Below are 57,671 nucleotides of genomic sequence, written 5' to 3'. Positions count from 1 at the left end.
GGGGGGACGGAGCGCGGGCCGGACAGGGCGAACCGGAGGACTGCCCAGCGGGTGTCGCCCCGGTAGGGCACGCGCAGGGGCATGCCCCGCTCGCTGAACAGCCGCGCCCACTCGCTGCTGAGGAAGGAGGAGGTGAGGGTGGCGCGCACGGCGGCACGGAGGCGCTCGTCCGCCCCCTGGTCGCCCTCGACCAGCCGGAAGACCTGTTCCTGGAGCCAGCCGACGGTCTCCTCGGGCACCGGTTCGATGTGGACCATGCCCTGCGTACCGTCCCGGGCAGTGCCGAGGTTCGCCACGGCGGTGCTGAACGGCGGCTGGACGGCGGTGCGCTCGGGCGCCGCGGGCACGGGACCGGAGGTCTCCGGCGCGGCGGACACGGTCGCGGAGGTCTCCGGCGCGGCCGGCACCGCGTCCGCGGGAGCGGGCTCCGGTGACTGCTTCTCGCCCGGGACGGCGGCTGTCACCGGTCGCTCCTTGAACGGCACGGGTTCGACCCTGACGCCCAGCCGGGCGCCGAACCGGCGCGCCACGTTGGCCAGCCACTCGGCGCTCTTCTCCGCGGTCAGCCCCGGACGCACCTTGTCGCTCATGTAACGGCCGGACTTGTCGTTGACCGTCCAGGCTTCCAGCACATCGTTCCAGGCGAACTCACCCGCGACACGCCCGGGGCCGGCGAAGGTGTCGCCGTCGGGGCCGAAACGGACGGCGATCCCGGTGTGGCCAAGTCCGTCCAGGAGGGTGCGCAGCCGCTCCTCCTCCATGTCGGGTTCGGTGCGCCGTACGCCCTCCAGCAGGAGGCCGAACTCCTCCTCGCCCATCGACCTCGTGACGTTCTCGCTGCCCAGCGCGACCCCGCCGTCCTCGGTGACCACATACAGCCACACTGCCCCCCGGTCGCCGGTCAGCAGCGCCGGCGGGATCTCGTCGAGGTCCGCCAGCAGCGGATTGGGGCGCACGGTGCCCCGCTCACCCGGGTAGCGCTCCGCGTCCTTGACCCTCTTGGGGCCCACGGCCGGACCGTACAGGTCGTCGAGCTCGGCCGGGTCGGGGGCGAGGGAGGGCCGGTCCGCCCCGGCCGACGTCGGTTCGGTGGCGTCGGTGGACCCGGGCGCGCCGAAGGCGCCGAGCGGGGGGCGGGGCGCCGCAACTGCGGCCGTGGTGGTGGGTACGGCGCCGTGGTCCGTCGATGACGAGGCCGGGAGCGGGGCGTCGAGCAGTCCTGGACGCGGGTCGACGGCGAACACGGCGCGCCGGCGCAGTTCGGGGGACGACTCGGTGCCCGGCAGGGCACGCCCCCGGTTGCGGGACCGGATGGTGAAGTCGTCCGCCGACGGTCCGACAGCGACCTCCCGTCCGTCCGCCAAGGCGTCCAGAGCGGCTTCCAGCCGCTCGCGGAAGCGCGTCACCAGCCAGTCCAGGCGGGCCTGGCCGGTCCGTCGGGCCCGGTCCGTCACACCGGGCAGGGACGCGAGGAACTCGCGGCTGCCGTTGCCGCCGACCGAGATGTCGACGGACGGCAGCGGCAGGCCGTGCTCGTGGTTCCACCGTCCGACGCGGGCCACCCGCGCGGCGAGGTGGTCGAGCCGCCGGGACTCCTCCTCCCCCAGCCGCTTCTGGCCCTCGGCGAAGGCGAACCAGGTGGCCGGTCCGGTCAGGGCGTCCTCCCGGACCCCGTGGGCGTCCGCGGTGGCCTCCCGCGCCACGGCACCGCCCGTCGCGTCGTTCGTCTGCTCGCCGGGCAGGGTGGCGGAGGACTCGGCGCCGTCGCGCGGGGCCGTTCCCGTTCCCCTTCCCGTGTCCGTGTCCGGTTCGGTCTCCTCCGCGACCGTCTCCAGCGTCGTACCGGGCCGGAGTCCGGCGGTCGTCGCGTCCTCGCGCTCCCGCCGCTCCCGGAACCGGTGCACGAGTCCCTCGGGATCGGTGTGGCCCCAGGACCTCAGGGCCGCCGCGTCCAGGGACTGCCGCAGCTTCGCCGCGGCCTGTGCGACGGCCTGCCGGGTGGCCGCCTCGGAGCCGGCCGCGGTGGTCCCGTACGCGGGGACGCCGGGGGCCGTCCGCGGCCGCGCGCGGACCTCGGCGGCCCGCTGGTGGGAGGCCAGGTAGCGCGTCCACGCCTCCTGGCGGGTGCGCGGGAAGTCCGCGGGGTGCGACCGCGGATCGGGCCGGAACCCGGCCGCGTCGGCGTCGAGCTCCTCGGACCAGCTCCGGGGTCCGGTTTCCTGGCCGGCCCCGGTTACCCGGTCGGCCCGTCCGTCGGACTCCAGGGCCCCCAGCAGGTTCGCGCCGAGGGCGAGCGCCGGGAAGTGGTGGGCCGCCTCGCCCAGGGCCGACAGTGCCGGCAGCTCGTGGAGGAGCGTTCCGCGCGCGTCGAGATCGAGGGAACGGACCGTTCCCACCATGTCCGGCGGCTGCGCCAGTGGCGTCCGGCCGGCGGCGTCGTACCAGCGGACGGCACCCCGCAGGACGACCGCGTACAGCGGCTGTCCGGGCCCGTCCGCGAAGCCCTCGGGCAGCACCAGCGAGCGGGCGCCGGAGCCGGCGGCGAGCAGGGTGTGCTCCAGGGCGGCCACCGCCTCGGGTCCGGAGTCGGTCCAGCGGCGGAGGGCCACGTCCATGCGCGCGCGTTCCGTTCCGGGAGCGGGCGTGGGCTCGGGCGTGGACGTGGGCGGGGCCGGGCTCTCCTGCGCCGGTGCGTCGGATTCGTCCTCCGCCACGGCCGTCCGCGTGCCCGCCGCGTCCGCGTGAGCGTCCGGGCCGGCGGCGTGGGTCTGCCCGGAGGGGTCCGACCAGAGGCTGTGGAACGTGCCGTCGCCGCCGGTGACGTCGGCACGGACGTACGCCTGGAGTTCGCGGGCGATGTCGCGGACCAGGTGGCCGGCCGACAGGGCCATGAAGGAGACGGCCGCCGGGAGCGCGACCGGGCCGGCCCGGTGCCGGGACCCGGCTGCGAGCAGCTCGTCGTGGACGCGGTTGACCTCGCGGACGACCTCGTGGACGGCTTCCTCGTCCGCGGCGGCGAGGGACGGCCCGGCCGCCAGGCGTGCCTCGTACCGTGCCAGGCTGTCGGGCGCCGGGACGCCCGGATCGGCGGACCGGGCCTCGGCCAGGTCCGCGCCCAGCGTGTCCACCGCCCAGCCCAGTACGGCCTGGTGGGTCCACCGGACCAGCGCCGCGCGGTCCAGGCGGAGCACCAGCGCGTCCGGGCGGCCGTCCGCCCCGACCCGCAGGCGGCGGGCCAGCTCCTGGTGCAGCCGGGCGGTGGTGACACCGGGTCCCTCGGCGGCCTCCGCCATCAGGGCGGCCAGGTCGAAGGAGGGCGCGCCGTCGAAGGCCTCCCGGCCGCGGTCCGGGCGGCCGGGCGGTTCGGGCGCCGCCGCGAGCCGGGCCCGCAGCTCGTCCGCCTCGGCCTGGAACAGCTCCAGGTAGACGTCACCGGTGAACGGCTCGCTGTACCGCGTCGCGCGCCGGGTGACCGGCCCGATGAGCTTGCGGACATACGGCTCCGCCTCCAGCCGGTAGCGCCCCCGCACCCGTACCAGCAGGACCGGGCCCTGCTGTTTGACGTGCTGTTCGCGCCGGTGGTTCTCGCTGCCCGCGTCGGCCACTCCGTTGCCGGTGTGCCGCGACGCGCTCGTGTCGCCCCCCGCAGTGTACGGCGGGAAGGCGCGGCCGTCCGACGACTGCGCCGGGTCGTGCGGGTGGAGGACCCCGGAGCCGGAGGCGCCCACGGAGGCGGAGGGCCGCAGGCGATCGTGGCTGGCGCTGACCGTGCTGCCGTCCAGGTGCTTGGTGTAGCGGCCGGTCCCGGTGCCCTGGATCGGGCCGAGGACCTCCAGGTCGTACAGGTCGCCCCGCAGGTACAGCTTGGCCCGGGTCGAGCTGTGGCCGGGGACGAACAGCCCGGGGGTCAGCAGGTGGCGCTGTCCCGCCGAGGCCTTCAGGAGGTGGCCGGCCAGATGACCGCGGCTCATCAGCTGACGGATCGTCAGACTGGTGCGGGTCCTCACGCCGTCCGCGCCGGGTCCGAACAGCCGGGTCATCAGGGTGAGGGCGGCCGGCAGTCCGTCGTCCAGGAGGGCGCCGGCCACGTAGGCGTCGCTCGGCAGGGCGGGCAGCGGCCGCGGGTCGCGCGGGGCGGACGGACCGTACTGGGGACGGAACTCCCCGATGCCGCGCGGGATCTGGAGGTCCAGTACGCCGGTGACACGGGTGACGGCGGTGGTGGAGCGGGCGGCGTCCAGACCGCGGTACAGCCCGGCCAGCCAGTTGTTCAGCGGCCGGCCCGCCATGTCCAGGCGGCGAACCTCGACGGTGAGGGCGTACCGGACCCGGGCCAGGTAGGTGCCGTTCCAGTCGTAGGCGGTCCGGATGTCGGTGTCCGTGTCGGTCCGGGTGGCACCCCGGTGGCGGCCCTCGCCGAGGCCGGTGCCCACCTGGCCGGAGGCGCTCGCGTCACCGCCGCCGAGCCTGCCGAGCGTGAGCGTCTGGGAGAAGTCCCGGGAGGCGCCGACGGCGGTGGCCGAGGCGGCGTGGGTGTAACTCTCCAGACCCGTGTCGGGCCGGAAGTCGTGGATCTCGGGCGCCGACTCCAGCACGGCGGAGAGTCTGATCTCCACCACGTCCGACAGCAGCCAGCCGATCGGGTCGACCAGGTAGAAGGCCTGCCCGGCGGGCGAGAGGAAGTCTTCCCACAGGGTCGTGCCGCGGCCGTCGGCCAGCAGCGCCTGGAGGGAGTCGACGCCGCCCTGCAGGCGGCCGATCCGTCGCCCGTCGCCGGTCCACAGCTCGGGGCGGGAGGCCAGCAGCCCCGGTGCGGCCCGGTCCACCTGGTCGCGCACGACGTCGAACGTCGACCGGCCGTCGTCGTGGCTGACGGCGTGCACCCCGCTGTGGCCGAGGATCCTGCCGCCCGGGTCCTGGCGGGTGAGGTATTCGGGGAGTCCGGTGCCGGGGAAGGTGTCGCCGGGCTCGGCGAGGTCCAGTGCGAACCGGTCGCCGAAGTCGGCCCGGGTGCGCGCGTCCAGGACGGGCAGAGCGCCGTTGCGGTGCAGGTCCGCCAGTGCCTCGGCCAGGGCCCGGCGGTCCGCGGCCAGTGCGTCCAGGGCGTCCGCCACCGCCTGTCCGGCCTCGTCCAGCGGGCGCGGGCCCGGCTCGGGCACCTCCGCCGCCCAGCGGGCCAGCACACCGGCGACGACGTTGCCGCTGAGCCGGAGGCCCCCGTGGTACCAGCGGTTCATCCCGTCGGCGAGGGTCGCGTCGGGGACCGGCACCTCGCCCGCGGCGTACCGGGCGAGCGCCTCCGGTTCGGAGAGCAGGTAGACGACCTCGCGGCCCTTCACCTCGCTCCGGTCCCAGCGCCCGGCCCGCGGCCGCAGTTTGCCGTGCTCCTCCCGGCGGCCGGTGACGGTGTAGTCCACGAGGGCGCGGTAGGCGTAGGCGCGGTTGAAGTCGAGCTGGATCAGTTCGCGGGCGGCGGCGCGCGTCTCGCCGGCGGAGGTGTTCCACTGCAGGCCGCGGCCGGCGTCCGTCTGGCCCTGGAGGAAACCGGTGCCGTCGGAGTCCACGGGGCCGCCGACGGTGACGTCGGCCTGCACCCACCGCAGGCCGTGGGAGGTGGTGTCGGTGGTGCTCACCTGGTTCAGTCCGAACCTGATGACGCCCATCACGAACGGGTCCTCAGTGGCTCCCGTGAAGACGGAGGGCCCCATGGTGCCCCGTATGTCGACCGCGCCGAAGGTGTCGCCGAACCAGCCGGGGGCGAAGAACTGGTCGGTGGTGAAGTGCCCGCCGAGGATCTGCTTCAGGTGCCCGCGCACCAGGGTGGTGCTGGTGAAGGAGACCAGTTCCGGGCCGGCGTGGCCCTGCGGACCGGTCAGGTCGCCGAGCACCGCGGCGGCCGCCTCGCGCAGTCCGCTCGTGTCGGCGTAGTGGACCACCGCCCGGTCGAGCACCGCGGGCGGGGTGGGCTTCGTGGCCGGGCTCGCGGACCGGCCCGGGTCGCGGAGCGGCAGCAGGTACGCCAGTGCCTCCTGCCGGGGCAGTGAGACCGGCTCGGGGTCGCGTGCGCCGGGCCGCAGCCGGCCCCGCACGCCGCTGTGCCGCAGCCGCACGGTGACGGTGTAGTCGCTGACCAGCCCGACCTTGGTCAGGCGTCCGTGGTATTCGAGCAGCTCGGGCGCGTTGTCGAGATGCAGGACGTTCTCGCCGGCACCGACCTGGCGGTACAGGTCGACGCCGGTCCCGGCCGCCTTGAGCGGGTTGAACGTGGCCCGGCCCCGGAGGCCCGCGGTGACCCGCTTGCCGCCGCCGGTGGACTGGCCCGCGGTGTCCATGCCCATGGCCAGGTTGACGAGGTGCAGCCTCCTGGTCGATCCCGCGAAGCGCGGCGGCGCGTTCTCGGAGGCCGTGGCCTCGATCGTGATCTCCGCGGCGTCCAGCGGGTCGGCCGAGAGGGCACCGCCGTGCCGGTACAGGGTGAAGCTGAACCCTCCCGTCTTGCGCAGGTCGTCGTAGAGCGTCTCCAAGCCGCGCACACTGAGGTACTTGTCCAGTACGTCCAGGTTCTTCAGTCGGCTGTCCACCACGTTCGCGTCCGACAGGCGGCCGCCGCCCGCCAGCGGCGCACTGTGGTCCTCGGGCAGGAAGCCCAGCCGGGTCAGTTGCCGCGCCACCTCCCGGTGGAGCGCGCTCGCCGTCTCCTCGGCCACGTCGACCAGGCCCGTGCCGATGCCGCGCCCCTCGGTGACGAAGGCGGGCACGTCCATGTGCCCGGGGTCGTCCGGGTCACGTCCGGTGCCCCGCAGCAGGCCGGGCGCGTGGTCCACGGTGCGGCCCAGCGGCCCCTCCCGGACGATCACCACCGGGTCGGCGCCGTTCGTCCCGGCCTCCTCGGGCACCTCGGTGACGGAGGAGGCGAGGACCGGCTCGCCGCGCCGCGCGAGGGCCGCCAGCTCGGCGGGATCGGTGACCGGGTCGAGTTCGGTGATCCACGGCCCTTCGCCGGCCGTACGGGGGCTCGGCGCGGTCTCCTCGCGGGGCGTGCCGGAGGTCTCGGCGGTCTCGTCCGTCCCGGACGTCTCATCGGCCTCGAACGCCTTGTCGGTCTCGGATGTCCCCTCTGTCTCGGACACCTCGGCCGTCTCGGCGCGCCCGGCGGTCGGCGCGTCCTCCCGGTCGCCGCCCGTGCGGTCCGCTGGGCCGGTCTCGACGACGACGGTGCCCCGCAGTGCCTCCTCGTCCACGGGGAAGCCGTACGCGAAGGCGTCCGGCTCGGGCAGCCGTACCAGCGCCTGGCCGGGCACCCCCGGTGTCCTGATCGGCACACCGCCGCGCACCGCCACCACGGCGCTGTGCGTGAGTTCCACCCGGTAGGCGGCCGTGTGGCCCACCTCGCGGGAGACCAGGACCCACAGACCGGTCCGGCCGGCGGAGACGCCGTCGGAGTTGGACCAGGCCAGCGAGAGCGAGGCGGAGACGCCGACCCCCGGGGCGGGGCTCGCGGACGGCACCGGCAGCATGTTCAGCTCGGCCGACGGCAGGGTGAGCGAGCTGGAGTTGCCGATCGTATGGCTGCCTCCGGTGCCGTCGATCGCGGTCCGCACCCGCTCCAGGTGGGCCTTGTCACTGGTCACGCCGACCCGCTCGCCGCGCGAGGCCCGTACGGTGTGCAGCTCGACGGTGGCGAGCGGCCTGCCGTGCTTGTCGTGGACCACGAACCGGTGGCCCCGCCCGGTCCCGACCGTCTCGTGCAGGCGGGACGGGAGGGAGCGCAGCTTGTGCAGCAGCTCCCGGCGGGGGGCACTGCCGATCGGCAGGCTCAGTCCCTGCGCCTCCAGCGCGGCCGCCGTCCGGTCGAACAGCGCGGGCAGACCGGTCAGGCCGGACGCGTGGTACACCGCCGGCAGCCGGTGCTCGCGCCCCTCGGTGCCCAGTGCGGTGACCTGGGACGGCGCCCGGCCGAGGTAGTGGTCGGGCAGGGCGAGCAGCAGGCGCCTGCCGTCCTCGGGCTCCACCGGGGTGGGGTCGATGCCGTCCCAGCCGCGCGCGGTGTCGGTACGCAGCCGCACCGACCAGCCCGGCCGGTAGGCGATCACCGTCGCCGTGTCCGTGGACACCTCGACCTGGCCGCTCTCGACGTCGCCGACGCGGTTGGTGGACCGGGCCGACGCGTTGGCCGTGCCCGACACGCCCACGCCGACCCTGGCGACCTGGAGCACGCCGGGGGTGAGGCCGATGCCGTACGACAGTGACACCGCGCCGCGCGTGGCGCTCGTGGGCCCCGCGTGGGTCTGCACGTGCGCCCCGGTCGCGAAGGAGGCGTTCATCCCCCCGACGACGCGGAACCCCCGCGCCGCCGGGTCGCGCTCGGGCACCAGACCCTGGGGTCCGGCACCGACCGGGGTCATCGCGGCAGCCGGGGCGGGTGCCGCGGCGCCGGGCGCGGTGGCCGCCGGCCGCTCGGCTTCCACGGGAACGGCCTGCGCGGTCGGCGCCCCGTCGTACGCGGCGGCCGGGAACCACACCTCCCTGGGGTCGTGCGGGTCGAGCGTGATCAGCACCTCGGCCCCGCCCAGGGTGAGGAGCAGGCCGTCGGCCGACCCGTTCGCCGCCGGCAGCATGTAGGGGTAGTCCAGGCGCTGGGGAAGGCGGTTCCACTCGTCCTCCGTGATCCGCTGCCCGGCCGCCCCGGCCAGCTCCCGCAGCCGGCGGATCACCTCGGGCACGCCCGGCAACCCGCCCCGGGGAATTCCGATCGACCGCGCCGCGGGGTCCACCTCGACCGGGTCGCCGAACATCGCCCCGGCCTCGTACCGGGTCCGCTGTCCCGGGTCGCCGTCGGTCGCGGCGTCGGCGGCCTCGTCCCGGGCCCACGGCTCGGTGCGCCGCTCCTGGAACAGCGGTGCGCCCTCGGGGTGTCCGGCGTCGAAGAGCCGGAAGCCACCGCCCGGCCGCCCGGCCCGCGTCGCCTCCGGTCCCTGCGCCGCCTCCGGTGACTGCGCTCCCACCGCTGCCTCAGGGGCCTGCGCTACGTCCGGTGACTGCGCTTGCGCCGGTACTTCCGGTGCCTCGTGCAGGGTGCCGAGGGCCGGGTCCAGGCGGACGCCGCCGGCGGTGGCGACGACCGGCAGTCCCAGGGCTTCGGCGAGCGGCACCGCGAACCGGTCGGCTCCCGGCGCGGCCAGCACGGGGACGTACCCGCGCGCCGCCGCGGACAGCAGGGCGGCGAGCCCGCCGGTGCTCACCGGCCGCCCGCCGACGGCGAGGCCGCCCTCGCGGGGCTCGCCCAGGACCAGGACGGAGTTCTCCGGCAGCAGGTGCGGCAGCCGCTCCAGGGTCGCCCGGTCGAGGCCCATCGCCGTGGCCGGGGCGTCGGCCTCCGGCAGCCACACCGCGACCGGCCGGTCCCCGTGCCAGGCCGTACGCGACCGCGAGAGGAGTTCCTCCACGAGCACGGCCTCCGTCACCGGGGTGTCCGGCCGCCCCTCGGTCTCGCCCGGCGCCCCGGCCGGCTCAGCCGGCTCGTCCTCCTCCGCGACGGACGGCAGCTGTCCGGCGGACGCGAACCGTCCCCTCGACGCGGACCGCGCCACGCCCCCGGAACCGACGGAGCCGACGGAGGCGGACGACGTGGTACCTGCCGGCGCCTGTGCCCGCGTCTCCGGCTCCGTGACCGGCTCCGCCTGTCCGTCGCCCGGCTCCGCCACGGCCGTCGTGGCCGTCGCGGCCGGGGCGGGGGTCTCGGCCGCCGCAGGGGTTGCGGCCGCGGTGGGTGCCTCGGTCGCCACGGGGGCTTCGGCCACCGCGGAGGCCGCAGCCGCCGCCGAGCCGGGCCCCGCGGCCGAAGCGGAGGCGGAGGCGGAGGCGGGAGCGAACAGGTGGGGCAGTAGATTCTCCAGGTCGTCGGCCAGCTCGCCGTCCCTCAGCGGGAGCATGCCGGTCAGACCGCCGGGGACGTCCACCTCCAGCCGCCTGGGCGGACCGTCGACCGCTTCCATGACGACGGTGACGTCGAAGCGGTAAAGGCGGAAGCTGCGGACGCCCTCCTTGTTGTGCTCGTCGGTCTCCGCGGCCGCGGAGACCAGTTTCTCCTCGTCGACGACGCCGGCCTCGTAGGGCGTCCGGCCCAGCACGGCGTAGCCCTCCTCACCGCCGCCCGCGTCCGCGCCACCGCCGTGGTGGAAGCCCCTCACCCTCTGCTCGGTGTGCTCGTGGTCCTCGTCGTCCTGCTGGTACCGGCGGGCCTTGAACCGCACGCCCTCGGCCGGGCCCAGCGGCCGCGCCCCGGTCAGCTCGAAGCCGACCCGCACCGTCCGGCCGCCGGCCATGACCTCGTACTGGTGCCGCAGCACCTCCTCCAGGCGGGGGCGGATCGAGCCGGCGCTGGTCTCGTGGGCGTAGCGCAGACCCTGCGTGGACATGAAGTCGGGCCGCCGGGCGAGTTCGGCGTCCAGGTCGGGGGTGCGGGAGGACCGCAGTGCCGCGACCCTGGCCCAGCGGTGGACCGCGTCGGCCGCGAGCACGTCCCACGGGTGGAGGTTCTGCAGCAGCGCGTCGGGGAGCGCCCCGGCACGCGTGGCGGTGGCCGGCCGTGCCGGGGCCCAGCGCGGGTTCTCGCCGTACGTCCGCCGCAACGGCGCGGGCAGCGGCTCCCCCGGGCGGGCCGGTGTCGTGAGGTGGTCGGGGACCAGGAGCCGGACGCTGCCGGGGACCAGACGGTCGCCGCCGTCGTCGTACCAGGTCCAGAGCCGGTGCGCCTCCCGGAAGCGGTCCCACTCGTCGCCCCGGTCCGCGGCGCGGGCGACCGCGCCGGCCAGCAGGTCCACGCCCCGCGCGAGAGCGGCCGCGGCCTGCGGCAGTTCGCGGGTGGTGCCCAGCTCGACGCGGAAGGCCAGCTCGTGTTCGAAGGCGTGCGAACCGTCGCGGGTGTTCGCCCGGATGATGGCGACCTTCTTCTCCAGCTCCGTCCCCGCCGAGACCCGGGTGGCGAGGTACCCCGCCGCGTAGTCGACGCCCGCGTGCCCCTGCCGGCCGCTCTCGGAGTCGTGCTCCCCGCCGCGCGCGGTGAAGACCCCGCCGCCGCCGGCGGTGCCGCCCCGCTTCCAGGTGGTCTTGTGCTCCTCCAGGCTCTCGCCGCGCAGCGTGAGCTTCACCTCGGGGCGGGGCTGGTGGGCTTGGGCCGGTTCGGCCCGCTCCACCGAGACGTTCACCCACAGGTGGGTCGTGGCACCGGCGAAGCCCTTGACCGGGAACCAGGCCCACACGCCGCCGCCGAGCAGACTGCCGAGGCGGGCGACGAGCGCATGGGAGCCGAACACGGCCTCCAGCGACCTGCGCAGCGGATCGGCGGGACCGGCCCCGTCGCCGGAGCGGGGGCGCAGCACCCCTCGTGCTTCCAGGCGTTCGACGACCGCGTCGAGCACCCCGTCGGCGCGCAGCAGTTCGGGGTGGGCGGCGGTGCGCGGCAGCAGGCCGTCGACGAGGTAGCCGCGGGCGACGGGCGCCGCCGCGACCGCTGCCCGCTCGTCCTGTCCGGCCACCGCGCGCGGCGGCCGGACGTCGGCCACCCGGCCCTGGGGTACCAGCAGGTCCACGGCGTCGGCGAAGCGCAGGTAGCGGGGTGCTTCCTCGACGGTCCGGCCGCCCTTGGTCCTGCTGACGGAGACCTCGAAGACGGGGTCGACGCGATAGGTGTCGGGCTTTCCCGCGTAGGTGGCGCGGGTGACGTCGATGAATCCCTCCTCGTGCTCGCGGGAGGTGGCCCAGTGCAACCGTGCGGTGCCCTGCGCCATCGCGGTCACCCGGCCGCCGGGTCCGCCGCCGTGGTGGCCGGTGCCCCCGCCGGACTCGTCGCCGTCCGTGACCTCGGCGTCGGCGCCGGAGTCCGAACCGAACCGGAACTGCGGTCCGGCGGTGGCCTGGACCTCGACGGCGTGACCGGCCTCCCGCGGCATGGCGTGGCGTTCGGCGCCCTGGGAGTACTGCTCGATCTCGGTCTCGCCCCCGGTGGACGCGAGTTTCCTGGGCGCGTAGAGGCGCAGCCGCAGCCGCACCGTGGTGCGCGAGCCGTCGGCAGCCGGGAAGTCGGCCGCCCGGCCCCGCTCGCCGGTGAGCTGGTCGAAGTAGGCGGCCAGCGACTGCGGGCCGGTCATCGCCGCGATCTCGCGCGGCAGCGGGGCGCCGCGGTGGAGCCGCGCGTACATGCCGGCGATCGTCTGCCGGAGGGCGGGCATCACCAGGAACGACGGGTACAGGCCGAAGGCACCCGAGGAGAGGTCGAGCATCTCCACGCCCGCCGGCCAGGCGCGCATCGCCCGGCGCAGGGTGCCCGCGGCCAGTGCCTGCTCCTCGGGGACCGGGGTGGCGGGGGCGTGCTCGTGCGGGACGACGATCTGGGCGACCAGGTCCCCGGGCCGCTCCAGCCACCAGGTGTCCGGCGTCTCGTGCCCGATCCCCAGGGACAACTCGTAGGCGACGTCGAGGACGTGCTCGTCGACGTCACCGGTGGTCTCCATACGCCGGTAGGTCTTGGCCACTCCGGTGAAGTGTTCGCCCGAACCGCCGGTGAGGCGGCCCAGCAGGCGCAGGCCGCCCAGCTGGAGGCGGAACACGCCGCCCAGCCCGACGCGGACGGCGCCTCCGGCACCCGCCTGGAGTGTCCACCGGCTGTCGGTCCCACCGGTCACCGACTGGCCGACGGCCGCCCGGGTGTTGAAAACCATCGGGTACGAGGTGACGCGCAGCGAGTCGAGCAGGTGCGCGCGGACCGTGAGGGTCACCTCGCGCCCGCCGGCCCGCAGGGTGTGACCGACGCCCGCGAGGACGTTGGTCAGGTCGCCCTCCAGGGCGGGGCGGCCGAAGTGCACGGCGAGCTGGCGGTCCACCGTGGCCCAGTCGATCCGGCCCAGGCGGCCCTGCCGGGCGAGTTCGGCGAGCCGCGCCCGGAAGCCGTCCTCCACCAGCTCCGCGCCAGGCAGCGCGGCGGCGACGGCGTGGCCCAGACCGCGGCGGCTGGCCAGGGCCAGGGACTCGCGGGGATGGCGCACGGGCCGGTGGACCGGGCCGAGCAGACGGTCCGGGCGCCCCGTGCGGGCAGCGGGGCGGACGTCGGCGAGCCGTAGCAGCGCCCGTACGTGCGGCTGTGCGTCGACCGGCGCGGACAGTGCCCGCGGCGCGGCGAGAGCGTCGGCCACGTACGGCGTGCGGACCGCGCCCAGCACGCGCTCCTCGAACTCGGCGGCGCCCCGTCCGTCGCGCCAGGGCACTCCCAGCTCGGCGTCGACCCGCACGGCGGGGGCCAGGGCTTGCAGGTCCTGGTGGGTGGAGGACGTCCAGGTGATGTCGAAACCGAGGACCGCCTCGTAACGGGCCTGCGGCTCCTTGGTGTTGAGGATGACGTGGGTCAGCGGCTGCGAGGTGAGGCGGTGGTGCCAGCCACGGGACGTACCGGCCGTGACGGTGAACAGCGGGGCCAGTCCCTTGACCTCGGTGCGGTGGCCGCCGTGCGGCGCGAGCCCCGGGGCGACCAGGCCGGAGGCGTTGACGCCGAAGGTGAGCGAGGCGCCGCTCTCCCCGCCGTCGCCGGTGATCGTCGTCAGCCCCACCCCGAGGTCCGCGCGGGTCCTGACCCCGTCGGTGACGCCGAGGAGGCGCAGGCTCTGCGGGGCGAGGCGCATGCGGACATGGCCCTCGAACCCGTCGAGGCCGCGCAGGGGGATGCCGTGGCTGATGCGGTCGGAGGAGTCACCGCTGGTGGACAGCCAGCCGTAGCGGCCGATCACGGTGCGCTCGTTGATCCAGCGGCCCAGTTCCCGCACCACCTCGTACGCCGTGGTGGCGGACACCCCCGCGGCGCGCAGCCGGTGCTGTTGGCCGGCCAGGACGGGGGTCACGTCGACGGCGTGCAGGACCTCGCCGCCGAGCCTCGGCCTCGCGGTGCCGTCGAGCGCGGCCTCGGCTTCCCCGCGCGGGCCCGGACGCGGCTCGGCGGGCCCGGACTGGACGACGGGGAGGCCGAGGACGAGGCCGCGGTCCACGGTCTCGTCGACGGTGTGCTCCACCCCGTCGACGAACAGCCGGACCTTCACGCCGGCGGTGAACCGGTTCGTCCCCTCCAGGAAGAGCTTGTTCCCGCTGATCACCGTCTGGCGCACGCCGCGGGACCGGGTCCGCCCGGCCTCGGTCATGACCGTCGGCGCGCCGAGCACCACCGCGGAGGCCGCGGCGGAGGCCACGTTGATCGCCGTGAGCAGCACCAGGTCGGCGCGGGAGATGACGGTCCTGGAGCGCTCGGCGGCGGCTGCGGTGGAGTTGAACCGCACCCCGTAACTGCGCACCTCCTCCGGGACGGCCGCCTCCCGCGCCGGTTCGACCCCGGCCGGCACGGGGCGGATCCACACCAGCCGGCCGGTGACGACGCGCAACGCACCGAGCGCGAGCAGGTCGCCCCAGCTCCTGGCGTCGTCGACGAGGAGCACGGTGGCGACCTCGTCGCGCACCCGCCGGGCCAGGACGGGGTCGGCGATCCCCTTGACCACCGCCGTGGCCGCGGTCCGGGCCCGCTCCGGCGTCCACACGGCGACGCCCTGCACCGTGCCCGAGCCGAGCATGCCGTGCCCGGTGTACCAGGGGGCGCGGGGCGCGGGTTCACCGGCGTCCGCCGTGAGCTGCTCGTCGAGTCCCGCGCCGACGACCGGATCGCCCCCGTCGAACTTCCCGGCGGCCGCCGGAGCCGATTCCCGGGGCGCCTCGCCGGCCGGCGCCTCCTTCTCCGAAGCCCTCTCGGCCGCCCGCGCCTCCCCGGTCGACGCGCCGCTCTCCGCCGCGGCACCGTTCACCGCGGCGGCATGAGCCGCGGCGCTGGGCTTCTCGACGGCGGGCTCGTGGACGGCAGGCTCCTCCAGCACGGACTTCCGGGCAGCGGGTTCTTCCACCGCGGACTCGGGTACGGGCCCCGTGGCCACCTCGTCGCGCGGCCTCTGCGCGCCTGTGCCGGGCGCGCCCTCGCCGTCCACGGACCCCGCCGCGTCCTCCGGGACGGCGGTGGTGGTCTCCCGGTAGGTCTCCAGCGCCCTGGCCAGCCGCTCGGCCTGCTCCGGCCGGCCGTTGCGGCGGACTTCCTCGGCCGCCGCCCGCAGGCCGTTCGCCATCGCGTCGTCGGTGCTGATCATGCCGACGAAGGGCTGCCGCGACCCGGCCGGACGCCGTGTCCCGGAGGGCGGTGCGGCGTGGCCGCCGGCCGTGGCCGGCCGCCCCTGGCCTGCGCCGCCTCCGTCCTGTCCCCGGGGCGGCCTTCCGGGCCCGCCGGGCCCGCCGGGCCGGTCGTCCGGCCGTCCCTGCCCCGTGCCACCGCCTCCTTCGAAGAACCGCCGGAGCACCTGGAGCGCCTCCGTGACCTCCCGCAGCGGTCCCCTCGCGTCCGCCGGGAGATCCCTTCGCCGCAGGAGGCCGTCCAGGACACCGGTCAGGTCGGACAGCGCGCGAAGAGCCGCACGGTACTCGTCACGGGAGGCGGAGACCGGCCGCCGGCCGACTGCGCCCAGCACACCCCGTATCAGAGCGCGCACCACGGGGTGCGGCAGCAGCGGGCCGACCTGGAGCCGCTGCGGAAGGAGCGCCTCCGACTCGAAGCCCCTGACCAGCAGCCTGCGCAGCTCATGAGCCGGCGCAGCGGTGCTGTTCAGCAGGGTGAGCAGGTCCCCGCGGCTCGGTTCGGCGGTCTCCGGACCCTGGGAGCGCAGGCGGTCGACGTCCTCGTACGCGTCCCTGGCCCATCCGATGACGGTCTGGGACACGCGGCGAAGCTCCGCGACGGAGGTCGCGTCGGCCGGTCCGTAGGAACGCAGTTCCAGCAGGGCCAGCGGCAGTGATTGGCGTGCCGCGCCGTGCTCGTCCGGGTTGGTGTCGAGGTGCTGGAAGTTGGTGCGGATCCCGAGGACGCCCTGGGACGCCAGGGCGGCCGGGCGGTCGATCAGCAGGTTGTCCAGGTAGTCACCCAGCGTGAGGCCGCTGTCGGTGGTGATCCCTTCGATGTCGAGATACGGGAGCGGCTGCGAGGGGTCCGGCAGGTCGAGCCGGTAGCCGCGCCTGGCGGCGCCGACGAAGCGGTCCTTGATCTCCTGCGCGTGATCCTCCAGGAAGACGCGGACGCGCGCGGGCAGTCCGGCGCGGATCCCGGCCAGGGAGGTCCTGGAAGCGACGGCCAGATAGTTCTTCATCAGACCGACGGGACTCTCCGCACGGAGCGACATGTCGTAGAAGTAGGCGGCCATCGCCGCCGCCTGCTCGTACATCAACGCCGTCGCACCGCGGACCGCCCGCACGTCCTCGTCACGGTCGAGGGCATCGACGAACAGGGGCGGGACGTTCACCCCGGCGAGGTACTGGTGCGAGACGTACTCGGCCGCGGCCCACGTCCCGAAGAGCAGAGCCTCCCGGAGCACCCTTCGCGCCGCCCGCGACGTGGTCCCCTCCAGGACATGCGCGAGCGCCTCGTACAGGCCCGCCACCGGCACGCCCACCGTGTACTGGGGGTTGATGATGTCCCGGTACGGCGTGCGCCTCAGCCCCAGTCCCCGCGCCTCCTCGGCCACGGTGAACCCCAGGTCGCGGGAGAAGATCCGGTCGAACGGCGTGAGCGGGGGCGGCGCGGCGGCCGCCCCGCGTCCGAGATTGCCGAAGTAGGCGCTCAGGTCGCGGGCGCGGAACCGGCGGTCCAGTTGTTCGAGCCGGTGGAAGTAGTCGTCCAAGTCGAGGCGCCCGGTGTCCCCGGGGACGATGCTCGCCGGAGCGCCGACGATCTCGACGAACAGCCTGCCGTCCACTTCCTCGGTCGCCACCGAGAAGTAATCGGACCGGGCCACCACCAAGGGGAGCGACTCCGGGTCCACACCCGGGGGGACCTCGATGCCCTGCGCGGGGTACTCCAGCTCCAGGCCGAGCGCTCCGTACCGGTGGTCGCCGGGCGGGTCCGCCAGGACACGGGGCGCGGACTGTGACTCCACGGCCGCCCGGAGCCCGTCCGGTCGTACCCGGCCGTCCCCGCCGACCACCACGGCCCGGGCGTGCAGGGCGTCCCGGGCGGGAGGCGTCGTCGTCACCCTGTGCCCGCTGCGCTCCTGCATCTCGATCCACGCCCCTTCGGCGTACGCGAAGGCGTGCCCGACGTCCTGGCGCCGGCTCCACAGCACCAGCGCCGTCGCGCCCGGACCCGCCGCGTCGGTCGCCTCCGCCAGCGCCTGCCACGACTCCACCCGTGCCCAGCCCGCGCCGGGCGCCAGCCGGGCCGCGGTGCCGGACGCTCCGAGCACCGAGTCGTCGGCGGTGGCCGCCGGACGTGCCCCGCCGGGCAGCCGCCGGCCGTCCGGCAGAAGGGCGCCCGGGTAGCGGGCGGCCATCAGACGTTCCAGCAGCAGCACGCACCACGCCAGGTCGCCGGGGTCCTGGGGACCCGTCCGCTCCAGGGTGTCCCGCCGTTCCCGCTCGGCCTTGTCGGCCACCTGGTCCACCAGGCCGGTGAGCCGGTCGAGGTCGGTCTGTGGCGCGTCCCCCCGCATCAGGCGCAGCACGCGCTCCTCCACCGTCTCGGCGGGGTGGTCCTGCGGGTGTGCCCGCTCGGAGTCCCCCGGTCGCGCGGCGGGTTCGTCCCGCGGCGCGGGCTCACGCGTCCCGGCGCGCGCGGTGGCCGTGACTTCCGCGCCCGCCGCGTCGAACACCGCGGCGCGCGCGTGGGCGGGAAGGAGCCCCGGGTGCCGCGGAGAGGTCAGCTCACCGGCCGGGGAGCCGAGGTCCGTCCACAGCACCTCCCCCTCACGCGGCGTGTAGGCGGCCAGCGCCCGGGTGTCCCCGGTATCCGCGTCCGTCCATCGGACCAGGGCCAGGGCGCCCGGACCGAGGTCACGCAGTTCGGCGGCGAGCGAGGCCCAGTCACCGACCGGGTGCCAGGTCAGGTCCGGCGGCAGCGTCGCGGGGAGGGTTCCCGCCCCGGCCGGCTGGTGGATCGCGTCGCGCAGTTCGGCCAGCAGGCCGACCGCCTGGTCGGCCGGTGCGCCGGTCAGGTGCCCGGAACCGTCCGCCCGCCGGGCCGCGTGGCGGCGGACGGCCCGTACCGCGTCGTCCGCGGCGGCGGAGAGTTCGGCCCGGTTCAGGGCGGCTGCCGGAGGCCGGTCGACGGTGCGCAGGAACAGGTTGCCGACGACGTACCGCCGCTCGCCGGTGGGGCCCTGCACGGTCACCTTGGCGACCGCCGCGACCTGGTAGCTCGTCACGCCGGCGCCGTCCGCGGACTCCCCGGTGGTGCCGGAGCGCAGGTACTCGCGCAGTTGGGAGGAGGCGCCCGTGGACTGGCTCGCGCTCGGGCGGTCGCCCGCCAGGGCCGCCCCGGCGGACATGGCGGTGTCGCCCGCGCCGGTCAGCGGGAAGCCGGCCTGCGCGCCGATGGTGGGGCTCATCGCCGTTCCGGCCCGTGAGGTGTGGCTGTCGCTGACGACCCGGACGTCGTCCAGGGAGGTGTCGACACCGGCGAGGACGGTGACCGGCTCGTACAGCTCGACCCGCAGCGAGGTGCCGGGCACGCCCGGCCCCCCGAGGAACGGCGCGATCTGCTCCGGTCCCCGGGCGGACAGCTCGCCGCTCGCGACGAGTTCGCGCAGCCGGGTCAGCATGGTCTCGACGGACAGGCTCCGTGCGGTCTCGCGGCGCTGCCCGCGCAGCGTGGGGGCGACCTGGCGCAGGGCCTGCGCCAGGTGGGGCAGGGCGTCGAAGTGCTGGATCTCGAAGGGGCCGCGCGGCCGCCAGGCATCGCCCGCCGTCAGCCGTTCGAAGGACACGACCGCCGCGTCCTCGGGCACCCGGAGCGGTGCGGCGGGGTCCTCGGTCCGGACGGACGGCTCGATGCGCGGGGGCGTTCCCGCGGGCGCGGCGTCCGCGGCGCCCAGGCGGAGGGTCGCGACCACCCCGGCGGTGGCCCGCACCGTCAGGGGGGCCCACAGCCGGTCCAGCCCGCTCGCGTCGGCGGCCCGGCCCGCCAGCGCGGCGATCCACTCATGCGCCGACGTGGGCAGGACCATCCTCGGTGCGAGCAGGAGGGCGTTCGGGAGCAGTGTGGAACTGACCTCGACCGCGACGTCGTAGGGCACGGGGTAGTCGGCGACGTGCTCGGCGACGGTGTGCAGCCACACCCGCTCGTCGTGGGTGAAGCCGGCGCTCTGCCCCACGGTGTCCCGGACGCCGTCGCTGAGCGGCAGGCCGCCGCGTACGCCGTTGAGGCCGCCCGAGAGGGTGAGGCCGAGTTCGCCGGTGCGGCTGCGGGACGTGGCGTGGCCGGTGGTGCCGGGCGCGGGGAGGGACGATCCCTTGCCGGTGGCCCGTACGAACTGCGTCTCCAGGTCGGAGCCGGGCGCGACGGGCCGGCCCAGGACGCTCTCGAAGCCGGGGACCGGAGTGGCCGTGAGCGAGATCCGCACCAGGCGCGGGCCCAGCCAGCCGTTGGCGACGAAGGAGACGGAGCTGTGCCGGGCGGCGATCAGCGCCTGCAGGTGACGGGGCGAGGTGAGTTCGGCGACGCGCTCGCGGAGCCCCGGCACGTGGGTGCCCCGGCCCACGGTGGTGCTGCCGGGCGCGATGTTCTCGACGAGGTCCTCGACGGACTGGCGCAGCGTCTTGCGCACGGCGGGTCCGGCGGTGCCGGCGTGCCTGGCGGTGACCTCGGCGACCTCGATGACGGCTCCCGTTCCGACGCTGCCGCCGACGGCGTACGCCAGGGGCAGGGGCAGGGTGCGGGGCGGCAGCGGCGGCAGGTCGGTGAGACCGGCGATCCGGGCCAGCCGGGGGTGGCGGGCGAGGTCCCGCTCGCTGAGGAAGAAGTCGACGGCCTGAGGGATCTCGACGGCCGTCCGTCGCACCTCGGGGCTCCGGGAAGCGAGGTCGGAGACGAGGTCGTGGAGCAGTTGGTGCCGCCCGCGCCGGGCCTCGACCACCATCGTCAGGTCGGCGCGGAACCACACCATGCGGCCGCCGCTCTGGCTCGTGATCCGGTACCCCGTGACCCCGTCGGAGCGGGTGTCGCTCTCGCTCCGGCCGACTCCGAGGCCGTAGCGGCCCGCCACGCCGACCTGTGAGAAGGCGAGGCCGACCTGGGTCATCGGGGAGCCGGAGTGGCTGCTGGAGCCGGAGACGGTGACGTCGGACCCTCTGCCGGAGACGTGCCACCGGTCGGTGGACAGTTCTCCCTCGGCGGGCGCCAGGGGCAGCATCGTGACGTTCTTGAGGTAGCCCTTGAGGCTGAACGCGATGTTCGTGCCGACGAGACCGGGGCTGTGTATCTCCGCTTCGCGGCTGTCGCGCAGGATCGACGGCAGGGTGTCCAGGAGGTGGGCGTGCGAGGTCACGGCACGGACGACCGCCTGCGCCAGGGACGCCGGGTCCTCCATGGCCGGCCCGACGGCCGTCGTGCGCAGGTAGCGGCCCAGGTCGGCGGGGAGAGCGGCGGCCCGGCCCAGCGGCCCGCGCGGGGCCTCGGCCACCGCGGACGTCACGTCCCGGCCGGGCGTGCCGGTGAGCGTGCCGTGCTCGGTGCCGGACGAGAGGGGCAGCCGCTGCCCCTCCCCGGGCGCGGGCGGGTAGGCGCCGGGCATCGGGCCGGGCCCGGCCTCCTCGGCGGCCTCCGCGGTCCGCTCCCGCGGTGCCCCCGCGTCGCGTCCGGTCCAGAAGGAGGCCAGCAGGCGGTTCACCGCCTCGCGGACCGTCTCGCTGCCTTCGAGCCGGTCGACGAACGCCTCCACGGGGAGTCCGGTGACCTCTCCGGAGCGGCGCAGCTCCAGCATCCGCTCGTCCTCCTCGGTGACGGCACGGATGTCGTGCCGCGGGGAGGGGCCGTCCTGCTGCGGGGCGTCCAGGGTGCGGAAGGGGGGAACCGCCAGCCGTGCCCGGCCGTTCGCCGCGAAGGGCTCCAGGACGTGGCCGCGGGTCGCGGAGAACTCCACCTCGATCACGAGCTGCGCCTCGAAGACGTCCAGGCCGTCGGAGGTGAAGAGGTAGTTCTCCTGGCCCGTCTGGGTGCTGGCCGCGTCCGTGACCGAGGTGCCGCTGCCGTACGCGTAGTCCAGGCCGAGATCGACACCGCCGAGGACCGCGTTGCCCGTGGGGATGCGGCCGCCGGCCGACAGGCCCGCGCTCACCGCGCTCAGGGTCCGGGTGCGCTGCTCGGTCCCGTCGGACCAGGAGGCCGTGAAGTTCAGCATCCTGACCCCGGGCAGGTGCCGGACGTGGGTGACGTCCCCGTCGGGCGCGTCCGCGGAGCGCGGACGCACCCGGAGGTGCGCGACCACCGTCTCCGCGCCGGTCGCGGTGGACCTGGTGAAGTGCAGGTCACGCGGCTGCGCCACCAGGTCGCGCAGGGCGACGGCGGACCCCGCTTCGGCCAGCAGCCGGGCGTTGGAGAGCCGCTGCCACCGCTCGGTGACGTCGCCGCTCTCCTGGGGGGTGCGCGCGGGCAGGAAACCGAGGGGGCGCAGCCGCTCCTCGATGTGCCGGAGCACCGGCTCCGCGCCGTCCAGGCGGAGCGGGGTGACCGACAGGCTCAGCGCACGCAGCTCGCGGACGTCCCGGGGCGCGTGACGGGGGGTGGCCGGTCGCCCGGCGGGCGCCGCCCGGTCGGCGGCGGTGTGCTGCGCGGCGACGTCCGGACGCGTGTCGGGGGTTCCCACGGTCTCCGTGCTGGGGACCCGCAGGATCACCGGGTAGCCGCGGGTGTCGGCGGTGAGGGGACCCCGCGTCGGCGGTACGGGCGGGCCGTCGGAGCGCACCAGCGTGAGGTGCGGCACCGCCACCGCGTTGCGCAGCAGGTGCGGCCGGGCGGAGCGCAGTCCGCGCGACATCAGCACGGTGCCGCCGGCGTTGAGCGCGTACGTCTCCCCGAACTGGGTGCCGAGGCGCCCGGAGAGGCTGAGCTGCCCCAGAAGGTTGGCGGCGGCGCCCACGGAGACTCCCACGGAGTTCGTCACCGACGTGCTGGACGTGGCCCGCACCGTCCGGATCACGTCGGCCTCCAGGACCGTGTTCCTGGTGGTGAGGCCCTCGTGGGCGGGTCCGGCCTCGGTCAGGTCGAAGCGCAGCGTCAGGAAGCCGAGCGGCTCCCCGTCCGCGGCGAACAGCAGGGGCGAGGCGTGCGTGTCGACCAGCTTGCGCAGGCCGCCGCGGAAGCCACTCTCCGAGAGGTAGTACCGCAGGGCGTCCCGGGAGGCCGGTGAGAGGTCCTTCAGCAGGTCGCCGAACCCTTCCACGACGTCCTGGTGGAGCTTCTCGTGCCAGGGGAAGGCCTCGAGTCCGAGGAGCGGGGCGTACTCCAGCAGGTCGGCCAGGGGCGCGGGGGCGAGCGGCCCGCCGGGGCGGGCGGCCGGCGGGTGCAGCAGGTGCTCCGGGAACCAGGTGCGCTGCCGCCAGGCAGACCCCTCCTGCACTCGCCACCCGGTCTCGCGGGCGCCGACGGCCTCGGTCGCCCGGGCCGGGTCGGGCGCGATCCGCCACTCGAGCACCGCGTCCCAGTCGTACGCGAAGCCGGGCTCGCCCTGGCCGGCCTGGTAGTCCAGGGTCCGCACGGTGGTGCCCACCGATGCCGAGGTGGCCCGCTGGTTGTGGGTGAGGGAGAGCTGTCCGGTGGCCGACACCGACCGCAGCACGGGGGCGTCCGGGTACGGCCAGGTGTACGAGCCGGCCAGGCTCGCCGAGCGCAGGTCGCCGGTGCCCTCGGTGCGGTCGACGCTGGTGGTGCCGAATCCCCAGCGCTGGACGCCGGCCGGTGCCTCGAACAGCTCCGACATGGCCGGGCGGGGAGCGGTGAGCCGCATCCTGACCCACAGCGCCCGGTCGCGGGAGTCCAGGGTCCGCAACGGTACGAGGAGCCCTTCCGCGCTGAGCAGTTGCCGCTGCCGGGAGGCCAGGAACTCGGGGGTCAGTCGCGCGGTCACGTCCTCGCGGACCGCCCCGCCGGTTCCCGTGAGCCGGGCCAGTGCCTCGGTCGCCGCGGGGAGCACGGCGCCGTCGGCCAGGACCCGCTCGACCGCCCGGGTCACCGACGCGTGCAGCCCGTCGAGGACGCGGCCGGGGATCGGTCCCATGTTCACCAGGCCGCGTACACCGCCGTCCTCCAGGCCCATCCGTGCCACCGCCGGCGGCACGGGGGCCTCGATGACGGGGTGCACGGTGAGGGACGTGCCGGGGGCCGGGGCCTCGGGGTCGCCGGGCAGCCGGAGGGGTCGCGCGGTCGCGGGACCGGTGGTGGGTACGGTGCCCAGCTCGATGGCCGGTCCGGTCCCCGTCGACGGGAGGGAGCGCGGCGCGGCCGGGGCCGGCCGGGCGGATGCGGCCGGCGTTCCTTCGGCGGCGACCGGGCCGGTGCTCCGGAAGTCGGTGATCAGGCCGTCCTTGAGCGTGGCCTCGATGCCGAGACGGTCGAAGAACGCGCCGCGCACGGTCCGCGTGCCGGTGCCCGGGCCCGCGGGCAGGACGTTCGCGGGGTCCTCCGCCACCGTCCGGACGGCGTACAGGATGTCGGCCCGGGTCCACCCGTCGGGGAAGCCGTCGAAGGGCCGGGGTGTGTCGAGGAGTTCCGGCAGGAACCTCTTCTCGTCGCGGAGCAACTTCAGCAGGGCCTTGGAGCGTTCCTCCAGGGAGGGCCAGGGCTCGCCCGGGGCGTTGTGGCGGTTCTCCTCCAGGTCGCTGTCGTCCAGGAGGAGCACGGGGTCGTAGGCCGTCGTCAGGGCGACCTCGACCGCCGCTTCCGGGGTCTCGGCCGCGCGGTCCCACGCGGCCGTCTCGCGCGGGGGAGCGGAGAGGTCCCCCAGGGACTCCAGCAGGGTGTGCGCGTCCGCGGGCAGGCCCAGCAGCCGGGGCAGGTTCGCCGCCAGGTCCACGGGGTCCCCGGCCTCGGTGACCCGGAGGGTCCGGTGCGCCGCGGCGGCGTCGGCCACCACGTCGACCGACAGTCGGAACAGCGGGTCGTCGTCGGAGCGCCGGAGCCGCCCGTACACCTCGTCGACCGCGGCACGGAAACGCCGCGCGTACGCGTCCGCTTCCCCGGGCCCGTGCCCGTCGCCCGCGTCCTGGACCAGGGCGACCCGCAGCGTCAGCCGGACGCCGAACTGACCGCCGGCGAAGAGCGCGTACCGGTACTCGGCGGTGCGCTCGACACCCTCGGCGGAGAAGCGCACGCTCTCGGGCGGCGTCTGGGCCAAGGGCTTCTCCCGCGGCCAGCGCAGGTACGGCTGCCGCGCCGTGGGACGGAACGCGGCGTGGTGGTCGTCGCGGACGATGCCCTCGACGCGCACCCCTTCGACCTCGCCGACCCAGCGGTAGGAGCCGTCCGGCCGGTCCAGGACCGTGTCCGCCTCGATGGCGGCCGCGTGCGCAGCGGTCACGGCGTGGCGCACGTCGACGGGGCTCCAGTCCCTGGGGAACATGACGTGGTCGGTGTCGTCGACATGGGACTCCCAGCGGGTGTTGAGCCCGCTTTCGAGAGTCGTGTGGTCGACGTCCGGGTCCAGGAACCTCACCACTGCCCGGTACGTGCCGTTGTCCAGGTCCTCATAGGGGAAGACGTCGACTCCGGGGAGGTCACCGCCGTCCCTGAGGGGCAACTGGTGGACCCCGGTGCGTGTGCGGCGGTCACCGAGGCGCGCCACGTCCTCCGCCCGCTGGGAGAACCGGGTACCGCCCCACCCGGCCGCGGTCGGCCGCATGTACGGGGGGACCCGCAGCCCGCTCTGGTCGCCGGCGGGCCGGAAACCGGTGAACTCCCCTCGCTCCACCTCGCCCTCGATACGGACCCCGCCGTACTCGCCGACCCAGCGGAACACCGCCGCACGCCCCGGCACCGCGGACACGCCGTCGTGCCGCAGCGCCCACAGGTAGGCCTGCTCCGCCGCGTGGACCGCGTCGTCCTCGGTCCAGTACCGGGGGAACATCACCGTGGTGGCGCGCTCCCCCGCCCGCCCGGCGGAACCCGCCGCCAGGTCCCCGGCCACCCGGTTCCAGCCGTCGCCGTCCCGCAGCCCGCCGCGTGACGTCACCGCCCCGTCGGCCGACTCCACCCTGAACACGCCGTTCGGACTCGGCCTGCCCGCCTGCTCGCGACGGGGCCGGTCCGACAGTCCGTCGGGCATCAGGTGCCCCCCGGTACCGTCCGCACCGCCGTACAGCACGGCCTGCCTGACCTCGAGGGAGAACTCCGCACGCTCCGGCAGCCCGTCGTCGCGCCGGGCCGCAGCCGCCTGCCCGGCCCCCGCGGCCCGCAGCGCCGCGTCCGCGTCCGCGCCGAGCCGGCGCAGGTACCGGGCGGCGACGAACATCCGGCCGGAACGCAGATCCACCTGCTTCCAGGAGACGTCCGCGTCGACATGATGCATGTCACGGTCGTCCCTGTGCAGGCTGGCCATCAGACCACCGTCGGTGTACACCGCGCGGAAGCCGTGCGACGCCTCGCGGTACTCGTCGCTGAGCCCGTACCAGTGCCCCACTTCGTGGGCGAACGTCCCCGCGTCGGGGTCCACGACCGAGAACCGCGCGGCGTCGGAACGGAAATCCCGGGTGGACAGCAGCACGGTCCGGTGCGCGTCGGCGGGTGACGGGACCACCTCGAAGTCGAACCTGAGCAGGTCGCCGTTGGGCAGCCGGACACCGGCGTTCCACACCGTGTCGACTTCCGCCCGGACACGTGCCTCGAACGCCTCGACCCTGTTCGCCGGCCCCGTCCCGGTCGCCGCCCCGCCCCCGCCGGCCGTCCGTGGGTCTCCCGCCGGGTCGAACTCCCACGCGACCCGCACCACGAGCCGGCTGACCGTCTCACCGTCACCTCGGCGATACCGCTCCACGTCATATCGGCTGTCGAACGTACCGAGGTTCGTTCCGTTCGTACTGCGCGCGACCACCGGCGCGCTCCCCAGCAGCACGGCGTCGTCCCCGATCACGACCACGTCGGCCGCTCCGGCCCCGGACACCGGCAGCCCGGCGTCCGCCACCACGTCCGCGGGGGTTCCGTGGACCGGGGTCCCGGTGTCGCGTCCGGTCACGGAGGACTCGCCGAGCCGGACCGAGTCGGGATCGAGGTAGTACGACGAGGCGCCGCCGCCCAGGCCCGGACCCGGTGAACGCAGGGCCGGGTTCGCGGCGGCGAGTGCGTCGGCCTTCTGACGGCCGGCCTCCGTTCCGCCCTCGTCCAGGCTCGCGGCGATCTCGGCGAGCGCGGCGTGCTGGGCGCCGCGCACTGCCCGCGCCTGCTCGTCCTGGCCGATCACCACGGCCGGGCGCAGGAGGGCACCGGCCCGGGTGAGCAGTTCGTCCGCCCGTTCCCGGGTGACGTCCAGTCGTTCCGCCAGCCCGCGTGCCACGGCCGACATCCCGGTCAGCGCCTCGGGGTCCAGGCCCAGCTCCCGCAGTGCGGCCTCCGCCGTCCGCATCGTCTTCTGGGCGGTTCCCATGGCGCGGACCCGGTGCTTGGCGTCCTGGACCCGCTCCGCGGCGTGCTGTCCCGCCACCGCCGTGTGGTACGCCGACAGCGCCTGCGCCAGCCGCTCCACCTCGCGGTCGGCCGGTCGGGCCGTCCCGGTCGCGGTGTTCGCGACCGCCGCCGGTACGTCCTTGGCCTTCCCCTTCCCCTTCCCCTTGGGGTCCGCGGCGGCGGCCCGCTCCGCCGCCCGCCGCGCCAGCTCGCGCGACGTCACCAGGGCGGGGTGGTTGGACACCGTGCCGATGTCCAGCGGGCCGGGCGTGTACCTGGCCCCGTTGCCGTCCCACAGGTAGTCGTTGCCCTGCCGCGTGGCGCTGATCGCGTACACGAGGACGTCCACCCGGCCGTCGTCGGCCAGCACGTAGGCGAACGAGGCGCCGCCGCTGCCACCCCGCAGGTGCACATGGAGCGCCCGGTCGGTGCCCAGCTCCCGGCCGCGCTCCTGCGGCAGGCGACTGCCCGACGCGACCTCCCGCAGCCTCTCCAGCCGGTCCTCGCCCAACTGGTCCTCGCGGACGTGGCTGGCATAGACCAGCCGTCCGCTGTGCTCCCACGTCTCGGGGGACTGCGGCCGGAACGCCGCCAGCCGTTCCTCCACCGCCGCGGTGTCCTGGGCCAGCCGCGTCTCCCGCGCCGTACGCGCCCGCTCCCACACGCCCCGCGCCGCATGCCGCACGCGGCCGTGGAAGTCGCCTTCCAGGAGGACGCCCATCCGGTCCAGGTGAGCCTGGAGATCGCTGTCGAAGTCCTCCAGGCCGCCCTCGCCGGAGGCCAGGAACTCACCGAACGCGTAGGCGCGCCACGCCCCCGGGTCCCGCGCCACGTCCTCCACCACCGTGGGCGCGCCCAGCAGCAGGGGCAGCAGTTCCGGGTGCTCTCCCAGCTTCCCGGCCAATTCCGCCGCCGCCGGGTCCAGCAGCAGCTCGCCCACCTCGGGCACCGACGCCAGGGCCTGGGCCCACACCGACCCGGGCTCCGTGCCCTGTGGGGTCCGGGCCTTCCCGCCGCCCGTGCGCGCCGTCCCGCCGGACCCGCTCGTGCCCGTCGCGCGCGCGGCCTGCCCGTCGCCCGTGGACACGGCCCGTGCCGGAGCGAGCGCCGCCGGCAGCAGCTCTCCCGAGGGGTCCTCGGTCAGCTCGCGGAACCGCTCCGGGTCGCGGGCCAGCCGCTCCAGATCACCGGCGAAGCCGGGTGTCCCGAGCGCGGCGGCACGCCACCCCGGCACGGTGAAGAACCGCAGGGCGGACTCGGTGCGGGTGTCGAGGAAGCGCGTCAGCGACGCATAGCCCAGCAGGCGCCGCAGCTCCAGCGGGTCGATGTCCGCCAGGGACTCCGCGTCGGCCGTGAGGACCTCCAGGAGTTTCTCGCGGCCGGCCAGTCTGCGCACCACCTGCGGAGTCAGCGCGTCGGCCAGCGCCTCACCGGCCCGCGCCGCCCGCCACAGCGGACCGTCCGCACGCGCCTGGTCCACCAGACCGTGGCTGCGCAGCAACGCCGCCGTCAGCCAGGGCGCCTTGTGCAGGTCCCGCCCGATCCGTGGCTCGTCCGCCATCGCCCCGGCCAGCCCGTGGACGGCGTCCAGCACGACCCGCAGGGAGCGCTGTCCGCCCGCCAGCTCCGCCGCGATCTCCGGCTGCTCCCGCAGCAGCCGGTGGGCCTCCGGGCGGCGCGCGAGCAGCCGCGCGACCTCCCGGTCCGCCGCGAGGGCCACCACCACGACCGGGGTGCGCAGTACCGTCTCCAGCAGTTCGGCGGAGCCCAGCACCACGTCCATCTGCTCCGGGTGCTCGGCCAGCACCTCCAGCAGCCCGTCCGCGGTCATGAACCGGAGGAAGTGGTCGGCGTCGGTGAACGCCCGCGGGTGGTTCACCAGGCCGGCGGCCAGCCCCGGAACCCACTCCAGCTGCTCCACCAGCACCGGGTCCCCGATCAGCGCCCGCGTGACCACCGGACTGCTGAGCGCCGCGCCGACGACCAGCGGGCCCGGGTCCGTGGTGAGGTCGATGTCGGCGAGTTCCTCCACCAGTTCGCCGGCCTCGGGCTCCAGGAGCATGAACGCGGCCGGTTCGCCGTCCGCGAAGGCGCGTGCCGTGTGACTGGTCTTGTAACCCAGGTTCTCCACACGCGGGTCCGTGCTCATCAGGGAGTAGTTCCGCGGCTGGAGGTGGAAGAGCCGGGCCAGTTCGCGGTTGCTCGCGACGTGCCGGGCGAAGTGCGGGTAGGCGTTCAGGATGATGCCGGCTCGGGGGTCCTCCATGACCATGCGGTAGAGGTAGTCGTCGACGCGCAGTGCCTCGGTGAGGGGCGCGTTGCCGTGGAGCGCGGGCAGGAGTTCCGAGGTGTGGTCCATCAGGCGTGCCAGGAGCTGCCGCCTCGCACCGAGCGTCGGCACCAGTTCCTCGTTGGCGTAGAGGGCAGATCCCATGGCGACGCTGCGCCGGGCGGCGTCGAGCAGGGCCGCGTCCTCGCGGACCGTCTCCTGGACGGCGATCCAGCGCCGACGGGTGGCCTCGTCCGCGTCGGGGAACTCCGTGAGCTGCTCGAGGCGCCGCGCGGCCTCTTCCGGCGCGAGCTGCCAGAGGCCGGCCAGGGCCGTGTCCCGGTCGCCGAGTACGACGCCTTCGGGCGACAACGTGGGTTTGCCGCTCTCCTTCTCGACGAGCTGGGTGAGTTCGGTCGTCCAGCCCTTGCCCTTCCTCTTCTGCTGCTTCCTCCTCACTTCGGCCACCTGGGACTGGAACTCCGGGCGGGCCAGCGCCGCGACGAAACCGGGGCGCGCGATCGCCTCGCGCAGGGCCTCGGGCACGAGCGCCAGCAGGCTCAGCAGCGTCGTGTTGTCCGCGCTGCCCAGCGCCTGAAGCAGCGACGCGTCGTGGAACAGCCGGCTCCAGTGGGCGGAGGACAGCCGTACGGTGGCCTTCCGGGAGGCCAGCCTCGCCACCACGGTCGGATGGGCGTGCAGGTGGTTCACCACAGCGCCGCGCAGGTGGGCCAGTACGTCCTGGTACTCCCGGGCCAGCCGGATCGGGGCGGCGTTGTCGCCGAAGAGCACGTCGAGCAGTCGCCGCAGGTCGGTGGCGTCGGCGAGCGTGCTTTCCACCTGCGGGTTCGTCGCGTGGACGAAGAGGCGCTCGTCCGTGGGCCGCACCGCCCAGGCCTTGCGCAGCCCGGTGAGACTCTTCAGCGGCGGGTTGTACCTGAACAGGTGGGCCAGCGCGGGATTCGAGAACGCCATCTCCCCGACGGCGGGGTCGGCCTCGGCCGCTCGCGCGAGCCTGCTGCGCAGGTCGTGCGCGGGGGCGTCGAGGAGGGAGGAGACGCTGGTCGACAGGAACCACTGTCGCAGCTGCTCGTGCCGGAGCGCGGCTCTCAGCAGGTGCGGGGCCAGCAGCGGGGATCCGTCCCGCACCCCCTCGCGCAGCCGGGCCATGTCGGGGCTCAGCAGACGCCGGTACTCGTGGGGGTCCGCCAGGAGAGCGGGGTGGCGGACCAGCGTCCGGGCAAGGGCATGGTCGGCCTCGCCCAGGGTGGCCCGCAGGGCGGGATCGGCCGTCAGGACGGCGTCCAGGGCCGGAATCGCCGCCCTGGCCCTGTCCACGGGGGAGGCGGACGGACCCGGTTCGGCCGGAGCGGGCAGGTGGGGGGAGCGCGTGCTGAGCAGCGCGTCCCGCAGGTCCGCGTCGGGCACCGCGTCGAAGTGGCCGGGAGTGTGGGACAGCGCCCCGGCCACCTCGGGGTTGTCCACCGCCGCCGTGAGCGCCCCGAGGTCACCCGCGAGCCGTTCGGCGAAGGCGGGGACGTCCGTCAGGACGTCGACCAGCCGCGGGCTGGTGGCGAGGGTCTCCACCACGGCCGGGGACGCCACCGCCGCGGCCAGCAGCCGCGGGGCTTTGACCAGCAGCTTCGCCTGATCGGCGTGGAGCTGTAGCTGCTCCCGCAGCCGCTTGTACTCCTTCGACCTGAGCAGGTTCTCGTAGTCGACGGCGAGGCCCCGGCCCTCCGGACCGGAGACTTCCGACAGAGCCCCGATCAGCGACCACTCCTGTGCGAGTGTCCAGGCCTCCTCCGCGGCGTCGGAATCGTCCATCTTCGCCGTCCTGTTCACCAACGCCGCAGCGAGCGCGCGGTCCTGGACGAGGTGCTGTGCCGCCGGGCCGGGGCCCGCCGCGGCGGTGATCAGGGCCACCCGGTGGTCGAGGGCCGCAGGCAGCCCGGGGGTGGTGAGCAGCGAGTGGACCGACAGGTGGTCCGCCTCGATCGCCTCCACCAGTTCCATGCGTCCGCTGCCGTGCGTCCGGAGCAGGTCCTGCATGTACTGCGGCTGCCGCCCGTACTGCGTGAGGATGTCTTCGGGCAGTCTCTGCATCTTCCGCAGCATGGTGCCCGACCGGGACAGCACCTCCAGGAGGTCCGGCTGCAGCTGGAGCAGTACGCCCAGCGTGGAGTTCTCGGCGATCGCCCGGAGCAGGTGCAGGCGGTCCGGCCGCACCAGGGAGTCGACCGTCGACGCGTGCTCCGGTTCCCTCCACGACGGGTTGAACGCCATCGTCAGCATCAGTTCCCTGACCGGCCACCCCTCGTGCCAGTCGGTCCTTGTGATGACCTTCTGCACGGGTGCGACCAGGTTCTCCGCCGGGTACTGGCCGTGGCCCAGCTCCGTGAACACCTTCCTGGCCAGTTCGCGGAGCTGCCCGGTGGACGGGCCCCCGGACGTCGAGGTGCCGGTGCGCGAGGCCCGGTCGGCCACGGTCTCCGCCGCCCGCCTCCGGGGCGGGGCGCCGCCGACGGGCCCGGCGTTCGCGGACCGCAGGGCCGGATTCCCTTCCACGAGCAGGTCGGCCGTCTCACGGGCGGCGTCCTCCCCCTGCCGGTGCAGACTCTCCGCGATCCTGGCCAGCGCGGCGTGGACGGCCGCCCGCTGCTGCTGGGTACGTGTGTCCCAGCCGATCGACACCGGCGGCCGAAGCAGGCCGCTCGCCGCGGTCAGAAGGTCCTGGGCCGTGCCCCGGGGGACGTCCAGCAGTTCGGCCAGCCGTGCCGCTTCCTCCGACGTCCCGGTCAGCTCGTCCGGGTCCAGCCCGAGGCCGGCCAGGCGCTGCCGCGCCGCGGCCACCTTGCTCCGCGCCTGGGACAGCGCCCGCGCCTGCGCCCTGGCGTCGCGCAACTGCTGCGCGGCGTCCTGTTCGGCCTGGGCCGTGTGATGAGCGGACAACGCGTCCGCGACCGCCGTCAGCCCGGGATCGCCCGGCGCGACGGCCGTCTCCGAAGCGGTCCCCGTCCGCTCCTTCTCCTTGCCCTTGCCCTGGCTCCGGTCCTTCGCGCGGACCCTGCCCTTGTCCGCGGCTTCCGCGGCGGACAGCTCCCGTGCCCGCTCCACCAGCTTCCGGGACTCCACGACGGCCTCGTGGTTGTGCACCGCCCCGATCTCCAGCGGACCGTCGACGTAACGCGTTCCGGAGCCGTCCCACCGGTAGGCGTTGTTCTTGCGGTGCGTGCTGACCGCGTAGACCAGCACGTCCACCCTGCCGTCCGCGCCGAGCACGTACGTGAACGACGCGCCGCCCCTGCCGCCCCGCAGGTGCACGTGCAGCGCCTGGTGCGCCCGTGCGTCGTTCTCCCGCGGCCGCAGCTCCCCCGTCGCCACCCGCCGTACGACCTCGAGGTCGTCGGGGTCGTCCAGGCGCACGTCGGCGGTGAACAAGGGACGTCCGCTGTGCTCCCAGGTCCCAGGGTCGTCGGGCCGGAAGGCCCTCAGCCGTGCCGCGGCCTCCGCGTCCTCCCGTGCCCGCCGTGCGTCCCGCTCTTCGCGGGCACGCCGCCACACCTTCAGCGACTCCTCGCGCACCCGGCCGTGGTAGTCGCCCTCGACGACCGCGCCCACCTGGTCCAGGTGCGCCTGGAGGTCGCTGTCGAAGTCCTCCAGCCGGCCGTCCGGCGAGGACGCCAGGAACTCACCGAACGCGTACTCGCGCCACGCCTGCGGTCGGGCGCTCACGTCCTCCAGCACCGATGCCGAACCCAGCAGGAGGACCATCAGCTCGGGATGGCCGCCCAGTTCGCGGACCATCTCCGCGCTCGCCGGATCCAGCAGCAGCCCGGCCACCTCGGGCATCGACGCCAGCGTCCGGGCCCACACCGTCGCCGGGCCCGCCTCGGACCCGGTCACGGTCCTCCCCCTGCCCGCGGTCACCGCCCCGGCGCCCTTGCCCGCGCCCTGCGCGCGGCCGGTCCCGGCCGTCGCGTCCCGGTCGGCCGGCCCGGCGGCCGTCGACGTCCGGGCCGGCGCCAGCTCCCGGAGCAGGGCCTGCTCCGCGCCCTCCTCGAACAGCTCCGGCGAGCGCACCACCAGCCGCCGCAGTTCGCCCACGAGCCCAGGCGTTCCCAGCGCGCGCTCGCGCAGCCCGGACACGGCGAGGAACCGCCCGGCGAACCACAGGTGTCCGTCGAGGAAATGGGTCAGGTCGGTGTTGGCCAGCAGACGCCCCAGTTCCAGTCGCCCGACTTCGGCCAAGGGTCCCGGCCGCTCCGCCCATTCCCGCAGCAGTGCGTCCCGGCCCACCAGTCTGCGCACCAGTTGCGGCGTCAGGGCACCCGCCAGTACCTCCGCGGCCCGCGCCGCCCGCCACAACGGACCGTCCTCGCGTGCCTGCTCCACCAGCGCGTGACTGCGCAGCAGCGCGTCCACCAGCCAGGGCGCCGTCCGCAGGTCCTCCGCCACCCGGCCCACGTCCGCCAGGAGCTGTGCCAGACCCGGCACACCCTGCAGCGCCCTGCGCAACGACCTGGAGTCCCCCGCCAGATCGCGCGCCACCTCGGGCCGCTCCCGCAGCACCCGGTGCGTCTCCGGACGGCGTGTCAGCAACTCCGCCACCTGGGCGTCCGCCGCGAGCGCCGCCACCACGTCCGGGGTGCGCAACGCGGTCTCCAGCAGCTCCGCGTCACCCAGCACCACGCCCACCAGCTCGGGGTGGCTGTTCAGCGCGCCCAGCAGGGGGGTGGCGCTGAGGAAACGTCCGACATGGTCCGCGTCCCGGAACACGCCGGCGTGGTCCGTGATCCCGGCGGCCAGCCCCGCGATCTCCCGCAGCAGTACCGCCTGCTGCGGGGCACGCACCAGCGCCTGGGTGACCGGCACGGCGCTGATCGCCGCTCGCACGGCGTCCCGGCCGCCCGGCGACAGGACCAACCTGTTCAGTGAATCGGCCAGTTGGTCAGCGGCAGGTTCCGCAAGCAGGCGGACGACGGGACTGCGGTCCGCGAAGGCGCGCGCGAGGTCCTCACTGGCGCCCACCAGGTAGGCGAGGGGGAGGCGCGATCCCGCCAGCCGGTTCATGTCCGGGGCCAGGTGGAAGAGCCGGGCGTATTCCCGGTTCTGGATGATCAGGCGGGCCTGTATGCGGTCCTCGGCCAGCTTCTCGACGGCACCGGGGTTCTCCGTGAGGTAGCGGTGGAGGTGGTCGTTGGTGCGCAGTGCCCTCGTCAGGTCCGTACGGGACACGAGCAGAGGGAGCAGCCCTGAGGTGCGGTCCAGCAGGAGCGGCAGCAGGGGTCTGACCTCCAGTGTCGGGACCAGTTCCGGGTTGGTGAACAGGGCCGCGCCCAGGGCCGCGCTCCTCCTGGCGGCCGCGAGCAGTTCACTGTTCCCGCGGACCGTCGCGTCGACGGCCAGGAGCTGCGCGAGCCGCTGCTCGTCCTGCGAGTCCCCGTGGAGCGACCTGAGTTCGTCCTGGGCCGCGTGCTGCGGGAGGCTCCACAGACGGGCGTGGGCATGGTCCCGCGCGCCCAGTTCCACGCCTTCGGGGGACAGCACGGCTTCACCGGCGTGGTCCTGGACGGCCCTGACCAGGCCGCCGGCCCAGTTCCCCCGCTTCTTCTTCTTCGCGCCGGCCGCCGCCGTGACGGCCTCCCGGAACGCCGGCGTGTCGAGCGCCGCGACGAAGCCGGGCCGCGCGACCGCCTCACGGAGCGCTTCCGGCGCGGACGCCAGCAGGCCCAGCACGGTCTCGTTGCGCGGGTCGCCCAGCGCGGTGAGCAACGACGCGTCGCCGAACAGCGCCTTCCAGTGCTGGAAGGGCATCTCCACGGCCGGCCGGGAGGCCAGCACCTTCACCACCTGCGGATGGGCCTGAAGGTTCACGACCATGTCGTCGGTGAGGACGTTGAGGACCTTGGCGTTCCTCCCCGAGACACGGATCAGCGCGGCGTCGTCCTGGAAGAGCACGTCCAGAAGCCGGCGTGTGTCGGAGAGGGTTCCCAGGGCTTGGTAGAAGCCCGGAATCATGACCTTGGTGAAGATGCGTTCGTCGTCGGGCCGCACCGACCAGCCGTGCACCAGGACGGTGAATATCGACAGCTCCCCGCCCATGATCAGCAACGGGGCGAGCGCCGGGCTCAAGAACAGCATCTGGCCCACGATGGGGTTCGCCTCGGCCTCGATGGCGATCCTGCGGCGCATGTCCGTGATGGGGGCCGTGATCGGCCCGTCTCCCCAGAGCAGCCACCGCCGGACCGATTCGTGGCGCAGCGCGGAGCGCAGAATGTGCGGTGCCAGCAGGGGGGAGCCCTCCCGCACGTACGGGATCAGGCCCCTTCCGGCGGAGGACAGCAGGCGCCGGTACTCGTGGGGCCGGTCGAGGAGCTGGGGACGACGTGCCAGCGTCTCGGCCAGCTCCGGGTTCTCCCGCAGGACGTCCGCCAGGCGGGGTTCCTCCGTCAGCAGCGCGTGCAGGACGGGGATGGCCCCCCTGGCCCGCTCCACGGCCGGCGCCGACGCTTGCGGCGCGGCCGACGCGGGCGGCGGCGTCGGCCGCGTCGCCGCCCGCAGCGCTTGGAGCAGCTCGCCGTCCGGCACCCGGTCGAAATGGGCGGGCCGGTGCGACAGGACCTCGGCCAGGGCCGGGTTGCCCACCGCGGCGTTCAGCCACTGCGGGTCGCTCGCCAGTCGCCCCGTGAAGGCCGGCAGGTCCTCCAGGACGTCGACCAAGGCCCTTTCCCGACCCAGAGTCTCCAGTACGCGCGGGTCGTTCGCCACCGCGGTGAGCAACCGCGGCACCCGCACCACCAGCTTCGCCATGTTGGCCTGCAGCCGCAACGCGTTCCGCAGCGCCCGGTCGCCGATCACCCGTGCGTAGTCGATGTCGGCCCCGTCCGCCGACGCGTTGAACAGGGCGTCGTTCAGCGACCACTCCTCGGCGTACGACCGTGCGCCGCTCACACTGCCCTGTGCTGCCAGGGCTTCGGCGATCCGGGGGAACTGCACGAGGGTCTGTGCCACCGGCCCGTGGCCCGACACGGCCAGGACCAGTGGAACCCGCCACCCGAGCGCCGCGGGCAGTCCGGGAGCGTGCAGCAGCATCGCGTGGTCGTCGTGCCCGCCGGTGATCGCCTCGATCAGTTCCCGTCGTCCGTCGTCGGACTTCCTCAGCAGGTCCTCGACGTACTCCGGGTACCGGAGGTAGACGGCGAGGAGGTGTTCCGGCAACCGGCCGAGGGCGTCCAGCACGGTGTCCGACTCGGCCACCACCGCCAGGAGGTCGGGGTGCCCGTGCAGCAGTGCTCCCAGGTTGGGCCGGAGAGCGACCGCCCTGATCACGTGCAGATGTTCGGGCCGTGTCAGAGCGTGCAGCGTGTCCCGGTACTCGTCCTGACCGAACTGCGGGTAGACATCCAGAATCCGGGCGACCTCCCCGACCGGCCACTCCTCGTGCCAGGTCCTCCTGGCCACCCTGGCCAGCGGTCCGATCCGCCGCTCCGCCTGGGCAAAGTCGTGGCCGAGCGCGCGCAGCGCCTTCGCCGCGACCGGCCGGAACCGGTTCATGAACTGGGCGTCGGACGCGAAGGCGCCGCCGCGGGAGGCGCGGTCGGAGACGGGCTCCTGGGCGTCGCGTCCCCGGGGAGGCACTCCGCCCGGCAGGCCGTGCCGCTGCTGGGTGCCGAACTCCGCGCGCAGTTCCTCCGACAGGCTCTCCGCGCGCCGCCGGTCGCCCCGGTCCAGCCGGTACGCCACCGCGTGGGCGATGGATTCGTACAGCTCCCCGTAGGCCGCCTCGTCCTGCGACCGTCCCGTCCGGTCGATCGGCGGGGGCTGGTGACGGCCCGTCATGATGTTCGCTGCCTCTGCCAGCAGCGCGTCACGCCTGGCGGGCTCCAGGCGGTCCATCGCCTCGCGGGCCCGCCGGAACTCCTCCGACCGGGCGGCCAGCCCCGCCGGGTCCACCGCCGGGTACCGCGCCCCGTCCGCCGGCCGGGCGCTCTGGCTCCGGCCCGCCGCTCCCGGCTCCCGCGCGGCCTCCTCGCCGCGCTGGGGCACGTCGAGGGCGAGGGGCACGGGAACGCGGACGGCCCGGGCGGTGCCGGTGGTGTCGGGTTCGGGGACGAGGTACAGGGCGCCGTCGGTGACGGTGAGGCGGTACGGGCCCGCCTCGGGTGAGGCGGGCAGGGCCCTCTCGGCGTCCGCCAGCACCCCCTCGGCGTTGTCCAGGACACCGATCCAGCCGCTGTCGCCGCGCAGCAGGTGCCCGACGCCGTCCTCCCGGCTCCCCTGGACGAAGTCGTGTCCGTACGGGATCCACGGGCCGTCGGGCAGCATGCGGCCGCCGGGCAGCTCGACGGCGCCCAAGGTGCTCACCCGGTAGGTGAAACCGTCGCCCGTACTGCCGCCCGCCTCGGCGACCGGGTACGGCTGGAACACGGTGAGCCACCGCTCCGGCTCCTGCCGCCCCTTGCGCGCGTCCGCCGCGTCGAGAACCCGCGCGGCGGGAACGTACTGCGGCGGAGTGCCGGTCGTACGGGCCCCGGACACCGTGAGGGCGTACCCGGCCGGCCACCGCTCGGCCACCGGATCGGCCCCGGCGTCCCGGCTGCCGCCGAGCATCGCGGCCAGGGAGGAACTCTGTGCCTGCCCACCGGCCAGCACGGCGGCGGCGGTCCGGGCGGCACGCTGGATGTCGGCCTGCACCGGCGGGGCGGCGAGGTCGTGCGGATAGTGCTGCTGGAAGGTGGTGAGGGCGGCGACCACGGAAACCGTGGGGCGGACGGCCTCGGGCAGGTAGTGCCGGACGGTCGTGACCGCACCGGTCTCCGCGGCGGTCGGAGGACGCCGGAAGTGGAGGGCCAACGCCGCGTAGACGGTGATCTGCTCGGCGGTCGGCCGGGTCCCCGCACGGGTCTGCAGACTCACCGCGGAGTCGAGGACGTGGAGGGCGTACCGGGCCGCGGTGGTGACGCGCTGCAAGGTCTGCTGTGCCGCGGGTGTCACAGCAGGCGCGGTGAGTGCCTGCCGCGCGCGTCGGTCGAGGTCGTGGACCTCCTGGCGCACGGACGGGGGCAGCGGTCCGCCGAGTGCGTACGAGGCCGCCGACAGGGCGATCCGTCCCATGACGGTGGGGGGCAGCAGGAGGACGCTGTTCACGCGTCCGGGGGCGGGCACCCTCAGGCGGGTCGCCTCGTCGAGCCCCCGGAGGGCGGTTACGACCGGGTGGTCGAGGACCTGCACGGCCGCCGGGGCGGAGAGCTGCATCTGCTGAGCGCGGTCCGCCTCGCCGTACGCGTCCCGCGCGACCTGCTGGAGCAGGGTGAAGGCCGCCTCGACCTCGGCGTCCGTGTGGCGGTCCTGGTCCGCCCCGAAGTTGCGCATCTCCAGCAGCATGAGCCCGTGCCGGAGCGGAGGTTCGCCGCCGAAGTCCAGGTCGACGTAGTCCTTCATGCCGACCGCCTCGTCCTGGCCGACGCTGTGCTCCTCCGGGACCGGGGTGAACATCGTGGCGAGGTACTGCCGCAACGTGGCGGTACGCCTGGGAAGCATCTCGTCGAGGATGCGCGACGTGTCCACCGGTGGGTGGCCGGCGGCCGCCCGGCGCGTGGCGACGAAGGTGCGTACCTCCCCGGCGAAGAGGTTCACGACCCACTCGTGGTTGGCCGCGAGGAACTGCCGGACGTTCGGGCTCAGCGCCTCCCGGATGTCCAGGAACGGCGTTCGGGACGCCGCGACCAGCAGGTTCTTCGACAGGATGTCCGGGTGGAGCCGGTCCACGGTCGCCGGGGCCGCGCCGTGGTTGTAGGCGAGCCAGCCGTAACCGTGCACCTCCGCGAGGCCGGGGACGGTCGACATCAGGAACGGCAGTTCCGGAGCCCGGACGGTGCGTCCCACGAGCGCCGAGGCGTAGCCCGCGGCGAGTCTGTCCGCGAAGGCCCTTCCGGCATCCATGTGGGGGAAGAGCATGCTGTAGGTGATGTGCTCCAGGGCCACCTCCTGCGCCGTCTTCAGCGCCGCGACCGGAACACCGATGGTGAACTGCGCGTAGCTGCGGCCCTCCTCCCCCTGGACCATACGCCCGGCCACCATCCGCCGGCCCTTCTCGGTGATCGTCCATCCCTGCTGCGCGGGCAGGAGCGAGGCGAGGTACGTGCGCGCCTCGCCCGCGTTCAGCGCCCGCCGGGTCGCGCGCAGCAGCCGCAGCCCCTCCGTGACGGACAACCGCTGCTCGCCCGGCAGCACGGCCAGCGGCGGCAGGACGATCTCGGGGATGTAGATGGAGACCGGGGGTGCCTGCGCCGCGTCCGGCAGAACCCTCCTGGAGTACAGACGCTGGTCCGGTCCCTGGCGCGCCGAGCTCGTCTCCAGGACCACCGTGACCCCCGAGGGGTGGGTCGCCAGCACCTCACCGGGCAGCAGCTCGGGGCCGCGCGTGACCAGGAACTCCCGTGTGGTCGGCTCGACCTCCACTCCGATCGCCCCGAAGGAACGGTCGGTGGCCGGGTCGGCCAGGGCGTGTCCGGTCGAGGTCGAGGTGGCGAAGGACTCCGGATCCCGAGCCTCCAGCGCACGCGCCACGACCCGGGCCGACGCGTCGACGACGACCGCCCGCGCCTGTGCCGGCGCGATCGCCGGGGGCGTGGCGGACAGCCTGGCCTCGCGGGCGGCCAGCAGCTCGATCCACACCACGCCCCGGTCCGGCCCGTCGCCCAGGTGATGGGCGGCCCACGCGTGTCCCCGGCCCTGCGGGCGCCGGGCCAGCACGAACGCGGTGTCACCAGGGCGCATCGCCTCGACGACCGCTTCGTAGGAGGGGATCGCCGCCCAGCCGTCGCCGGGGGCCAGTCGGCTCTCCCAGGCGCGGACGTCCAGTACCGCGTCGTCGACCGTTCCCGCCGGCCGCACCCCGCGCGGGAACAGGACGTCACGCAGCCCGTTGAGCAGGATCAGGCACCACTGCACCGAGGCGTCGCGCACCGCGCCCGGCGCGGAAGCCGCCTCGCCCGCGGCACGCTCCGCGGCCGAGACCGTCTCCTCGACCAGCTCCGCCAGCCGGGCCCGGTCCAGCACCCTGCGCTCGGGCGGCGTCAGCCGGTCCGCCCGAGCGCCCGTGGCGGCGGGCCGGGGGGCTGCGGCCGCCGCCTCCCCCGGCTCACCGGCGCGGGTCCACGGCCCGGGCTCGGGATCGTCGGGGTGCGCCATCGTGTAGTCGACCGCCGGGGCGGTGTCCGCCGCCGGGTTCTCGGCCGTCCAGTCGTCCCGGCCCCCCGCACGCCACACCACGACGGGTCCGGCCGGGCCCGGCTCCCAGGTACCGGTCCGGTCCAGCTGCCGGTCGTAGACGGCGACGATCGCCTCCGGACGCAGTTCCCCGGTGAACGCCACCTCCGCCTCGCGATCGACCATGTCGGCGAGGAAATCCCCCTGCGCCTCGGACGTGGCGATCACGTCGACACCGGTGGTGTCGCCGTTGCGGGTGGGGTCGACGCGGTAGCGGTACCGCCTGTCCCCGTACCAGAGTTCGGCGTCCCGGGTGGTGGACACGAACTGGGCGTTGGGATTCTCGAGAGCCCATTCGTGCAGGTTCACCACGTTGGTGGTGTCGTCGGCACGGAAGCCGTGCGTGAAGACGTCCTCGGGCTCCTTCCTCGAGAACCGCCAGAGCGTCTCGCCGGGCCGGCTCTCCACCACGCCCAGGCCGGTGTCCTCCTCGTGGATCAGCCGGTAGTCGACTGCGGCCTGAAGGTCGGAGGCGTCCGGGCCGGCCTGCCGTACCACCTCGCCGCGCACGGCGGGGATCTCACCGGCGTGCATGTAGGGCACGAACACCGCGGCGATCTGCGCCAGATGATCCGGGGTGAGGACGAACCGCCGCACTCCCGGCGCGCCGGCCAGCGGGCCCATCAGGCTGGAGCCGCCCTCGTCGGGCACCTGCTCGGCGTGACCGCCCGGCGCCAGCAGCGCCCGCGAGTCGAGTTCGTCGTCCCACACCCCGAGGCCGTGCACGAACTCGTGGACCCAGGCGACCGGGTACACACCCGCGTGCCAGACACCCTGCTCCATGGCGTGCGGCGCCTGCGGCCGGCCCGGGCGCACCCTCACCACCGTGTGCGCGGCCTCCGGGACGTCGGTGAACTCCGCGCTCACCCGCAGCACCGGACCGGGCGGCACCGGCCCCGTGATCCGGTCGGGCTGCGCCACCGGCAGCCGGTGACCCCGCTCGTTGACATACGCCTCCAGCGCCTGGACCAGTCCCTCCCGGACACCCCGCAACTCCTCAGGACTCGCACCGTCGCCGCGCAGGTGGATCCGCCGCGTGAGGTGGAGCACGTCGCCGGCCGCAGTACCGCCCCGGTGCCACGCCCAGGCGTAACCCACCTCGGTACGCTCCCCGGAACCCGGCGGCCGCCGGACCGACAACAACGTTCCGTCCGCCGCCAGAGAGAACGCGAACGCCTGCGGAAGATCCCCACGACGGCCACCGAACGGGATCCAGCGGTCGGTACGCACCTCGCCCGCCCCGAACAGCTCCCCCAGGTCCCCGGCGGTCGCGGAACGCGCGGCCGTGACCGCGGCCCCCCCGGCCGCGGCGGCCCCCACCGAAGTGCCGTCGGGCAGATCGTCGAACGCCACGGCCGGAGCCACGTCCGTGCCCTCGTACGGGGGCGGCTGGTCGTCGGCTCCGGCGTCGTGCGTGCCGCCGTCCAGCTCGCCGGGGCTCCACGCGATGGTGCCGGTGTCCTGGTTGAAGACACCGGTCTGCCGGGTGACCCGGTCGAAGACGCTGACCACCGCCCGCGGGGCGATGAAACCGGTGAACGCGACCTCCTGCTCCTCGGTGAACTCGCCCTGCTCGATGTCCTCGAGGATCTCCTGGGGCAGCACCGCGCCCGCCGCACGCTGACGCGTGATCGTGGCGTTCAGGTCCACACCCGTCGGATCGTCGTTGAGCGCCGGAACGATCCGGTAGCGGTACCGCTTCCCACGGAACCACAGCTCACGGTCACGGGTCGTCGACACGTAGGGGGAGGCGTCGGGGTCCGCCACCGCCCACTCCCACAGCGGCACGTGTGCGGCCACGTCGTCGGCCCTGAAGCCCTGCCGGAACACCTCGAGCGGGTCGAGTGAGGAGAAGCGCCACAGCACCTCTTCCGCACCGCTCGGCACCACGAAGTCGTGGTCGTCTGGGTGCACCATCGCGTAGTCCACCGCCGGAGAGACATCCGCACCGGTCCGCGAGCGCCCCTGTGCGGCCGCGGTCCGGGGGGCGGCGGCACGGGCACCCGGCCGGTCCGCCGCCGCCACCCGCTCCAGGTCCGACAGGAGGCCGCGCGCGGACCGAAGCACTTCGGTCAGCACGGGAGCGAACCGCTCGGCACCCTGGGACTGCGGTCCCCGCAGGTAGGTCTCCAGTCTGTCGGCGGAAGCCCGGAGTTCGGTCGTCACGAACGGAGCCAGTTCACCGCTGAGCAGGTACGCCCCGACGGCCTCGCTGATCCGCTCGCGCACGATGCCGCTCAAGACACGTGTCGGGCTCGCCGAAGGGGACTGCCTCAGCTTCTCCAGTACGTTCGCGACCCGTGGCAGCAGCGGATGGCCGGCGAGCCGTACCACCGCGTCGTCCTCGCCCGCGGCGGAGCGGGGGGTCGTACGGGCACGGTCGTACGCGCTGCCCGCCACCGCCCTGATGTCGGCCAGGTCCTGACGTATCTGCGCTGCGGTGGCGTCCTCGTGCCGGAAGGACCTCAGTTCCATCAGGCCCAGACCCACCGGCAGCCGGCCGCTGTCGGTGTCCAGGCCGAAGTGGTCGTCCATGCCGACCGTCTCGTTCTGGCTCACCTGCGATCCGGACGCGGTCTCACCGCGCAGGGCCGCGGTGACGTAGTCGCCGACCGGCAGTCCGCTCCACGAGGTGTCCCGCAGGATGCCGCTGAGGTCCCCCGCCGGAAGCCCCCGGTCATGGGCGTGCCGGGTGAGCGCCTGCCGCATCGACGGCTCCAGGCGCCGCACGATCTCCTCGGCGGATTCCTCGAAGAAGGCGCGGACCTGTGGACGCAGTCCGTGCCGCAGGTCGCCGAAGGGGGTCCGCAGCGCCGCCCACAGCATGCCCTTGACGAGCAGCTCCGGGAGGAAGCGCTTGTGCAGCGGGACGGCGGTGGTGTGCATGAACAGCAGCCGCGAGTAGAACCACACCTCGTCGACCCCGGGCACCGCGCGCAGGAACGGAAGCAGGTTCACTTCGACCGGACGCCCGGACAGCCGGCTCGCGTACAGGGCGGCCACCTGCTGTCCGAACTCCCTGCCCTCGGTGGCGATGACCCGCTGCCAGTTCAGCCGGAGGTTCGCCTCGACGAAGTCGAGGACTCCGTTTCCGCCGATCAGCGGGACGCCGACCGTGTACTGCGGGTACGCCAGGTCGGGCTGTCCGTCGACGACGGGGGCGACGGACACGTCGCGACCGTGCTCGGTCACCGTCCAGCCCTCGGACTCGGTGAACAGCCGGGTCAGCGGCAACGGCCGGCCGGCCGCGTCCGCCGCCGCGAGCAGGGCCCGCGCACGCTCGGTCCAGCGCACGCCGTCCTCGAGAGAGGGACGGCTTTCCTCGGCCAGCGCCCGATGGGGGGCCGCCACCACCTCCGCGATCTCGTGCCCTTCCGTCCGGGGGGCGACGGCGCCCGGCGGGGTGGCCCCCCAGGCATGCTTGGCAGCCCCGATCAGACGGCCGTCGTACAGGCGGTGGAAGGGATGCCGGTCGATCTGGATCTCCAGGTGGTGGCCCCGCACCAGGACCGTCCCCTTGTTCCTGCGGGCGCCCGGGTAGACCAGCATGTGCCGGTCCTCTATCTCCCATCCCAGGGCACCTCCGGCGAGCCCGGTGTCCCGTCCGTGGTCCGTGGCCAGTTCCCGGGCCTTCGCCTCGGCCGCTTCCTCATCGCTGTCCCGCAGGGCGTGCGCGATGTCACGCAGGTCCCGGACGCGCTGTTCGCGGAGTGCGACGGTTTCCGGGTCGGTTCCGATCAGCACGCGTGCCGGGTCGATGCGCTGTTGTATGTCCATGGCCCGGCGCACCAGTCGAGGAGGCAGCTCCTCGAGCAGGGCTTCCTCCCGCACCGCGTCGTGGAACCTCCCGGCGTCCGCCGGGACATGCGCGGCGGTCCGGCCGTCGGCGCCCGGCAGGTCCCGGTGGGCTGGGCCGTCACCGGTCGCGAGCGTCATGTCGTCGGCCAGTGAGCCGCTTCGTGACACCGGCGCGAGGGACGGGCGCCTGCCGGGGAAGAAGACGACGAGCGGCTCCTGACCGGACAGGTGGTTGGCGGCGATGGACTCGAACATGGCCTGATCGGCCTGGGTGACGGGCTTCCAGTACATGTGCGCGCCGTGTGCGACGCTCATGTCGCCGTCCTTCAGCGCGGAGACGGCCGTGTCGTAACTGGTGGGGCTGAGCCTGGACCCGCCGGGCGTGGAGAGGTCGAAGACGTCGTGGTCGCTGGTGACGGGCCGCAGCCGGCCCTCGGCGTCGTAGCCGTGCACGACCCCGTCGATCACTGGGTGGACCACGGCCAGTTCGGTCATCTTCCCGGCCAGTCCGTCGTACTCCGCCCGGCGCTGCTCATAGCGGGAGCGGATCTCCTCCTCCCTGCCGGACAGCGCCGGCTCCGACGCCTCGGGCAGGACGGGCAGGAAGTAGCCCACCAGGCCCCGGTGTTCCCGGCGCGCGCCGAGGTGCACGTCCACGTCGTTGATGGACTTGCTCTTCAACGCCTCCGGCTTGGGCAGGGCACCCCGCTCCAGCCACGCCACCGCGTAGGGGTTGGTCGGCCGCACCTCGATGACGGGGTTCAGCGTGTCACCAATGAGCCGCAGCCGTTCCGAGTTGCGGCGCGGGACACCGGCCGGCGCCAGCACGTCATCGCCGTGCCGGTGATCGACCTGAGGAACGGTCCAGCCGCCCCAGTCTCCTCCGAAAGCGCTGCCGGACCAGTCCTCGGCCCGCGAGACGGAGCCGCCCGCGCCACCCTGTTCCAGGGCACCGGCGTCCGCCCGCCCTGAGACGGGACCGGTGTGTGCCGCGTGGGCCGTCGGGTGCGCGTAGGGGGCGTACACCTCGGCTATCTGGCGGAGATCGGTCCTGGTCAGGGCGAAGATGTCCGGGTCCGCGCCGTGCAGCCGGCCCATGAGGCTCGTTCCCGGCGCGTGCGTGTCGGCGTCGTGGACGCCCAGGCCGTGGACGAACTCGTGCACGTGGGCGACCGGGTGCACATCCGCGTACCAGGTGCGCTGGTTCATCCCGCGTCCCCCGGCCGGCAGACCGGGCCGCACCTCGACGACGCCGTGGGCCGCCGCCCGGTCCGCGACGAACTGCACGCCCACGCGCAGCAGCGGTCCGGCGGGGCCGGTTCCGTCCTCGTCGTGTGGGGTGATGTTCCGCAGGTCGGGCAGCCGGTGGCCGGGCTCGTTCAGGTACCGCTCGATGCCGTGGACCAGTGCCTGGCGGACCCGGTCGAGGTCTGCCTCGCCGGCGCCCTCGGCCGCGACCAGATGGACGCGGCGGACCATGTGCAGGACGGGGGAGCCGCCGTGGGCGCCCTCGTGCCACGTCCAGGTGTAGCCGACGTCGGTCCGCTCGCCGGACCGCTGCGCGCGTGCCACCCGCCGCTGTCCGTCGGGTTCCTCGGACAGGACGAACGGTTCGGGTGCCGACGGGTCCGCCAGCCGGCGCCACCGGTCGGTGACGACCTCTCCGGATCCCGATACCGTGCTGGTCTCGGACCGGTCCGTCCAGACCGTGCGGGTGTCGGCGGGGCCCCCGGCTGCCTCGCCGGTGGTGAGGCCGTACCCCACGCGCGGGGCGATGTCCGGCACGCCGCCGGCGGACGGTCCCGTCCCGGCGTGGTACTGGTGGCGCACCCTGATCACCGCGCTGCGCAGCCGTTGCCGGTCGTCGCCGCCCGCCGTGGCCAGCACGGGGTCGACGACGGATCCACGGCCGGCGGCGGTGACGGTGAAGTCGCGGGCGGTCACGCCGTTCGCGGCGCGCGCCGCCGTGGTCAGTTCCGCGGCGATCCGGTCCCTGAGGAACTCCGCGACGGCGTCGGCGCGGGTCTGCGCGCTGCGTTGCGCTCCAGCGGCGCCCGCTCCGAGGAGGCGACTGCCGCCGTTGCCGTGACCCGTGACGTCCACGACGGTGTGCGCGAGCCCGTGTGCCCTGCCGGTGGCCGCGTCGGCCACCACCCGGCTCGCGAGGTCTGCGACGACGGCCATGGCCGTGGGCGAGAGCGACTTCTCCCCCTGGGCGAAGGGGACGACGGCGACCTGGGGGGCGGGCGGGGAACCCGGCCAGCGGTGACCGAGGACCCACACGACCCGCTGGGCGGCGGCGTCCCAGGTTCCCGTCATCCCGGTCTGCCGGTCCAGCACCCTGACGAAGGCGGCGGGGTCGATGCGTCCGACGAAGGCGACCTCGTCCTCGGTGCCCAGTGAGGGCTGTCCCTGACGGTTCAGTGTGGCGATGACGTCCACGCCGGTCGGGTCACTGTTGCGCCAGGGCTGAATCTCGTAGCGGTACCTGCGGTTCATGAACCACAGCTGGCTGTCCCGGGGCGTCGCGATGAACTGGGAGTCCTGGTTCTGGGTCGTCCAGGCGCGGGTGCTGATGACGTTCTGGGCGTCCCGGCCGGTGAATCCCTCGACGAAGACCGCCTCGGGGGGCTGCGCGGAGAAGTGCCACAGCGTCTCGCCCGGCCTGCTCTCCACGACGCTCCTGCGGTCCTGTGCGTGGACGAGCCGGTAGTCGACGGGTGGTGGCATGTCCGCAAAGCCCTGCTCCGCGGCCAGGCCGGCGATGTGGCCCGCCCACTTCCGCGCGACGCCGTCGGCCATCCGCTCGCCGAACTCGTGCAGTTCCCGCGCGGTCTCGACGAGCGCCTGGCGCACGACGGCCCGCACCGCCCGCGCCTGCGTCCACATCTGCGAGCCGACCGGCAACAGGGCCGACAGCATCGCGATGGCGTCGGCCAGCAGTTCTCCCGCTGTCTCCCGGTCCACGTCCAGCCGCTGCGTCAGTTCGTCCGCGGCCGCCTCCGCCGTGACGGCGTCCTCGGCCGCGGCGGCCCTCATCGAAGTGACGTCGGGCGGACCGTCGAACACCGCGGCCGGAGCCACGTCCGTGCCCTCGTACGGGAGCGGCTGCTCGCCGGCTCCGGCGTCGTGCGTGCCGCCGTCCAGCTCGCCGGGGCTCCAGGTGATGGTGCCGGTGTCCTGGTCGAAGACCCCGGTCTGCCGGGTGACCCGGTCAAAGACGCTGACCACGGCCCGCGGGGCGATGAAACCGGTGAACGCGACCTCCTGCTCCTCGCTGAACCCCTCGGCCACCTCCTCGACCTCTGTCGCCAGCAGGTCCCTCGCCCGTATCTGGCGCGAGACGGTCGCGTTGACGTCGACGCCGGTCGGGTCGGGGTTGAGGGCCGACTCGACGCGGTAGCGGTAGCGCTTCTCCTCGTACCACAGCTCCCGGTCACGGGTGGTGGACACGTACTGCGCCTCGTCCGGGTTCTCCACCATCCAGTCCCACAGCTGCACCACGACGCTCGGGTCGTCACCGATGAAGCCTTCCTCGAACACCTCCTGCGGGGCACGGTCGGAGAACCGCCACAACCGCTCGCCGGCCCGGCTCTCCACCACGAAGTCCTGGTCTTCGGGGTGCACCATCGCGTAGTCCACCGCCGGAGAGACGTCCACCGCTTCCGGGACCGGGCGCGGGATCGGGGGCGTGAGGTGCGGGGGCACGAGTCCGGGGACGGAGTACAGGTCCTGGACGTCGCCGTGGACACCCCGCACCTCCTCGGGAGTGGCCGCGTCCGCGAGGTAGGAGGCGCGCATGATCTCGAACAGCGAGTGGTCCTGGCCCGGCAGCATCCAGCCCATCAGCGCCTTACGGAAGTCGCGGATGCCGGCGTCGTCGGCGCCCAGCCACCGGAAGACCCGCAGCAGGCGCAGGGTGGTGCCGGAGACCCCGGCGACCAGGGGCATGCCCCTCGTCCCGTGCCACTCCCGGTACCAGGGCGACCGCTCGTCCAGGGCGAAGTAGGCCACCCCCTCGACCCAGCCGAGCGGGAGTTCCGGGCCCTGCTCGCCGTCCAGGACGAGGTCGCCGGCCCGTGGCTCCTGGTGCTGCCACTTGGTGCCGCGGACGACGGCGACGACGCGTTCGACGGGGGCGCCGGTGCGCAGTGCGGCGGGGACGTCGACGTGGGGGCCGAGCGAGGCCGTGGCGGGGGTGGACGCGCGCTGCACCTCGACGGTGACGACGTCCGGCCGGGCCAGCACCTCGGTGAGCACCGGCTCGCCGGTCGCCGGGTCGAACGTCAGCGTGTCCAGCGGTATTTCCTCGGTGTCGAAGCCGACGAGGGAGAGCGGACGCGAGGACCGGGCGAGGAACGTGCGTTCCCGCGCGGTCAGCGCGACGCCCAGGTAGCTGTAGTCCCTCGGGGTCTTCTTCCGCTCGGTGAGGAGCCGCAGGTCCTCATGGCGTTCGACGCGGGCGGACTGGCTGGCGACGATCTCCAGTGGGTCCTTCAGGGAGTCCCCGGTCCGGTGGGCCGCCAGGCTGCCCAGGGCGAGGGGGTCCCCCGGCGCGAACAGGTACCCCTGGCCGCGCCAGGCCGGTGCGTCGAGGACGCGCCGCTGGAGTTCCGCGCGCGGTCCGCCGTTGAGGAACACGGCGTACGCCTCCAGCGACGGCCTGTCCAGACCGAGCCGCTCGGCCAGCTCCATCCCCTCGGCCGACACCGGGCCCTGGGACGCGTCCCGCGGGGCCGCCAGGACCCGGCGGAGCACAGCGGTCAGGTTCGGCACCGACGGGTCGTTCTCGAACAGGGCCTTGCGCCCGACGGCGTTGAAGAAGGCCGTCATGACCTCCCGCGTGCTGCCCTCGGTGAGCAGCACGTCCAGCCACGCGGCGGGCGAGCCCTCGGCCGGCAGACCGACCTGGCCGGCACTGCTCGGGTCGGTGGTGAAGAAGGAAGCGGCCAGCGCGTCGTCGGAGTACTGGGGGTAGGCGGCGCGCAGCACGCCGGACAGCCGGCGCACGGCCGTACGCGCGGCGTCCAGCGCCGCCGGATCACGGTGGTAGTGGACACCGACGGCCTGCTCGAACTCCGCGTGTTCGCGTTCCGCGGCGGCCCTGGCCTCCCCGACAGGGTCGGCGACGGTGCCCGGCACGGAACCGGATGTCCGTGCGCCGTCCCGCAGGGCCGGTGTCGGCGTGTCCGCCGGGGCGTCGTGCTCCGCGGTCGCGTCGGCCGGCGCCGCGGAGAGCCGCTCGTCCCGGACCGCGGCCGCCTCCTCCCCGTAGTGGACGACGGCGTCCGTGGCCCGCGCCGAGGGCCCGGCGTCGAGATAGGTCTCCAGCGACCGGGTCAGCTGCTCGGCCCGCTGGACCTGGCCGTCCCGATGGGCCTGCGCCACGGCCTCCCGCAGCCCCCGCACCATCGCGTCGTCCGTCCCGGCCATGCCGACGAACGGGGACGACGAGGTGGTGGACCCGTCGGTGGGCCGGCCGTCGCCGCTGAGGGTGTCACCGTCCCTCGCGGAATGCTCCTGTGCTCCCCCCGTGGCGACCTCGGACGCCCGGCCGGTGGACGTGCCGTGCAGGTAGGGAGCGATGACCTCGGCGATCTGTCGCAGGTGTGCGGGCGACAGGACGAGCTGCCGGGGCGACACCGGGCCGCCGAGCGGTCCCATCAGGCTCACGGTGCCCGGTGACACGGTCTCCGGACGCCGACCGCCCGGGTTGAGCAGCACACGGGCGTCCGGCACGTCGTCGAGGACACCGAAACCGTGCACGTACTCGTGGAGCAGACCGACGGGGTGGACACCGGCGTACCAGGTGCCCTGCACCATCGGCCGGTCTTCGGCGGGCGACCCGGTCCGCACGGTGACCGTGCTGTGGGCCGACTCGGGGCGGTCCGCGAAGGCGACGTCGAAGACCAGGCGCGGTCCCGGCGCCACCGCTCCGGCGACCTGGTCGGGCTGCTGCTGCGGCAGCCGGTAACCGGGGGCGTTGAGGATCTGGGCGACCGCCTGGGCCAAGGACTTCTGGAGACCTCTGAGTTCCCGCGAGGTCGCTCCGTCCGGCACCAGGTGGATGCGCCGGACAAGTCGGAGCACTTCGGAGCCGGTGGCGTCGTCGCGGTACCAGGTCCAGTCGTAGCCGACGTCCGTGCGCTCGCCGGATGCCGCCGGCCGCAGCACGGTGGGCGGCGTACCCTCGCCGGGTTCGAACACGAAGGCTTCGGTCCCCTTCGCAGGCAGGCCCGGTCGGGTGCCGAAGGGCAGCCAGCGGTCCGTCCGCACCTCCCCGGCACCCAGGACCTGCCCCGGCGCGATTCCGGCCGCGGACGTCCGCGGCGTGAAGTCCGCCGCCAGCGGCTCGTGGTCGTTCCGGCCCGCCCGCGGCCCGGACGCCATGCCGCGGACCGCTGCCTGCCTGTCGCCCGGCTCCCAGCGCGTCTGGTTCGTTTCCGGGTCCCGTACGCCGGTACGGCGCTCCTCCCTGTCGTAGACGCTGACCACGGCGCGCGCGTCGACCCCGCTGGCGGACGCGTGCTCCTGCCCGCCCTCCAGCTCGTCTCCGGTCCCCTGTCGCCCCAGCACCGGGTTGGCCACACCGCTGCCGAGGACGGGGTCGATCCAGTAGCGGTAGCGCTTCGCGCCGTACCACAGCTCGTGATCACGCGTCGTCGACTCGGACGTGCCTTCCCGGTCGTCGCTGCCCCACTCCTGAACCGAGATGACCTCGTCCACACCGCCGGCGGCGAAGCCGGCGACCCACACGTCCTGCGGACCGGTGTCGGAAAACCGCCACAGCGTCTGCCCGGCCCGCGAGTTCACCAGGACGACCGCGTCGTCCTGGTGGGTGACGGCCGCGTCCGCACCGCTCATCGAGCCGGCGGACGGCTCCGACGTCTCGCGGCCGCTCTGCGGGAGTGCGGGCTGGACATCGGCGGAAGCCCGGGTGACGGAGGCGATGTCCTTGTGATCGCCGGAGCGCCAGACGACGCGTGATCCCCCGGGGTCCCAGACTCCGGTGCGCTTCAACTGTCGGTCGTAGACCTCGGTGACCGCGGCGGCGTCGATGTGCCCGGTGAACGCCACCTCCCGCTCCCAGCTGAGCTGGTACCTCACATTGAGGCGCCCCAGGGTCGCTGCGACGTCCACCCCGATGGGGTCGGCACCGCGCGACGGGGTGATCCCGTAGCGGTAACGCTTGTTGAGGTACCACAGCTCCCGGTCGTGGGTGGTGGAGACGTACTGGGCCTTCGCCTTGCCGTGTACCCACTGGTCGAGCAGGACGATCGAGTCGGGGCCGGTGGCGTCGGCGGTGAACCCACTGGTGAACACCTCCTCGGGAGGATGGTCGGAGAACCGCCACAGCTTCTCCTCGGCGAGGCTGGGCACCACGCTGCCCCGGTCGGCCTCGTGGACCAGGCCGAGGTCGACGGCCGGGTCGACGTCCGGGCCGGCCGCCGCGGCGTCCTGGTCGTCGCGGGGGACACGGGTCCGTGCCCCGAGGTGTGAGGCCTCCACCCGGTCGCCGGTCCGGGGCCCGGTGGTCCGCGCGTGGGAGCCCTCGACGTCGATGGTGTCCTCTTCGGCGGTGGACTCGGCGGAGAGCCGGCCGTCGCCGCCGAGGGTGTCATCGTCACGGCCCGCGTCGCCGGTCGAGAGGTCGTCGCCACCGCCGAGGCGGCGGAGCGCGTCCAGGCCGGACAGGGCGGGGGGCGGCGGAAGCGGTACGACGGTTGCCCCGTCGGCCGGGGCGGACTCCCGATCGTCGGTGAACTCGTATCCGTCGGAGGGTCGCTGAAGCTCCGCAGTCCCCTCGTGCGGGGCCGGGGCGCGCCGGGCGCGCGGGGTGTCGTCCCGGCTCGCGGACCTTCCCGGATGGACGTCCTCACCTGCCCGGACGTCCTCAGCGGTGGACGGGCCGTCCGGTCCGGCGGCGTCCCGCGCGTCCGGTCGCGGCGTGCCCTGGCCGGTGGTCCCCTCCGCGGCGAGGGCTTCCCGGTCGTCGGAGGGGGTGCCCGGTGCCTGGCTCGGGGCGTCCGGCAGGACCGGCGAGCTGACCGTTTCGAGCGTGGGCGGTGCCTCGGACGCCTCCCGCGCCTCGGACGTGTCGGACGCCTCTCGCGGCGCGTCGGGTCCGGCCGTCCCGGCGGGCCGGGCCGCGGGTGCCGTGGGCGGGGCCGGCAGCCGCCCCGCCAGGTCCTGGGGGCCGCTGCCGGAGTCCCGCTGCTCGTTCCGCGCGGTCAGGCCCCGGTCGGTGATCCGTGCGAGGTGGCCGTCGCGTTCCATGCGCGGCAGGGCCGTGCCCATCTCGCGGCGCAGACCGGCCAGCCGCTCCGACTCCGTCCGCGCCTCGTCCAGACGCCGGCGCACGTCGGCGATCCGGTCGGCGATCCCGTCCGGGCTCCTGCCGTCGCTGTCCGTGGCCCGAGCGGTCCCAGGGGTCTCCTCGGCCGGTGCGGTCTCCGCGCCGCCGCTCTCCTCACCGGAACGCGGGCGGCCGGGGCCGACGGGGTCGGTGGTGGGCGTCCGCAGGTTCTCCAGCAGGGCTCGCCGTCCGGCCTGTTGCTGCTCCGTAAGGGTGTGCAACTCCTGTTCCAGGCGAGCGACGTCCCGAAGGCGCTGCGCCTCCTGGCGGTCCAGGAGTTCCTGAAGCCGGTGCAGGCTCCGGGTGTCGGCGTGTTCGTCGGTGCCGTCCAGCACCTCGCGGCGCAGGTCCGCCACCGCGCCGGACTCGTCGGCGGTGAGCGCCGCGAACCGCCGGCGCAGCTCCTCTTCCGGCCGCGGGCCGGTCCCGGTCCCGTCGTCTCCCCCGTCGTCCTGCCTCAGGGTGTCCAGACGCTGCTGCAACTGGCGCAGGTCGCGGTAGTCCTGCAGCTCCCGCGTCGCCTGTGCGCGGTCCTCCTCGGTGGTGGCCTCGTCGACCTGACGGCGCAGCGCGTCCTCGTGCTCGTCGGGACGGATGTCGTCGCGCAGCGCGTCGAGGCGTCGCTGCAGCCCGTCGACGCCGTCCGGGCCGTCCGCCGGCGCGTCGGAGCGCAGCGCGTCCAGGCGGGCGGACAGTTCCTGCGCCTCTCGCAGGTCCCGAAGTTCCCGCTCGGCGGCAGCCGCCTGTTCGGGGGTGTCCGCGGTGAGCATGCGCTGCCGCAGCACCGCCTCCCGCTGCTGCGTCTCCGTACCGGAGACGGCCTGGTCGAGGCGGTCGCGCAGGCTCTCCGACAGGGGTCGCATCCGCTGGTACTCGCCCAGCGTGTCGCGTCCGCCCCTCCCGGAGATCAGCTCCTGGCGGAGCCGGGCCGCTTCGGGGTCGTGGTGGGTGGGCAGGTCACGGCCCGTCAGCACCTCGACGGGCACGTGCCGTTCGATCAGCGCGGTGTAGTCGCGCAGAGCGCCGTCCACGACGTCCGGGTCCGCTGTGTTCCACGCCGCGCGGACCGCGTCGGCCCTGCTCTGCCACTGGTCGTGGTCGATGCCCAGCGGCTCCAGCCGCTCGAACCCGCCCTCCATCTGCTCGGTGAACGCCTCGTAGCGCCCGCGCAGGTCCTGCATCCGGATCCCGTCGCGGAACGCGGCGACCTCGTCCGCGGCCCGGCGCCAGTCCCCCGCCGCGGCGGCCTGCCGCGCCTCCCGCGCGAACACCTCGCGCGCCGCGCCGGGCATGCCCACCTCGCGGGCCAGCGAGTCCAGCCGGGACACCGTCCCCCGGACCTGTTCCACCGGCGACACCGGTCGCGTCACCGGCACCGACGGCGCGTCCTGCACCGGACTGCGCGGCGGCGCCTGCGTGGGCACCGTCAGGCCGTCCAGCCTCCGCAGCGCGTCCGCGCCGGCGGTGTCGTCCTCGCCCCGGTCCAGAACGCCGGAGGCATCGCTCCGGTCCGGTACGCCCGAGTCCTCGCCCCGGACCTGGCCCCGCGGCACCGCGTCCTGCTCCGCGGCCCCCGGCCCCTCGACCCCGGCCTGCGCGCGCGGGTCCTCTGTCGCCGGACGGTCCGCGGACATGGCCGCCGGCAGCGGGCCCGGTGTGCCCACCGGGATCGAGGGCACGGACAGATCCCCCAGCCGCGCCAAGGCATCCGAACCGGCGCCCGCACCCGGGTCCGACGCGTCCGGGCCCTCGCCCCGGACAGGGCCGGGGGAGACGGTGAGACCGCGCAGCCGTTCCGAGAGCGCCCGGTACACGGCGTCGTCCTCGCCGCCCGCGCCGGTGTCGTCCGAGCGGTCCGCGACGTCGCCGGTGTTCCCCGTGGCCGTCTCCGCGCCGATGCCCGTACCGGTACCGGTGCCCTGGCCGATGGTGTTCGGACGCGTACCCAGCGGCCCCGCGCCCGTGCCCATGCCCGTGCCGGCAGCCATCTCCGCGCCGGTGATTCCCGCTCCGCCCGCCGCGGCGCCGGTCGGTGCGCCGGGCTGGACGCGTCGGACCAGTTGCCGGAGGTCGTCGCTGGGGCGGTCGAGGGGGTGGCCGGGGCTGGGCAGCGTGTTGACCGGGGTGTCGGCCGGCAGGGGCGGCGGTGTGCCGATCCCTGTGCCCTGGCGTATCGCCGTGCCCGCCCGGCCGCCGAACTTGCCGCCCGCGTGCCCCAGCATCGCACCGACGGCGCCGGAGGCGAACGTCCCCCACGACGTCTCGAACCGGCCCGTGGTGAAGTAGTTGTACGTGCCCTCGGCGAGGTTCGTCGCCGCGCCCCAGCCCAGCGTGTTCCCGGCGAACGCGCCGGCCTTGCGCCCCCAGTTCGTCCCGAACGCCCGTGCCACGTCGTCCGACAGCGCGTGCCGCAAGACCTGCGGCAACCCCTGCACACTCGCCGCCAGCGCGTCACCCAGCCTGCGGGTCCCGAAGTTGCCGGTGAAGGCCCGCGCCCACTCCTCGCCCATGGCCCGTGCGGCCGGCGCGTCCATCACCCCGTCCAGACGCCGCGCGAACACCTCCCCCATCCCGGAGGCGAACGTGTCCGCGGAGAAGTCCTTTCCGCCCAGCCCACCGAGCCCGCGCATCTGCAGCCCACGTGCCGCACCCGCCGCGCCCAGCGCCACCTCCGCGCCGAAGGTGTCCGCCAGCGGCCCGCCGCTCCGCCCGGAGAGGCCCTGCCGGACCGCGCTCCTGACGGCGTCCCGCCCCACCGCGTCCTTGAGTCCGCCTCGCGCGGCGGCGTCCCGGGCCAGATCCCCGGCACCGGGCTTGCCCAGCCCGGCGAGGGCGTCGTCGAGGGTGTCCCGCAGGCCCTTGAGCGCGTCCCGGCCCAGGTTCTTGCCGATCAGACCGCCCAGCGCACCCCCGGCCAGGGGAACGAACGCGCCGAACAACCCCTGCACCGCACCGAAACCCACGGCCTGCTTCAGGCTGTCCCCGCCGTGCGGCACCGAATGCCCCTGCCGGGCCAGGGCCCAGCGCACGAACACGTCCGTCGCCGCCGCCAGCCCGACGTTCATCACCACATGTGACCCGACCGCCGCCACGGCCCGGAACACCAGACTCCGGAGGATCGCCCGGTACACCGCCCGCAGCAACGCCTGCCGCATCAACGCCGCGATCGGATTGAACACCGCCATCACCAGCGTGATGGCCCACTCGATGACGAACTGCACCAACTGCGCGACGATCATTCCGCGCGTGTACCGCACCTGCCCGACCGCGTTCTCACCCGCGTCACCCAGCTGCTTCGCCGTCTCCGCCAGGCGCTGCACGTAATCCGCGCCCGTCCCGCTGGCGAACGACGACATCGCCCTCGCGTACGACGCGCTCCACCGGCCCGACACCGAACCCTGTACCGAGTTCGTGACCTGGTGCACCAGCTCCTGGAACTCCCGCAGCCCCTGCTCCACGTCACGGTGGGGCAGCACCACCCGACGTTGGACCTCCGCCGTGTCGAGATCCGGCCACTCCATGCCGGTCAACGCGACGAAGAGACCATCCAGGGACTGCGAGGGCATGATCTATCGCCGCCCGTCGCCGCTGGTGTTGCCGTGAATGCTGTCCAGGGCGTCACCCTGCGTCCGGGAGAAGTCCTGACCCGACGACACCGTCAGGTCCGCGGCGCCACCGAGCGCGAGCCCGAGCTGCAGCATGGCCTCACGCAGGGCAGTGTGCGGGCCTTTGTACTGGGCTTCGAAGGCCGCGCCCAGCTTGTCCCGGCCCCACGGGGGCCTGGCCGGGTCCCACGACGTCGACGCGTCGAAGCCCTGGTGGAACATCTCCACCAGTCGGGCCACCTGATCGGTGGCGTCACCGCCGCGCTGGACCTCGTCCGGCAGCGCGGCGAACATGTCGCCGTCAGCCACGGGAACCCCCGCCCCGGTTCGCGCCGTCCGTCGGCATCTCGACGCCGAGGGACTTCAGCATGGCGTCCAGGTCCAGGTCCTCCAGCCCCGACATCGCGAGGCCCGAGCCGACACCCGCGACGGAATCAAGGTGTTCGGTGGCGCGGGCCACCACCTCGGTACGCGCCGCGGTGATCGTCTCCATGACGGCAGCCGCCAGCTTCTGCCCGGACATCTCCTTGTGCTTGTCGTTGAGGAACCGCAGCGCGTTCAGCTCGCCCCCGGCCCCCACGGTGACCTCCACCGCGCGGTCCTTGGACCGCACCGTCACCGACAGCGCCGCCACGTCCTGCTGCGCCCGCATCAACGCGTCGCGGTGCCGGGCGAACTCCGACAACGCCTCCTGGAGCTCCTGCTCCACCGAATCTTCCACGGTGTTCCTTTCTGGTGCGCTTTCACGCGCGTGCTTCGAGCCGCCGGCGGATGAGGCCGGCTCTTGGGCGGTCGGTCAGCGGCCGATCGACGCCGGCAGTCCGCCTTCCTCTGTTCCCCATACGTCGTCGCCGTCGTCCGACCACCCCGGGGAGCTGGTGGACGGCCGGTTGTATCCGCCGGGTCCGCCCTGGGAGCGGGCCGGTACGCCCAGCAGGTCCTCGGAGTCCTCTTCCTCGTCCTCGTACGCGTCCGGCTCCGGCCGGCCGACGGGGCGGGACTGCTGCTGGTTCGGGAAGAAGACGCCGTCGGACTCGTCGTCGCCGTAGACCTCGCGGATGCGTTCTTGTTCCCTGTTGCCCTGCTGGCCCTGCTGGCCCATGCGGGCCATGCCCATCATCATCATCGGCGAGAGCATGCCGCTCAGGCTGGAGTCGGCCCCCAGTCCCGTCCCTGCCCCCGCTCCCGTTGCCGGCTGGCCGACGGCGTCCTGCTGCTGGCTGCCGAAGGCCCGGTTCGGGTCGATCGAGGCTTCGGTGCGCTCGCCCGTGGGGTCGGTGGGACCGCCCGTGGCGTCGGTGAGGCCGGCCGTCGTGGGACTGGGCACGGTCTGGAACTGTCCGTCCGGACCGGCGATGGTGCTGCTGCCGTCCGGGAAGGTGGTGGTGGTGAACCCGTCCGTGCCCGTGGTGGCGGTGGTGCCGCTCGGGTAGTGCACGGTCGTGCTGCCGTCCGGGTCCAGGGTGGTGAGTTGACCGAGGTCGCCGGACGTGGTGGGCAGGTCCGAGAGCCCGCTGGGGCCGGTGGTGCCGTCCGGATTGGTGGTGGTGACCGTCCCGTCCGGGTGCAGCGTGTACGTGCCACCGTCGGGCAGGGTGGTCGTCACCGAGCCGTCGGGGCCGATGGAAGTGGTCGACCCGTCGGGGTTGACCAGGCTCTGGCCGGGGTCCAGATGGGTGGACACGGTCTGTCCGTCCGGGGTGACGGTGGTGACGGTGCCGTCGGGGGCCACCGTCGACACACCTCCGTCGGGGAAGGTGGTGGTCACGCTGCCGTCCGGGTTCTGCACGACCGTGCTCCCGTCGGAGCCGGTCAGCTGCACCTGCCCGTCCGGACCCACCACCTCCGTCACACCGTTGGGGAACTGCGTCACCGACGAAC

3 protein-coding genes and 1 pseudogene (1 of these 4 running past the window's edge) are annotated in these 57,671 nt (G+C 74.6%); all 4 read right to left on the bottom strand.

What is annotated here, in order from left to right; translation table 11 throughout:
- A protein-coding gene (locus ACF1DX_RS25310) for a hypothetical protein (RefSeq protein ID WP_391793412.1) crosses the window boundary here: on the bottom strand, window positions 1-55,751 show its 5' portion. It extends 6,256 nt beyond the left edge of the window; the window shows 55,751 of its 62,007 coding nt (coding positions 1-55,751); its start codon is at window positions 55,749-55,751; its stop codon lies beyond the left edge, outside the window.
- 3 nt (window positions 55,752-55,754) lie between these two features.
- Window positions 55,755-56,099 (bottom strand): hypothetical protein, encoded by a 345-nt coding sequence (locus ACF1DX_RS25305; RefSeq protein ID WP_391793411.1) that lies wholly within the window; start codon window positions 56,097-56,099, stop codon window positions 55,755-55,757.
- Window positions 56,092-56,511 (bottom strand): YbaB/EbfC family nucleoid-associated protein, encoded by a 420-nt coding sequence (locus tag ACF1DX_RS25300; protein WP_391793410.1) that lies wholly within the window; start codon window positions 56,509-56,511, stop codon window positions 56,092-56,094. The genes ACF1DX_RS25305 and ACF1DX_RS25300 overlap by 8 nt, the downstream gene beginning before the upstream one ends.
- 75 nt (window positions 56,512-56,586) lie before the next feature.
- Window positions 56,587-57,671: pseudogene (locus ACF1DX_RS25295) on the bottom strand (hypothetical protein); the annotation flags it as partial.

The organism is Streptomyces sp. NPDC014676, assembly GCF_043084105.1.
Taxonomy (GTDB): Bacteria; Actinomycetota; Actinomycetes; order Streptomycetales; family Streptomycetaceae; genus Streptomyces.
The sequence above is the reverse complement of the archived record's forward strand: the minus strand, read 5'-3'. Positions and strand labels throughout refer to the sequence as shown.